Genomic DNA, 55240 nt, shown 5'->3' with positions numbered 1-55240 from the left:
CAATGAGGCCAGCCAGCAGGGCGGGCACCTTGGCCCGCTGGCAGCCCCTGACGGGCTCTGACTGCCGTTGACCTAGGGGAGGGTATTTATTGTCGCGGAGTGACGAAAAATCGGAGGTATCCCGGCATCCCCGGCCATCGTCCCACATCTGCCGACTTCCAGCTTTATCCGGGGTCTTCCAGCTTGAAAGCCGGACACGTCCCCTTGTTGCCGCCCCCTGTGCTTTGCCCTGTCACCTGATGGCGGTTTATCCGGTAGCCACCACAAACGGCCAGCCAAGAAGAAGCGCCACAGAGTCGGGCTATCCGGTTGTGCTGGTGCAATGTGACGCAAGTCACAAAGATGGGCGTTTTGTGACGCGAGTCACGTTAATGGGCGAAAATGTGATCTCCGTCGTCCGTTCGTCTCTATATATCAAAAAAAGTGTGGGAACAGTGGGAACATGGGAACATTGCCCGCCAAGCCTTGCCACTACTGGGTTTTGTTGTTCCCACTGGGGCGTGGATGCGTGGGAACAAAGGGAACAGGTACTGGGAACATCCAAGACGTGTTCCCATTGTTCCCAATCTGTTCCCACGAAATTAAGTGGGTGTGGGAACATTGGTATCACTGATGTGGCTTGGCTCTCATGAGTGTTTATATCCCTTGTTCCCATTGTTCCCACCTTTTTTATCTCGTTACGTGTGCGTGTATGAAGCAGGCATAGAAAAGGGCCGCACATGGCGACCCTTTTTCTGCTGGTTGGCGTCATTCGTCCTCTGGGCCGTCGGCTTCATCTGCCAGCACGCTTTCAGTCAATAGGTAAATCCAGACCGTCGCCCCGTTATCTCGCAGGCGGATCTTGCGCTGAGTGCGCTTGCCGTCATTGCTCGGTGTCAGGTAGCCCGCCTCCATGCAGAGTTGAGCCGCCCGCTTGGGGTCGCGCCCCTTGGTGATTTCGACCCAGCCCGTTGGCAGTACGTAGAAGCTCACGCCGTCCGCATCAACGCGACGGAATCCCACGATATTGGCCGGGCGGTGATTGTGGTCGAACCAATCAGCAAAACGGCTGAACTGGTGCGCAGCCACAAAGGCCCGCACCTGCCCAAGGGTGGCGGCGTCTTCTTGGTTGCCCACGTGCCCCCGCCCGTCCAGCCACGCCAAAAGGCAGACTCTGACAGCGCGGGTGGCCTCCCCAGCGGGCCAGCCTGTTACCCCAAGCTGGCTCGCCAGCTCCCCGGCAGCGGCCACCAGTGCAAACCGATTGATGGCCCGGCCTACTTGGTTGCCTGCCCCCTCGGGGGTCAGGTCATCGGCCAGCCGCTTGATCTCGGCCCTCAGGCGCTCGCTGTGCCCGCTCAGGTCATCCGCCAAGGCATGGGCATAGGCACGAAAGGCGGTGCCGTGGTGTTGCTCTGTGTTGGCCTTGAGGGTGTCGGCAAAGGTGCGGCCATCGGCCATGCCGTGCAGTTGCTCGAATGCGCCATAGTGGCCCGTGTGGCTCGGGATTTGGATAGTGCGCACCTCCATCCCGGCTTGGGTGCGCTGGCCCGCGCTGGCGGCATGGTCTTCTAGCGACAGCTCCCCGTTGCTCAGGAACAACAAGCGCCACGTCTTGCGCTCGCGCAGCTCGCCGTCCTGCTTGCTCCGGCCCTTGCCCTGCCCGTTCGCCAGCATGTAGGCCACCTGTCCCGCCTCGCGCCCGTCCACCTCGCCGATTTCATCCAGACACAGCAGGGCGTCATTGCGGCGGCTGGCTATCCCCTCGATAGCGTTCCCGGTGGCTCGCCATGTGTGACCAAAATCCGCAGCCCCGTAAACGCTGGCGGCTGCTTTCGTGATGGTGCTCTTGCCGTCGGTAGAATCCCCCTTGAGGTGAAAGCCGCCGCCCTCCATGCCGACCAGTGACAGCAGCGGGGCCGCGAATGCCAACGACAGCGCAAAGCACAGCCGGGAGTTGCCCACGGCCAGTGCACTGATTTCCCGCTGCCAGTCGGCCAGCGTCCCGCGCTCAGAGAAATCATTGGCCGCATACCCGGCAGATTGCAGGATTACCCCGTCGGCATCCGGGCCGATAGCCTCGCCGGGCAGCACGTACACCCCGCCATACCAGCCAGTGCGCCCGACGCAAGCCACCTGCCGCCCCGGCTCGCACCCCATCAGGTAGTCAATAAACTTGCGCTTGTTGCCAAAGTCGATGAACGGCAGGCCGCCACTTAGTAGCGCCCTGATAACATCCTCGCCACCACGGGCGGCAAGGGCCTCCATCGGCATTGCCCATTGGCAGACGCGCCCCTTGCGGTCGCACCATTCCAGCAGGCGGCCCCACTCCCGCCCCTGCTCGTTGGAAGTGTCAGCCAGCACCCGGACAGGGCTTGATATGGGCTGCCACTCTTGGCGGATATTGTCGCCACGTCCCACCATCATCAGGGCAAGCAGGCGGTCGCCTGTCAGCTCGAACCCGTCGGGGATACCGTGGCATGGGTCATCGTCGCCGGATGCAATGGCGGGGGCGCTTGGGGCTTCCCCGCCAGCCTGCCAAGGGCTACCGCCTTCGGCGTTCGGCTCTCGCTCCGCTCGGCTTTTTTCAGCCGTCCAAGGCCCTCCTTCTTGGTTGGCGGTTTTGGGGTTGTCTTTGGGGCTGTCAGTGGGCAGGGCGGTACGGGCTGCCATGATGGCGTCACGGGTAGCAATGGGGCCGTGGGCTTGGTGGTAGTCGTTCCAGTCGCCAGCCTCGGGCGGCAGGGCTAGCAGTGCCCCCACGGAAGCCGCAGCTTGCTCGGCTTTGGCCTTGCCGGGGTTGCCGTCGGTGGTGGCGTCATTGTCACCACACAGCAGCATGTCGGCCTTTGGGTGATGGCGTCGAGCAATGGCCGCGACGGCGGGCAGGTTGCCGCAGTCCATGGCGCAATAGACGGTCGCCCCGGCTGCCAGATGGACAGATAGCCCGGTGGCGTACCCTTCCACCACGGCGACCAGCGGCCCACCATAGATGCGGTGATAGGCGTCGGCCTTCTGGCCCCCGGTCAGGTAGCGTTTCGCGCCGTCGTTTCCGATTAGCTGGACGTTGACCAGCTCGCCCGCTTCATTGGTCAACGGCACAGGCAGGGAACCAGCCGGGAAGTTTTCCCCGGCCTCATAGAGAGGCGCTTGCAGCACGTCGCACAGATGGCCGCCTAAGCCCTTGCGCTCAAGATAGGCGCTTACCCCTTGTCGGGTGTCGGCCATGACGGCAGCGGCGCGGCTGGTGGCCTCCTTGCGCTGTTGTTCGGTATGTTTGCGCTGAGCCTCGGCGCGGGCCTGTTGCTGTTGGTGTATCCGCGCTCGCTCGGCAGGGTCTAACCCTTCGGCAGTCACGCCCACCAAGGGAGCGACCAGCAGGGCGGCAGCCTTGACCTCACACCCCATCACCCGGCACACCAAATCAAGGCCATCGCCTGACGGCTTGTCACACTGGCTACAAATCCACGTCCCTCGGCCTGCTTTGTCATCAAGCCGGAAACGGTCATTACCGCCGCAGACAGGGCAAGGGCCATGCTTGCGACCGGGCGGCACCTCAATGCCCAAGGATTGCAGCACGTCCGGCCAGTGGCCGCAGGCGGCGGCCACCACATCAGATACAAATCGGTTTGACTGGCTCATACATGCCTCCATTGACGGGCAATCACCGGATTTTGGGCAAGCCGGGGGCCTCCGCAACGCGGATAGGGTTTGTTTTTCATGGGGAAAGCTCCGGTTACTGGGGCGTGGGGAGGGGGTTAGGCATGGTGCACCCCCTGAACGGGTTCACGGTGGGCCGACAGGTCGCCAGCGGTAGCGGCATCTAACCGTTGTTCAAGCGCGGATAGGCTTCTTTCCACCCTCTCCACTTCATCCGATTGCTGGCTGACGCTGGTGGCCGCCATATCGAGCAACGAGGCTATGCCTATCGCCAGATGCGCCGGGGGCGTGTAGCCGTCGCCGCTGGCGCCGTGGTCGCCGTAGCACTCAAGCAGGGCGGACAGTGTGCGCAATCCTTCCACGCTCTTTGCTAGGTCGGCGTATGCGCTGAATGCTTGTTCTGACAAGGGGCGGTTGATAGTGGAATGGTTCATGCTGCCACCTTCGCAGCCGGGCAACGGCTGATGAACACCAACGGCAGGCCGCCCAAGAGGGAACGGGCCTCGGCTTCGGTATGGGCGACAGTGGAAACGGTGCGAACACGGCGCAACGCTGCCAGACGGCAGGGGCGCAGGGCGATCAGGAACGTGAAGAATTTGGGTACAACGGGGGTAGGGGTAGCAACCATAGCGGCGGCCTCTTTGTCAGGTTCATTGAACCTCACCAGACCGCTGCAAAACGGGGTGGTAAGGCGTAGCAGGGTTTGCAGACTGGCGACAAAGAAACCAGCAGGCGCAAGCGCCTCCCTGCCACGCCTCACCATAATTTGGGCGTAACTCGGCTTTTTACGGACACAAAAAGACCGCATATCGGAATAGGTGCGGCTGTCCGCTTTGTCATTCAGGCTGCAAAACCCGGCTGCCCATTTTGGAGCAGCAAGGGCAAGCCTAACGGCAAACGACAGCACACGCAAGCCCCAAGGGGTCGCCAATGGCTGGTGGATGTGTCCGGGGGTCATTGCTGGGCCTCCCGCTTAACCTTGGTCGCCAGCATTTCTAGCAGCCGCTCCTTGCGCTCATTGAACGGCATCCCGGCATCTAGCAGGGTTGCGTTACTGCGCTCAAGGTAGGCGACCAGCGAAAGCTGGTAAGCGTTCATGTGTTGGCGGATAGGGACGCTGACCCCGTGAGCCTTCGCCCATTTGGCCGCATCCATCCCAAGCACCAGACGATTGATCAGATTCGCCTCGTTGCTGTAGTGGTGCCCTAGGGTCGCCTTGCCAAGGCGCAAACGGTGGCCCTCTAGGGAGTCATTCATCAACTTGCAGTAGTCCTTGCTCGCCTCCCTCTCACCGTGCCAGCGCTCGACAGCCACCTGATTAAGCTCTGGGGCTACCGCTATCAGCAGGTTTTCGCAGTCGATGAAATAGCGCCGGGCTCGGCGTCCCTCGTCGGTGCGCTCGACCATCGCCAGTTCTTTAGCCATGTCGAGGCTAAGGGCGTATTCCTTGCTTCGACGGTCGCCGCCTCGCCCTTGTTTGGTTCCCCGGATTTGGGGAATCAATACGTAATCCGCGCCCTCATGAAATCCGTACTCGGTGATCCGTTCCTTCATCCATGTGGAGAAGTCGCGGCCCACGGTCAGGAATGCGTGAAGCTCTCGTGCGTTGACGGTGTTTACCGGTCGACCCTCTATGGCCTGCTGGGTCAGCGGCAGCCACTTAGCAAGGGATGGCTGGGCCTGCTGGTTGAGGGCGGGCAAGGTTTGGGTGGTTTGTTGATGACCGTTCATCACTTGTTGCCCTCCTTGCGCTTCGCCAGCCAAGCGCGAAGCTCTGCCACATCAAAGCGCGACGCGCCACCGGATAGCTTGACGGGTTTGGGGAGCTTCCCTTTCTTCACCCAGTTCCACAGAGTGGACGAGCAGATTTGGAAGTGGGCCATAACTTGCGCTGGGCGCATGTAACCGGATTTCGGTAGGGTGTCCATCTTTGCAGCCTCATGGATCGGGGTGGATTGATTTGGAGGCTATACGAAAGATGCAAGAAAAAATAGGAAACTATGTTTAGTTTCCTATTTTTGGGTTTGGGATCATTTTTTGAACATGCGGCCATCTGCTGTTAAGTGGGCGTTAGAGTTTCCTAACATCGTCAAACGCCTCATTTTTTCTTATTGGCATTTCCCCCTAAAATTTTCCATTCCTCTGGTCGCCGTGTCGCGTCAGATAGAACCTTGGTGATGCGCTCATGGTCTGGGGCCGCTTCATCCTTCCAAAACAGATAACCGTATTTCTCTATACATTCAGCGTGGGATTTGAAGCTTTTTCCGATTTCCGGCTTGTAGTGATGGGCAACATAGAGGGCCGCAGCAAGAATCCGTTCTCGACCAAGGGCGAATCGTTCTACGTGCTTGTGCTCTTGCTGCGCTGTTGTCTCAGTCGTGGTGGCTGTTTGCCCTTGGGATTTTGTGGATCGTTTGCCCAACAGTTCGCGCATGACCTGCATTTCAGTTTCGGTTATGCGTAGGTTTTTTTTCTCTGGTGGGTAGTTGCATGTAAGCGTTACGGCCAATGAAAGCGGATCCGGAGAATATGGTTTCAGTTTGAACTTTCCCTGCACATGCATCCTAGAAAATTCCTCGTAAGGTACGGCCCAATAGCCATAGAAACGCATATTAACTTGCATGAATTCAGCGTCGGCAGCTTCATCATAGAGCCTTTCGATACCGTTGAACCATTGGCTAGGCCCTTCAAAATAGAAGCCCGATTGTGAGTAATCGCGTTGAAATGCGGGAATGCTTTTTTCTAAGCGATTTTCATAGTGTCCAACAATGGCTGCAAGTGGTGAGTCATCTTCCCTTGGCCCTGAGAATTCGGGGGTGAGCAATTCATCCGGGAAGTATTCCGTGGTTGCTGGGGCGTAAATGTATCCGCCCCAGCCGCTGTGAAGCAGTGCTGCTGATGGCTTCTCTCCAAAATCCAATACAACTTTGATTGTACCTTTGGCCCATTCCGTCATGATTTTTTTGGGCTGGCATTCCAGTATTGCGGCTGCAATATCCAGCGGGTAAGCCGCTTCTCTCATGTCACGTCACCTTCACGTCACCTTAAAAAAAGAGGTCGGGGAGGGCGGTTAAGGTTTCCCGCTTTTCACGCCGTCGCGCTATCCCCGGCCCATTGCTAACTCTGGTTGACCTGCTTTATCGGGGTCACGTTGTACTCGTTGCCATGCTCAAGGGCTACCAGCAGGGCCGCCCACAGTTCTAGCGCATGGCGGCGCTCGTCAAAATACTTGTGGCGGTTGTAAATGCCCTCTACCCCCCGGATCCGGTGATTCAGGCAGCGTTCGGCCACCATTGGATCTACACCAAGGGCGGCCAAGTGAGTGCGGGCGGTGCGGCGGAAATCGTGAATTGTGAAGTTAGTCACCCCCGGCATTTCACGCCGCACCTTCGCCAATGCACAGGGCAGGGTGCTTTCCTGCACATGGGGAATCATGCGGTTCTGCATCTTGCGGGCAGGCAGCACCCAGCGGCTACCGCCTGAAAGGTCTTGCAGTTCCTGTAACCACTGCACGGCTGGTGGAGGTAGCGGAATGTCGATAGCGTCGCCGTTCTTCACCCTCTCGGCGGGCAAATGCCAGATAGCGCCCTCCAAGTCGAATTCTGCCCACTGTGCGCCGCATAGCTCCATCTTGCGGCAACACAAGGCAAGTATCAGCTTCATGGTGAGTTCGTTCTCACGGCTAAACCCCTTGGCTGTGTGCATGGCCTGAAAGAACTGGCTCAACTCACCACGGGTTAACCAACGTTCTCGGCTCTGCTCTTGCCCACCTGCATCGGCAATATCAAAAGCCCCTGCTGGGTTCACTTCCAGTGCATGGCGCTTGATGGCGTAATCGAACATGCGGCGCACCCAGCGCAAGACGTCGTTTGCAATGGTGGGGGCTCCACGGGCGACGATCTTTTGCAGCATGTCGTCAATGTGGCGAGGCTTCACATCCTCAACCTGAAGGTGGCCGATACATGGGTTTATGTCCTTGTCGATGCGCCGCCGCACAATGTCGGGGTGCTTCCAGCGCCCCATGATCTGGCGCGTGAAATACTCGGCGGCCAGCTCTGACACCCGAAGCGCATTTTTCTCTTGCTCCATCTGCGCCAGCGCTTCGGCTTTGCGGGTCTGTTTCTCCCCGGCCACGTCATGGCCTAGCGCCACTTGGGCGAATAACCTCCGGGCTTCTTCCCTCGCATTGGCTAAGGACAGTGCGCCATATGAGCCGATGTTCATCACTCGCGGCTTGCCTGCAAACTTGTACCGAAAGCGCCAAGTCGGGACGCTATCGCCCGCCCGGTAGCGTAGATAAAGCCCGCCACCATCTGCCCGGCCTTCGAATCGCTCACCGGCCTTAATCCACGCCCTTATCTGCACATCCGATATCTTCGCCATAGCCCACCCACTGGTTAAATTTTGGCGTGTACCCAACTTGGTGTACCTGAGTCGCCAAGGGTACACCCTTGGGTACACAGTTTTAGCCGGATTGGGGTGGAGTGTAGCGGAGTGATACGGAGTGAAAAAGCCCTGATGTGCAGGGCTTTGCAGATTTTTTCGGAGTTATGCGGAGTGTGTCGCAGTTTACTCAATGTTCTGGATCTGCTCGCGCATCTGCTCGATGAGCACCTTCAGCTCGACGGCGGACTGGGTCACTTCGGCGTTGATGGATTTCGAACCCAGCGTGTTCGACTCGCGGTTGAACTCCTGCATCATGAAGTCGAGACGACGACCGCAGGCCCCTCCCTTCTTCATGATCTTGATGGTTTCACTGATGTGCATCTCCAGGCGATCCAGCTCTTCGGCCACGTCGATCTTCTGGGCCAGCAGCACGATTTCCTGCTCGATGCGGGCCGGATCCAGCTCCACCTTGGCCTCGGCCAGGCGGTCGGTGAGCTTCTGGCGCTGCCATTCGATGATTTGCGGCAGGTGCACCCGCACCTTCTTCACTTCCACCTGGATGCCATCCAGACGCTGCTCGATCAGTGCCTTGAGGTTGGCCCCTTCGCTGGCGCGGGAGGCGAGGAAATCTTCCATGGTCAGATCGAAACCGCCGAGCAGTTCGGTGGCGACCGCGTCCATGTCCTGCTCGGCGGCGGCCATGACACCCGGCCAGCGCAGCACGTCCACCGGGTTGAGCTGGCCCTGGCCCGCTTCTTTCATTACCCAGTTGGCGCTGTCGATGATGAGTTTGGCCAGCTCTTCATTGATATGGAGCTGGCTGGCGGCGGCTTGCGCTGCCTCGAACCTCAGGTTGCACTCCACCTTGCCGCGCTGCAGCTTGGCACGGAAACGCTCACGCAGGACCGGCTCCAGGCTGCGCAGCTGCTCCGGCAGGCGGATGTAGGTTTCCAGATAGCGCTGGTTGACCGAACGAATTTCCCAAACGGCTGTGCCCCAGTCGCCCTTGAATTCCTTGCGGGCGTAGGCGGTCATGCTGTGAATCATTGATTGTTCCGGGCTTGATGAAGTGTGCGGCCAGTATACTCAGCCAGGCTTGCCCCGTCAGCCGATGCCGTGGTTTTAGCGGCTGATATTTGAGTCACGATGGCTTATACTCCTGCGCCAATTCAGCCAGCCCAGAGGTCAGTCCCATGTCCCGTCCCAGCGATCGCAGTGCCGCGCAAGTGCGCCCGGTTACCATCACCCGCAACTTCACCAAGCATGCGGAAGGATCTGTGCTGGTGGAGTTCGGCCACACCCGCGTGCTGTGCACCGCCAGCGTCGACACCAGCGTGCCGCGCTTCCTGAAAGGCAAGGGCCAGGGCTGGGTCACCGCCGAGTACGGCATGCTGCCGCGCTCCACCCATTCGCGCATGAACCGCGAGGCGGCCGCCGGCAAGCAGAGCGGCCGTACCCTGGAGATCTCCCGGCTGATCGCCCGCTCCCTGCGCGCCGCCGTGGATCTGACCGCCCTCGGCGAGCACTCCATCACGGTGGACTGTGACGTGCTGCAGGCCGACGGCGGCACCCGCACCGCCGCGATCACGGGAGCCTGTGTGGCCCTGGTGGATGCGCTGAACTGGATGGTCGAGAAGGGCATGCTCAAACAGAGCCCGCTCAAGCAGATGATCGCGGCCGTCTCCGTCGGCATGTATCAGGGCGAAGCCATCTGCGATCTGGAGTATGTGGAAGATTCCGCCGCCGAGACCGACATGAACGTGGTGATGACCGAAGACGGTCGCATCATAGAGGTGCAGGGCACCGCCGAGGCCGAGCCCTTCACCCACGAGGAGCTGCTGGCGATGCTAGCGCTCGCCAAGGGCGGCATCGACGACATCATCGCGCTGCAGAAGCAGGCGCTCTCCTGATTATCTGATTTTAAAAACGCGGCATTGACCGCGTTTTTTTATACCCCCACACCAGTCAACGACAAGCCAAGCAAGGAGCCAGAATGAAAGCCTACCAGCGTCAATTTATCGAGTTCGCCCTGGAGAAACAGGTTCTCAAATTCGGTGAGTTCACCCTGAAATCCGGCCGCAAGAGCCCCTACTTCTTCAACGCCGGCCTGTTCAACAGCGGTCGCGATCTGGCCCGCCTCGGCCGCTTCTATGCCGCCGCCCTGATGGATGCCGGCATCGAATTCGACGTGCTGTTTGGCCCGGCCTACAAGGGGATCCCCATCGCCTCTGCCACCGCGGTGCAACTGGTGGAGCAGCACGACGTGGACGTGCCCTGGTGCTTCAACCGCAAGGAGGCCAAGGATCACGGCGAAGGCGGCAATCTGGTGGGCAGCCCGCTCAAGGGACGCATCATGCTGGTGGACGACGTCATCACCGCCGGGACCGCCATCCGCGAATCCATGGATCTGATCCAGGCCAACGGCGCCTCCCTGGCCGGGGTGTTGATCGCCCTGGACCGTCAGGAGAAGGGCAAGGGCGAGCTCTCCGCCATCCAGGAAGTGGAGCGTGACTACGGTGCCCACATCATCGCCATCATCCAGATGAGCGACCTCATCGCCTATCTGGAAGAGAAGCAGGCAGAGCAGCCCGCGTTGGCCGAGCAACTGGCGGCCATGAAGGCCTATCGCGCCCAGTACGGGGTTTAATGGCACAATTTCTGGCCGTGCCATGGCGGCCGCTACCGCCTCCCGGTCGGTCACTTTTTCTGTCTAACGGGCCTGAGCCTGTTTGTAGGTGAGCTCGCCTTTTTCAATCTGCTCGACCAGGGCCAGTTTAAAAGTCAGCGAGTAATCGCGTTGAGTTCGTTTCACAGCTTGTCCCATCGGGCTCTCCATTTATTGGGGGGAAAGGTGTAAACCATATTCAGGACGGGACAATCCCATAAAAAAAAGCCGCTCAGTGAGCGGCTTTTTTGCTGCCAGCCTGTCAGGCTTGCGGCTTGTGCATGTGCAATGCCATCTGCGGGAAGGGGATCTCGATGCCCTCGGCGTCGAAGGCGAGCTTGACCCGCTCGTGGAAGTCAAACCAGACACCCCAGTAGTCGCCGGTCTTGACCCAGGGACGCACGACTATGCTGACCGAGGAGTCGAGCAGGGCGGCAACGGCAATGGTGACCGCCGGTTCTTTCAGGATGCGTGGCTCTTCGTTGACCAGGCGCTCGAGTACCAATTTGGCCTTGCGAAGATCTGAGCCGTAGCCGATGCCGAAGGTCATGTCGACCCGACGGGTGTCCATGCGCGAGTAGTTGATGATGTTGCCGTTGAGGATGGCGGAGTTAGGCACCACCACCATCTTGTTGTCAGCGGAGGTGAGGGTGGTGGTGAACAGCTGTACCGACTGCACCACACCCGCAGTACCCGCCACTTCGATGAACTCGCCGGACTTGATGGGGCGGAAGATAATCAGCAGGAAACCGGCCGCAAAGTTGGAGAGTGAGCCTTGCAGCGCCAGACCGATGGCCAGACCGGCGGCACCAATGATGGCAATGAAGGAGGTTGTCTGGACTCCAACGCGGCCCAGGGCGGCGAGCACCACGAACACCAGCAGACCATATTTGAGCACGCTGCCGACGAAGTGGGTAATAGTGGCATCGAGGTTGCGGGCCTTCATGACCTTCTCGACACCGCCACTGATGAGGTTGGTGGCAATATAACCGAGCAGCAGGGTGATCAGTGCTGCGGTGATGTTGACGCCATACTCGAGCAGCAGGCCCTGATTGTTGACGAGCCAGGTCTGAGCACTGGTGAGCATTTCGGGTTCCATAACACTTCCTGTTGGGCGAATTAATCAAAACCACGGACTATAACAGCGCATTGCGACAGTTTGGGTCGTTGTGGTTCGCAAGATGTTAATTTTTGCCATAAAAAGCTGAGGAGGCCAAGTGCCTCCTCATCGTTTGGGTCAACTCTGCAGTAACTGGCTGCGGATGAACTGCCATTGATCTTCGAAGTCCGCGGTCGGTTTGAGCTTGAACTCGGAGCGAACGAATTGGCTGATCCGCCCCTCGGCATAGGCCAGCAGCAGGTTGGCCAGCATGGTCTCGTCGAGCTGGAAACCCTGACCTTCTCGCAGCCGCTTCTCTCGCAGCACCTGTTTGAGCTGGGTCTCCAGCTTGTCGAACAGGATGCTGATCCGATCCCGCAACCGGTCATGTTCACCCAGCAGCGCATCGCCGTTGAGGATGCGGGTGATGCCGGGATTGCGCTCCGCAAACACCAGGAGCAGCTGCAAAATGTGATGGCAGCGGGTCATGGTGTCCTTCTCGTCGGCCAGGATCATGTTGACCCGTGACAGCAGGGAATCCTCGATAAAGTCGATCAGCCCCTCGAACATCCGTGCCTTGCTGGGGAAGTGACGATAGAGGGCCGCTTCCGAAACGCCGACCTCGGCCGCGAGCCGGGCCGTGGTAATACGCTGACCCGGGCTGGTTTCCAGCATGTGGGCGAGCGCCTGCAGGATCTGGTCGCGCCGACTCTGTTTCTGATTACTGCTTGCCATGGATTCCCCTAAAAAAACAATGGCTTGGTTCTATTGTTAGCCACGCAACCAAGGCTGCGTTGGGTCCTGTTATTGGCGACCGGAAGAACCAAACCCACCTTCACCTCGTTCGCTCTGATCAAACTCTTCGACGAGCTGGAAGCTGGCCTGCACCACGGGCATGATCACTAGCTGGGCGATGCGCTCCCCTGGCTGAACGGTGAAACTGTCATTGCCACGGTTCCAGACCGAGATCATCAACTGGCCCTGATAGTCGGAGTCGATAAGGCCGACCAAATTGCCCAATACGATGCCGTGCTTATGACCGAGGCCGGAGCGGGGCAAGATAGTGGCACACAAGCCCGGATCCTGGATATGGATCGCCAGACCGGTAGGGACGAGTGTGGTATCACCCGGTGCCAGCGTGATGGCCTGGTCGAGCAGGGCGCGCAGATCCATACCGGCAGAACCTGGTGTGGCATAGGCAGGCAGGGGAAATTCGGTGCCGATGCGGGCATCCAGGATCTTCAGTTCTATTTGTGTTGTCATGAATCGTTAGCTTTCAATGGGTTCTTGTATGGACATCCAGGATCTTCAAGGCTATCCGGGTCGTCATGGATCGTTCGTCAGTTGGAATGGCCCCAAGGCTGGGGACTCAGGGTCGATAGTGACGCGCAATAAGGGCGACAAGATGACGAGCCAGCGTCAGCTTATCGGCCAGCGGCAGGGTGGCTTGACCCCCTTGCCAGAAGACGGTGAGGGCGTTGTCATCGGCGTTGAAACCTTGCCCGGACTGGGATACATCGTTGGCGGCTATCATGTCCAACCGCTTTCGCTGCAATTTGCCGAGGGCATATTGTTCCACATCCACGGTTTCGGCGGCAAATCCGACGGTGAAGGGCTTGTTCGGCAGCGCCCCCACGGCGGCGATGATGTCGGGATTCTTGACCAGGGTCAGCACCATCTGGTTGTTGTCGCCGGTCTTCTTGATCTTCTGGCTGGCCACCTGCTCGGGGCGGTAGTCGGCCACGGCGGCGCAGCCAATGAAGAGATCGCACTCATGAACCCGGCTCATCACCGCCTGATGCATCTGCAGGGCGCTCTCCACATCGACCCGCGCTACCCCGCTTGGGGTGGCCAGGGCGACCGGGCCGCTCACCAGCGTCACTTCTGCACCCGCCTCACGGGCGGCGCGGGCGATGGCGTAACCCATCTTGCCGGAGCTGTGGTTGCTGATGTAGCGCACCGGATCCAGGGCCTCGCGGGTCGGCCCGGCGGTGAGCAGCAGCCTGACGCCTGCGAGCAGGGGGGGGGCGGTCAACTGTTGACAGCAGCGTTCTACCAGATCGAGAGGGTCCAGCATGCGGCCAGGGCCCACATCGCCACAGGCCTGGCTACCGGAATCCGGTCCCCACAGCAAAATGCCTCGACTGGCGAGGGTCTGGAGATTGGCCTGGGTGGCCGCGTTGCGATACATCTGCTGATTCATGGCGGGTGCCAGCGCCACCTGGGCGGGGGTTGCCAGGCAGAGGGTCGTCAGTAGCTCGTCGGCCATGCCGGCCGCCATGCGCGCCATCAGATTGGCGCTGGCCGGTGCGATCAGCACCAGATCCGCCCATTTGGCCAGTTCGATATGGCCCATGCCTGCCTCGGCGGCGGGATCCAGCAGACTATCGGCGACAGGATTGCCGGAGACCGCTTGCAGGGTCAGCGGGGTAATAAACTCCTTGGCGGAACGAGTCATCACCACCCGTACCTCGGCTCCCTGATCCTTCAGGCGACGTATCAATTCGGCGCTCTTGTAGGCGGCGATGCCACCGCTGACACCCAACAGGATGCGTTTGTCGGCCAATCTCATCTGCTTTGCTTCCGGCTCGTTCTGACTGGTCGGCTAAGATAGCACAGCCTGAGGGTGACGACAGAGGCTGACATGGGTGACTTGTGGTCAGGCTCTCGTCAATCTTTGCTATGTTTTCTGTCAACAGTGCAGATGGGGAAACATATGAGTATCAAAGAGTGGCCAGCGGAGGAGCGCCCCCGCGAGAAGCTGTTGCTGCAGGGGGCGGCGGGTCTGTCCGATGCCGAATTGCTCGCCATCTTCCTGCGAACCGGGGTCAATGGTCAGAGCGCCGTGGATCTGGCCCGGCAATTATTGCGGGCGTTTGGTTCACTGCGAGCGCTGCTCGGTGCAGATCAACAGGCTTTCTGCGCCGCCCATGGCCTGGGGCCGGCAAAATATGCCCAGCTGCAGGCGGTGCTGGAGATGAGCAAGCGCCATCTGGCCGAGCAATTGCAGCGGGGTGATGCGCTCACCTCGCCCCAGCTGACCCGGGACTATTTGCAGGCTCAGCTCAGGGACAGGGCGCGGGAGGTGTTTGCTTTGTTGCTGCTCGACAATCAGCACAGGGTGATCAAGTTTGTCGAACTTTTCTACGGTACGCTGGATTCGGCGAGCGTCTGGCCCAGAGAAATCGTGCAGATAGCACTCAAACATAATGCAGCGGCCGTGATTCTGGCGCATAATCACCCGTCTGGCGTGGCCGAGCCCAGTCGGGCCGACCGTCAGATCACAGATCGCATCATGGCCGCCTTGGCCCTGATCGATATCAGAGTGCTGGATCACTTGGTGATCGGTGACGGCATCACGGTTTCTTTTGCAGAGCGTGGTTGGTTATAACCGGGCTCTGGCTCTGTATTAGTTGATCTTTGATCACGGATGCTGTATAAAATGCCGCCTTCTGTTTGCCCCGCAATCGAAGGCCAGCGGGGCAGATATTTGCTCGAGCAATGAAGTAAGATTTGGAGAGACTGACATGTCTAGAGTATGCCAAGTAACCGGCAAGCGCCCGGCAGTTGGTAACAACCGTTCGCACGCTAACAACGCTACCAAGCGTCGTTTCCTGCCGAACCTGCACACTCACCGTTTTTGGGTTGAGGGTGAAAAACGCTTCGTGAGCCTGCGCGTATCCGCAAAAGGCATGCGTATCATCGACAAGCGCGGCGTTGAAGTGGTTCTGGCTGAACTGCGTGCCAGCGGCGTTAAGGTATAAGGAATTAGATCATGGCTAAAGGTATTCGCGATAAAATTCGTCTGAACTCCAGCGCCGGTACTGGTCACTTCTATACCACTACCAAGAACAAGCGCACCATGCCCGAAAAAATGGAGATCAAGAAATTTGATCCCGTTATTCGTCAGCATGTGATCTACAAAGAAGGCAAAATCAAGTAACCACTTGAATTTGTCTCAAAAACCCGGCTTCGTGCCGGGTTTTTTTATGGCTCAAATTCAGTACACTGCCGACTAGAACGGAGGCTTGCCATGTTGAAATTGAGTCGTAAAGGCTGGAACAACGTCATCATCATCGCGGTATTGGTGGTGATAGTGCTGCTGCATCGCCTTGAGCAGGCCCAGCAAGAGAACAGCGCCCAGCGCTTGCACAACCTGTTGCCCGATGGTGCCGTGGTGCTGACCTGGAAAGGGCCGAGCTGGACCCTGGAGCGATTGGGTCAAGGCTGGCGCACTGTGCCGGATCTGGGGCTGGATAACCTGGCCCTGACCCGCCAGCTTGAACAATGGCAAGGCTGGCAGTTGCCGCCGAGTGAGCCGCTGCGTGGCAGTCCGGTCGAGTTCAGGCTCTGGTTGGCCGGACAGGGAGAACCTCTGAGGCTGGCCCTTTATCAGGACAATGGCCGTTATGCCGTTCGCCTGGGTGAGGAGCGCTGGCTGGCGCTTAGCGCGGAGCAGTATCGCGCCCTGCTCAAACCCACTCCCTGAGTCTGCGAGGATAAGATGCCCGAATTACCCGAAGTTGAAGTGAGCCGCCAGGGCATCTCTCCCTGGCTTACCGGCATCGAAGTGACCCGAGTGGTGGTGCGGGATGGTCGGCTGCGCTGGCCAATACCGGGGGAGATCCAGGAGTTGGTCAGTCTCACCATCCGCAGGGTCAGTCGCCGCGCCAAATACCTGTTGCTGGAGACCGATTTTGGCACTGCCATCCTGCATCTGGGCATGTCCGGCAGTCTGAGAGTGCTCAACATCGGCACCCCGGCCGAGAAGCACGACCATGTGGATATCGAGCTGGCCAATGGCAAGCTGCTGCGCCTCAACGACCCGCGCCGTTTCGGTGCCCTGCTCTGGACTCGCGAGCCCGCCGAGGCCCATGCCCTGCTCGCCAAACTTGGCCCTGAGCCCCTCACCGATGGCTTCAATGCCGATTATCTGCAGAGCCGGGCCAAGGGACGCAGCATAGCGATCAAGACTTTCTTGATGGATAACCATGTGGTGGTCGGTGTTGGCAACATCTACGCCAACGAGGCGTTGTTTGCCGCTGGCATTAGCCCCAGGCGGGCGGCAGGCGAGGTGAGTGGCGAGCGCTTGGCAACCTTGGTCGCCGAGATCAAGCGGGTGTTGGCCGCCGCCATCGTGCAGGGGGGCACCACCCTCAAGGACTTCACCAGTGCCGATGGCAAACCCGGTTATTTCGTGCAGCAGTTGCAAGTGTATGGCCGGGGCGGCCAACCCTGTTATCAGTGTCAGCTGCCACTGACCGAGATCCGGATCGGTCAGCGCACCACAGTGTTCTGCAGCCACTGTCAGCACTAGGACTTATTTGGGGAAGTTGTAAGCAAGTGTTGCCAGTCGATTGAAGTGCCAGAGCGTCATCCCTAGGATCGCCCTCCATTCAGGCAGTTGGAGAGCAAGGTATGACCAGCAACTCGTTCGGTTGGGAGCAACTATCCCGTCAGCCCCATTACGGCGCGCTAGCCATGGCGCGTTACCTCTACCCGGATGGTGGCAGTCGCTTGCACTTCAAGCGCGGCAAATTCGTGCTGCGCAGTCTGTTTTACCGCAAATCCATGAGCCAGGTGTTTGAACTGTTTCGCAGCGAACCACTCAAGGCCCTGCCAGGTCAGTATCCAGAGCTGCTCGACAAGCCGCTGCGCCCCTATCGTTTTGCCTGCTCCAATGCTCGCCAGCGGGCAGCCATGCTGGTCGAGCACTATCGCCTATTGCAACTCTGCTACCCGGAGTTGATAGCCCCTCTCTATCTGGCGGAGGGAATCGAGTTGGGCCTCTATCCCCAGAGTGGCTGCCGCATCCTGTTGCGTCACGATGGCACCTTCAGGCGCGAGGCCGAGCTGGCCGTCTCCATCATTGATAAGCAGGGGCGGCGGCTCTATAGCTGCGCCTTCTCCTTTGCCGGACAGCCTGATGCCCTGCGTCTGGTGATTGGCTCTGTGCAGGGCCCCGAACCCGGGGTTGCGCAGGCACAGGACAGGGTGCGGGAGCTGACCAAGGAGGGTCATGGTCTGAGACCCAAGTCCCTGGTGGTGATGCTGGTGCTGGGGTTGGCCGAGGCGATGGGAGCAGTGCGAGTCGATGCGGTGTGCAAGCGGGCTCATGTGTTTCAGGCCAGGCGCTACAGCAGCAAACAGAAGGCAAACCTGCAGGCGGATTATGACGAGTTGTGGCAGGAGTTTGGTGCGCAGGAGCTGGATAGCAACTTCGTGACCCTGATGCCCGCTGGGCGCAAGCCGCTGCAGGAGATAGCCTCGAAGAAGCGGGCCATGTATCGGCGCCGCTATGAGTGGCTGGATACCCTGGCGCTATCCGGCCGGGCGCTGTTTTACCGGGGCGAATGAAAAAGAGCAGGCCTGGCCTGCTCTTTTGCGATGAATCTTGTGGTTTAGGGGGCCTGGGTCACGACTTGGCGAGCTTGGCGGCGATCGCCTGGCAGACTCTGGGATCGACAAATTGGTGAATGTCGCCGCCGTGCAGGGCGACTTCTTTGACCAGGCTGGAGGAGATGAAGGAGTTCTCCTCGGCCGGGGTCAGGAAGACGCTTTCCAACTCCGGCATCAGCCGGCGATTCATGTTGGCAAGCTGGAATTCGTATTCGAAGTCGGAGACGGCGCGCAAGCCACGGATCAGTACATTGGCATGTTGCTCCCGGGCAAAATTGACCAGCAGGCCGGAGAAGCCGACCACGGTGACGTTGCCCAGATGAGACGTGACTTCACGGGCGAGGGCGACCCGCTCGGCCAGATCGAACAGCGGCCGCTTGCTGGGGCTGTTGGCGACGCCGACCACGACCTCGTCAAACAACTGGGCGGCACGGCCCACCAGATCGGTGTGGCCATTGGTGATGGGATCAAAAGTCCCCGGATAGATAACCCTGGTGCTCATGTGTTGGCGTCCTGCAACCGGAAAATTGGTCGCATTATAAGGTCGTCGCTTGAGAATAGCAGTGCATCAGGCAAGAATACCCCCATCGCGCATTCAGCCTCCCCGCTTTGGGTGTGGGGAGCAAAGGGATCTCTTATGAAACGCATTCTGGTCGTTCGCAATGACAAGATTGGTGACTTTATGCTGGCCTGGCCAAGTTTTGCCATGCTCAAGCACTCCATGAACTGCCATGTGACGGCCCTGGTTCCCGGCTACACGGCACCGCTGGCCCGGCTCTGTCCCTGGATTGACGAGGTGATCCTGGATCCGGGCGCCCAGGCCGACAAGGAGCAGCAGCGTGCTCTGCTGGCACGCATCAAGGCCGCCGCCTTCGATGCCTCTATCTGCCTCTTCTCCAATACCCGCAATGCAAAATTGGTGTGGAAAGCCCATATCCCTTATCGGCTGGCGCCGGCGACCAAGCTGGCGCAAGTGCTCTACAATCAGCGGCTGGTGCAGCGCCGCTCTCGCTCCCAGAAGCCGGAGTATGAATACAATCTCGACTTGATCCGTCACTTCCTGACCGATCAACAGGCGAAGGTGATTGAGCCACAAGCGCCCTACTTGCGCTTCGATGGCCAGTCCCTTGTGGAGGTACGCAGCCAGACGGCGCAAAAGCTGGGCCTCGATGTAACGCGTCCCTGGTTGATGGTCCATGCCGGCAGTGGCGGCTCGGCCAATAACCTCTCCATCGAGCAGTACGCGCGGCTCATTATCAAACTCAACCAGGCTTGTCCCGAGCTGCAGTGTGTACTGACCGCGGGCCCAGGGGAGGAGAGCAAGGCGGAGCAGTTGGCGGCCGAATTGCTGGCCCATGGCGGCAATGGCTGGATCTATCGCTCGGATGAAGGCTTGCCCAAGTTTTGCCAGGTGCTGGCCAATGCCGCTCTGTTTATGGCCGGTAGCACAGGCCCTCTGCACATTGCCGCCGCCCTGGATGTGCCGACGGTGGGCTTCTTCCCGGCCCATCGCTCTGCCACGCCGCTGCGCTGGCGCCCCCTCAATCAAGAGGGACGCCACCTGGCCTTCAGCCCGCCGGAGGACAGCGATCATCCGGAGGACATGAGTCAGCTCGATCCCAAGACCATGGCCAGTGCCATCGCCCAATGGGGCAAGCCGCTCTGGCAGGCGAGCTGATCGGTGACAGAAATGATTCAGGGCCCATTATGGGCCCTGATGATAACCTGTTGGTCAAGTGGGTCGGTTAGACGACCGGGTTTTCCCAATCTTTCTTGGGCGGTTGCAGACGCTGCTGGCAGAAGTAGGCCTGACGGATCAGCTTGGAGGCCATGGTAATGCCGAGCATGATGAGGCCGCGTTTGCCATCGAGGAAGGCGCGCTGACGAATACCGTGACGCCATAGCACATCGACGATGCACCAGGCGAAGTCATACCAGCGGCCCCCTTTCATTTCTCGGCCAACGGCGCGTTCGGCGTAGCGTTGGGCCCGCATCACCGCATCTTTGATGTCGGCATAGGAGTCATGGCGGCAGATGCCCTTGAGTTTGCCGACCTTGCCGTCCGTGACCAGCTTGTCGTGATAGAGGTCCATCTTGCCCTCCATGCGCCACTGATCGCTGCGCACCAGGCGCAGACGCCATTCCGGCTGATACATGTGATGCAGCCAGCCGCCGAGGAACCAGATCTTGCGCTGGAATTCCCAGGCACTGATGGTCAGATCGTCTGCTTGCAGCACCCGTTCCATGTCGCTTCTGAGCTCGGGCTCGAGGGATTCGTCGGAATCGAGCAGCAGGATCCACTTGGCCGGAGCACACTGTTCCATGGCGAAGACTTTCTGCTTGAGCGGGCCGGGCCAGGGACGTTCGATGACGATGCAGCCGCGCTCGGTTGCATACTCGCGGGTGCCATCGGTGGAGCCTGAATCGACGACCACGATACGCTGCGCCAGCCCTTGCACACTGTCCAGTACCATTGGCAGGCAGCGCATGCTGTTAAAGGTGGTCAGGGCCACCGCCAGGGTGACAGCTTCTTGTTGTTCCATGGAAATAACCGGCAAAGGGAGGTGAGCCCCATTCTATCCTGATTCAAGTTTGGTGGGCAAAGTTTGACTTGCCGCAGGGGGTCACGGAAAATCGCCGGATATGATTTGCTCGCCAAGCATGAGTTGTGCAGATTTATGGCTGTGGCAATTAATTTATTGGCAGCCAGGATGAATATTCACCCGGACCAGGGTGTTATTCACCCCTGTCGCAGGCAGCCCATCCGCGGGTGTGACTGGCTATAGGAGCACGGCTGACGGGTCGGCCGGCAGCCGACTCGGTTATCGATGTTATTCCTTGATGAGATGATGCATGAACTCCAAGCGTTTCGTATTCGTGATTGAAGATTTGTATGGTGGCGGCGCGCAGAAGTCTCTCATCAACACGGCGGAAGGGCTGCGTCAACGCGGTCATCAGGTGACTGTCTTCATACTGCGTGACCTGATCGAGCATCGTCTTCCTCCCGACCTCGAGGTGATCAACCTGGCGCTGGTCAATGGCATCACCAAGGCTATCTCCAATGTGCTGGTCGAAAAAGGGCAGGCCTGGTTCATCGCCCGGGCCATTCACCGTCTCGATCCCCATGTGGTGCTCTCCTGCTCCTGTGACAAGATCACTCGCCATATCAAACACCCCAACCTCTGGTTCTGGGTGAAGAGCAACATGCTCGCCTCCCGCTATACCGCCAAGAGCAAGGCGAAAGCCAAGGCCAAGCTGCAGCGCTTCTACAATGGCCGCAAGGTGATCGGCTGCTCTCAGGGAGTGGTCGACGGTTTGCTGCAGGATGCCGAGCTCAAACCTGAGCGTATCCTGGCCATCTATAACCCCTATGAGCGAGATGGCTTCGTGCGCATGGCTGCCGAACCCGCCGCTGTGCCGACCGGGGACTATCTGATCAACGTGGGCACCTTTGAGCATCGCAAGCGTCATGATCGGCTGTTGCGAGCCTATAAAGCCAGCGGGGTGAGCACTCCCTTACTGCTGCTTGGCAAGGGCAAGCCGGAAGAGGAGGCGCGATTGCGATCGCTCATTCGTGAGCTGGATCTGGAGGCGCAGGTGATCCTGCCCGGCTATCAGACCAATCCCTATCCTTATATCAAGCATGCCAAGGCGTTGATCCTCACCTCGGATGGGGAGGGGTTACCCAGGGTATTGATCGAGTCGCTGTTTCTGGGTACTCCCATCGTCAGTGTCGATTGCCCCTCTGGCCCGAAAGAGATACTGACCGGTGAGCTGGCCGCCTTCCTGGTGCCATTGCAAGATGAGGTGGCGCTGGCCGATGCCATCGCCCGGATGGATGAAGCCCCCGTGACGATTACGGCCGACTATTATCAGGCCTTCCTGGCCGAGAGCGTACTGCCTCAATTTGAGGCCCTGTCCCTGCCTGACCGAGCACCATAAATTGGATAAAAACATAATAAAAAGTCTGGATGGGCAATGGAGCAGCGTCCCTGGGGAAGGGATGACCCCCTATTTGAGAATGCTGGGGGTGGCCTGCCTGCTTATCTATGCGCTCTGTCGTATCTGGTTCGGTGGCATAGGCAAGGCGATGGAAGTCGGGTTCCTTGCCATGACGCTGCTGCTGATGCTGAGCTCCCACAGGCGCATGGGTCTGGACGTCTACTTCAAGTTTGTGTGGCTGGCGTTGCTGGTCCAGCTCATCCCCTGGCTACTGGGCCTGCTGGAACCGACCGTCATTACCAGCTCAAACCCCCATCTCGATCGGCTGACCAAGATCTTCTTCTTCTTTGCCACCGCCGTGTTGCTGGCGGGCAGGCTGCGCAATGTCTTCTGGTTGTGGGGCATCGCCGCCTTGGGACTGCTGCTCGCGGTGTTGGCTACGCCAGCCGACTGGAGCACCTGGAAGCAAGGCTTGTCAGGGCAGAGAGTCGATTTTGGCATCCGCAACGCCCAGCATATCGCCATGTATTTCGGTACCCTGATGCTGGGTTGCCTCTGTTTTAGCCAGCGTTGGTTATCGGTCGGTGCACAGCGCTGGTGGCGGCTGCCGCTCTGGGCTGGGGTGCTGGGGGTGGCGGTACTGGGGATCATCGTGACCCAGACCCGGGCCATTTTCATCGCGATTTTCGCGGCTCTGCTGCTGGCTCTGGTGTTCTGGATCTGGCTCAAGCGACCGCGCTGCTGGGTGCTGGCGTTGCTGCTGATGGGCACAGCCCTGTTATTTGTCAGCTTGGGACAACGGGGTCTCTCCCATGTCGAGAAACGGTATGAGCAGGAGGCCCCTGTCATTCAGCAGCTATTGCATGGTGACTGGGACGATATCCCCTATACCAGCGTTGGAATACGGGCCAACACCTGGAAAGTGGCTGCCGACAAGATAGCTGAGCGTCCCTGGTTTGGCTGGGGCTCCCAGGCCCGCAGTCGGGTCATCAGTCATTCCGATGTGTTGCCAGACTGGGTCAAACAGCAGTTTGGTCATCTGCACAACTACTTCCTCGAAGTTCAGCTCAGCTATGGCTTGGCTGGTTCGCTCATGTTGCTCGCCCTGGCCATTGTCATCGGCCGTGACTGCTGGCTTACCTGGCGAGCACGGCTGATGCCGACCGATGTACTGGTGTTCGGTTTCTGCTTCTTCGTCTTCTGGGTCATTGTGAACAACTTTGAGTCCTATATGTCGTTTGGTACCGGTACCTTCGTGTTCAACATCATCCTCGGGGGTCTGATCACTCTCTGCTGGCGCCGCCGCTATCCGCAGGGTTGTACGGATCAAGTCAGATGAAGCGCATTCTGATCATATTGCGTCGCTTGCAGGCAGGAGGCATAGAGCAGGCCACTATCACGCTGGCCAACGCCATGGTAGCCCAGGGTCATGAGGTGCATGTCTGGGTGCTGCGTGGCGAGGCCAGACTGATGCCGGATCCCGCGGTGCATCTCCATGCGGGCGGTGATATCGAGCGGGAAGCCCGGCGCGGCTTGTTGGGGCTGAGTGGCGATCTGCTCGGGCGGGGTCTGCTCAAGCATCTGCTGCCTGGCTCGGGCTTCGTCTGGACGGGCTGGCGCACCAGCGCGCTGGCCAGACGCAGGATCGCCGAGTGGGAGGCGCAATATGGTGCCTTCGATCAGATCCTGATCCGGGGCCAGGGAGCATTCGAATTGTTGTGGGACTTGCATGACCCACGCTGCTGGCAACTGGTGGAGGGACCTTCTTCCAAGTTGCGCCACTATCGATTCGGCGGCTGGCTCGCCGCCAAGCTGTTCCAGGACAAGCAGGTGATCTGCGTTTCCCAGGGGATCGCCGAGGTGCTGCAGCAAACCCTGTCACACTTCTCGGTCCGGCCGGCACGACAGACGGTGATCCACAATGGTGTCCCGCTGGCACGGGTGCGTCGGCTGGCGCAGCTCGCTCAAGATCCCCCCATTACGGGGCCTTTTCTGGTGCACGTGGCACGCCTGGTACCGGTGAAGGATCAGACTCTGCTGCTGCGGGCCTTCAAGCGGGCCGAACTCGATTGCAAGCTGGTGATTATCGGAGAGGGTAGCGAGCGAGCCCCGCTGGAGCGGCTGATACAGACTCTGGCGCTGGATGGGCGAGTGATACTGCTCGGCCATCAAGCCAATCCCTATCCCTGGGTTGCAGGGGCCGAGGCCTTCATACTCAGCTCCAGGACCGAGGGACTTGGGCTGGTACTTATTGAAGCCCTGGCCTGCGGCACCCAGGCCGTTGCCACCGATGTACCGGGTGGCATTCGCGAGGTGCTGATCGAAGAACAGACCCGCTTGTTGGCCGCCCATGATGAGGTCGCCCTGGCCGCCAAGATGCGTGAAGCCCTGGCTGACCCTGTCCAGATCCAGCCCCACTGGGTTGACCGGTTCGACGATGGCGAGATTGCCCGCCGCTTCCTCGCCCTCATTGAGGATTAAATCATGACGATGCTGGATCACAGTTACCCCCTGGCCCCAAGCTGGGTTTCCCCCGTCACGCTGTCGCCGGATGGCAAGCTGGATGCGAGCGCCGTGGGTGAGCTGGTCAATCACACCCTGTTGCTGGAGTTTGGTTATGAAGCGACCCACAAACGGCGCCAGGGTCGCATCGGCATCGCCGGGGCAGAGTCTGGCCAGCCGCAGTTCTTCGAGGCGAACCAGCGTGGCCGGCGTTTCCTCAATCTGACCGGCTTGACCCGGCTGGACGAGATAGCGCTGCAGGGACGGGATTGTCGCTGGCAAGCAGAGGCCCGCCTGTTGGCCTTTGCCAATCCGGTACTGGAAGATGGGCCCGTGCTTATTCTCTCCCCTCATCCGGACGATGCCGAGCTGGCCGCCTTTGGCCTCTACAGCGACCATGCCGAACGCAGTTGGATAGTGACCCTGAGTGCGGGGGAGAAGCTTGGCCGGCTGGATCGCCAATATATTCCCGGCCTGGATGGCGACTTGGCGAGCGCCTCGGCGCGCAAGGGGATGATCCGGGCCTGGAACAGTGTGACCACGCCTCTGCTGGCTGGGGTGAGCGCGGCTCGCCTGTTTTGCCTGGGTTACTTCAATGACAGCCTGGCAAAGCTGGTGGCTGACCCGGACAGCCTGGTCGCCCATGCTCAGTTACCCGAACTGACACCGGCGCCGTTTCGGCGCTGGAATCCCCAACCCTTGCCGGGTGACGAGCAGGCTGCCAACCGCGGCCGGTTGCTGGTGGCCGATCTCGCGGCGCTGCTGATGCGGGTGCGGCCGAGCAGCGTCCTGGTGACCCACCCCGAGGTGGATCCCCATGGCGACCACGTTGCCACTGCCCAAGCCTTGGCGCTGGCTATCCAGCAGAGCGGGCACAGCCCGTCCCGGGTGCTGCTCTATGCGAATCACCTGCGCAAGGTCCATGATTTCCCTTATGGCCCCGAGCATGCGGGCACCACCTTGCCCCCCTGGCAGAGTGAACATTCCAGGCTGGGGCCTTGGCACTGTTACAGCCACCCCCTGACGCTGGCGCGCCAAAAAGAGAAAGTGGTCGCCATGGAGACGATGCACGATCTGCATGCCAAGGAGCGGCTGGAGAAGCGGTTCAAACGCTGGTGGGGCCGTACTGTCAGACGAGATGGTTATCATCACTATGGTCTGCACAGCTATTTTCAGACTCACATAAAGGCCCATGAGGTGTTCAGCTGGGTATCTGGCGACGACTTCGTGAGCGGCATGTTGCAAGACGCAGGAACAGAACAAGCATGAAGATATTGGTGATCGGCCCCTCCTGGGTCGGCGACATGGTGATGTCCCAGAGCCTCTACAAGGCGATCAAGGCCAACCACCCGGACTGTGAGCTGCATGTGATGGCGCCGGCCTGGTGCAGGGCTCTGCTCGAACGCATGCCCGAGGTGGACAAGGCGGTCGCCATGCCCCTGGGTCACGGTGATTTCAAGTTGGGGGAGCGGCGTCGGCTCGGCAAGCTGCTGGCTGCCGAGAAGTACGATCAGGCCATCATCCAGCCCAACTCCATGAAGTCGGCACTGATCCCCTGGTTCGCCAGGATACCGGTGCGCACCGGCTGGAAGGGGGAGCACCGCTTCGGCCTGCTCAACGACATGCGCAGCAACAAGTCTGCCTTTCCGCTGATGGTAGAGGCCTATCTGGCGCTGGCCTATCCCAAGGCGCAGATGAAGAGCCGGGCCGATATTCCCGTCATTCCCCATCCGTCGCTCAATGTCGATCTGGTCAATCAGGGCAAGGCGCTGGAGCGATTGGGGCTCAGCAGTGCTCGTCCCGTACTGGTGCTCTGCCCAGGCGCCGAGTTCGGTCCGGCCAAGCGCTGGCCGGAAGGGCACTATGCTGTGGTGGCGCAGAAGCATCTGGATGAGGGTTGGCAGGTATGGATCTTCGGCTCGGGCAAGGATGTGCCTGTGGCCAATACCATCCGCGAGCGGATCAACCCCCTGTCACGGCCCAACTGCCATGTACTGGCGGGCAAGACCAGCCTGTATGAGGCGATCGATCTGATGGCGCTGGCCGGGCGGGTCATCTCCAATGACTCCGGCCTGATGCACATCGCCGCCGCCCTCAACCGGCCGTTGATCGGGGTCTATGGCTCCACCTCGCCGCTCTATACGCCACCGCTGGCAGACAGGGTCGAGATAGTGCACACCGACATCGAATGCCGTCCCTGCTTCAAGCGCACCTGCAAGTTTGGTCACCTCAAGTGCCTGATTGAGCTGATGCCGGAACAGGTGATAGAGGCGGGCAAGCGGTTGGAGTGCGGCGAGTCGGCGGCTCAGCCGATAGCGCTACAGCTGGTTGACCCACCGCATTTTGTTGCCAATGCGGGCAAGCGGTCGGAGCCGGAATAGCATGCTCTATCGGCTGCTCTACAACCTGCTGATCCATCTGGGTTTGCCGTTGGCGCTGCTGGCGCTCTACAAGCCGAAGCGAGGCAAGCCGGGGTTTGGTGCGCGCTGGGCCGAGCATCTGGGCCGCGTACCGCCGACCGGGCAGGAGGCGCCACTCTGGATCCACGCGGTCAGCGTCGGTGAGACCCTGGCCATCAGCCCTTTCATTCGCGCCCTCAAGGCCGAGCGGCCGGACTTGCCCATTCTGCTCACTACCACCACCCGCACCGGCGCCGAACAGGCGGAAAAACTCGGGGATCTGGTGGTGCACCGCTATGCGCCCCTCGATTACCCCTGGGCGATCGCCGCCTTCCTCAAGCGCTTCCAGCCTCGTGCCCTCTGGATAATGGAGACCGAGCTGTGGCCGAACTGGCTGCACGCCTGCGCCCATCATCACTTGCCTGTTACCATCATCAATGGGCGTCTCTCCGAGCGATCCTGCCAGCGTTATGGCCGCTTTCAGGGGGCCTTTGATGCATTGAGTCGCCCGCTCAGTCTGCTGCTCTGCCAGCATCAGGATGATGCGGACCGCTTTCATCGGCTCGGCATAGGCAAAGAGAGGTTGGCGGTGACGGGCTCCATCAAGTTCGATATCCAGTTTGGTGATGAGGTGCAGAGCAAGGGCCACGCCCTGCGCCTGGCCCTGGGCGCCGAGCGACCGGTCTGGATCGCCGCCAGCACTCATCAGGGGGAAGACGAGCAGGTGCTGGCCGCTTTCGATCGGGTGTTGGTGGCACACCCGACCGCCCTGCTGATCCTGGTGCCGCGTCACCCGGAGCGTTTCGACAGCGTGGCGGCGCTGTGCGCCTCTTATGGCTGCGTGCGTCGCTCTCAGCATCAGCGTCAGGCTGAACGGGTCGAAGAGGGCGACAAGGTCTATCTCGGCGATACCATGGGGGAGTTGCCACTGATGCTGGCGGCGGCCGATCTGGCCTTCGTCGGCGGCAGTCTGGTGAAGGTCGGCGGTCACAACCTGCTGGAACCGGCGGCCCTGGGCAAGCCCTGCCTGACCGGACCCGCTTACTTCAACTTCAGTGATATCACCCGTCAGTTGGTGGCTCAGGGCGGGGGCCTGGTGGTGGCCGATGAGCACGAGTTGGGAAACCGGGTGAGCGCGCTGCTCGCCGACGGAGGCGCCCGCCGCACCATGGGTGGGCAGGCCCGCGCCGTGGTGCTGCGCAATCAAGGGGCACTGGCGCGCACGCTCTCCCGCTGTTTAGCCAGCCTAGACGGTGATTAAGCTGCAAGGCTAGAACCTGCCTGACTGGCAGCCTCCATTTTTCTGGATAGACTTTGAGGGCGGGTGCACTATCCAAGGAGAATGAGCATGGGTGGACACAAGCCGGATTACGAGCTCGACGATGACTGGGAGCCGGAATCCTGGGAAGAGCAGTTGGAGGAGTTGGACGACGACAGTTGGCAGTTTGACGACGACCTAGACGACCAATGATACCGGGTAGTACAAGTTCAGGCGGGCCAAGGGCCCGCCTGATTTGTTTGGCACCCGCAAAGCGGGCTTGGTGGTGGGGCATCGGCTCGTTAGAATGAAAGCCCGAATGACGCTCAAGGATGAAGATGCGCCCATTACTCATACTCTGCGCCGCCCTGCTTGGCGGCTGCGTTTCCAACTCGGATGACCCCTGTGAAAAGCAGTGGGATCAGGTTGGCGAAGCCGATGGCAAGCTGGGGTTTACCGAACAGAGGGTCGAGTTCCATCAGACCCAGTGCGGTATCAAGGTCGATGAAGCTCTCTGGGAACAGGGCCGCAAGAGGGGATTGGCCTGGTATTGTCGCCCCGAGCACCTCTATCTGGCGGGGCGCTCAGGCGAGGAGTATCGCGGGGTCTGCCCCAATGATGCGCAAGCGCGCAAGCTGTTTGCTCAGGGGCGCCAGAGCTGGACAGATCAGTAGAGGTTCAGGGGGCATGGTGAGTTCACCCTGCCCATGATGGTGCTGAGCCACCGCCTCCTGCCGATCCGGGTGACAGGAAGGAGGCCGGGTGACTACTCCTTGAGGCGCAGCGGCTGGCAGAGGTAGCTCTTGTCATTGGCGCTGCGGGCGCATTTTCCGCAGATGAACTTGGGTTTGCGCACTATCTTGCGCAGGGCCTTGAGATCGAAGGGGATCTCGTGGCGGCGCCACTCACAGAGGGTCTTGTTGCCCATAGGATCCGACCACCTTGGCTAATGTATCGCCGTATTCTAATCGATTTGCATTACTAATACAGTGGGCCCGCAACGGGTTCACTGGTAGAGGAATTTGGTGAAGATCAGCTCCTTGACCGCCTTCTTGCCCGTCTCACGCACCAGCAGTTCATTGACTCTGGCCTCGCACTCCTTGCGCAGCTCTTCGCGGCTAGGGAGAGACTTGATCTGTTCGGCGGTCTTGCTGCCCATCAGCCGTATGATGGCGTCACGGATCAAGGGATCATGGGTCTCCAGCAACTTGAGATCCCCATGGTTTTCGGCCATGAGCTCGACGGTGACCCGCACATAGCCCAGGGTCTTGCCCTCGCTCAGGTAGTTGGTGATGATATCCGGCTCCAGGGGATGGTAGGCAACCCCATCCTGTTGGGCGGCGGCATCGGTGGTGGACTCTTCTGCCCAAGCCGGGTTGGCCAGCAGAACAAGCAGCAACATGACGAGCTGGCGAGCGTGTTTCAGTACATAGGGCATGGTAGGGGACTCAGACTGGTGAGATGTCCCATTTTTGATGTTGCCTGCTGGGGCGTCAAGCACGGATTTCCTTACATTTTTCGATCGATTTACGGATAATAAACCGGATTTTAACCTGATAACGGAACTCTCTGGATGGTGATGCGGTGAAATCCGAGCTGACTGTTCCCCTCATGCGGATAAGCGACTGGCTGGCGCCAGCCAGTGCCATGCCGCCAGCCGAACTGGCCCCCTGGCTACTCGATACCGGGTCCATGACGGCGCGTCTGCGCCGCCACAATACTCACTTCTCTCTGGAGCTGCTCGGTCACCACCACCAGGCACTGACGCCGGATGAGCAGGATCTGCTCGGTGTCGTGACCGGACTGCGGCGGGAGGTGATTCTGCATGGGGATGGCGGACCTGCCGTCCTGGGTTGGACTCTGTTTGCCGATGCGGCCCTGAGCGGCGCCGCACTCGACCAGCTGGGCGAACAACCCTTGGGCGATCGCATTTTCGGGGTGGCCCCCGCTCAGCGTGACGGCCTGCAGCTGGCCCGTTTCGAGCTGATGGGTGAGGCTGGCGTGGTCTGGGGGCGACGCTCACGGCTCTATCTCAACGGCTGGCCCCTCTTGGTGCATGAGGTATTGCTGCCCGGATTGGGATGCGCGATGCAATCCTCCCCTCGACAACTGGGGTGATGGAGAGGCTCCGGTTGCCCCAGAGCGGGGCGTCAGCCCTCAGGCTGCTTTCTCTGTCAGCCTTGATTTTCCCGAATTTATACAAGGAGTTGCTGTGACTGTATTGACCAAGGAGCGTGGCCTGGCCTATGCCCAGCTGGCCCGGCTCGACAAGCCGATCGGCACGCTGTTGCTACTCTGGCCGACCCTGTGGGCGCTCTGGCTGGCGGCCGACGGCCTGCCCAATCTTGGTACCTTGCTGGTGTTCGTGATCGGGGTCTTCTCCATGCGTTCGGCGGGTTGTGTCATCAATGACTATGCGGACCGCCATTTCGATGGCCATGTGAAGCGTACCGCGGGTCGGCCTCTGCCCATGGGCAAGGTGAGCCCGAGAGAGGCGCTGTTGCTGTTTGCTGTGCTGGCGCTGCTCTCGTTTGCCCTGGTGCTGACCCAGAATGCGCTGACCATAGGTCTGTCGTTTGCCGGTCTGCTGCTGGCTGTCTGCTACCCCTTCATGAAGCGTTTTATCTCCATTCCCCAGCTGGTGCTCGGTCTGGCTTTCTCCTGGTCCATTCCCATGGCCTATGCGGCGGCGGCCGATGCGCTGCCACCGGTAGCCTGGCTCATCTTCCTGGCCAACTTGCTGTGGACCATCGCCTATGACACCCAGTACGCCATGGTGGACAGAGATGATGACCTGCGACTCGGCATCAAGTCGAGCGCCATACTGTTTGGTCGCTTCGACAAGTTGATCATCGGAGTACTGCAACTGGCGACCCTGCTGATCCTGCTGGGGATCGGCCAAATGATGGCGCTAGGCGCCAGCTATTACTGGTGCCTGCTCGGTGCCGCCATCCTGTTTGTCTACCAGCAGCGACTCATTCGCGAGCGAGATCGCGCGGCCTGCTTTCAGGCTTTTTTGAACAACAACTATGCCGGCGCCCTGGTGTTTGCAGGTCTGGTGTTGCACTACTGGTAAACCCTGGACGATTGAGTGCAATGAAGGCCGCCCGTGCGGCCTTCATTGCATTGGTGTGGGCCGCGTCATGGGGGCGCGGCATAGACAAGGGGCCCCGTGCTGGGGCCCCTTGGTTCTTGCTTTGCACTCCCATTCAATCAGCGGGTCTGGCTTACTGGTTGCCCGCCCGTATGGTGCGGCGGATCTTGTTGCTGAGCAGGGGCAGTATGTTGTCGGCCAGGGCCTGGAAGCGCCCGAGGTCGGGCTTGCTGCCCGAGTCCAGATACCCTTCGCTGCGCAGGGTATGGATCAGGGTGCTAAACAGCTTCTGGTCGAAGAACTCGGGGGCATTGATGCCATGCAGAGTACCGAGTCGCTCCGCCATCATCAGGCCGTCAGCCTCCAGCTGTTCAGCTTCTATGCGAGGCTGGGCAAGCATGCGAGTCAGCACTATGGCATAGCGCTGCAGCGTCTCCTGGATACTCTCGGCCAGCAACAGCAGGCGCATCTGGTTACCGAGATTGACCCAGTGACCGCCATCTCGGGACTCGATCAGTTGCTGGCGTTGCAGCTCGGCCAGCAGGGCATCGATCAGACTGGGCAGCTCATCCTCTTCATAACGCAGGAACAGCTCCGTCTTGAGCAGGGGATAGATGTCGATGCAGCGAGCCACAATCTCGTTGCGAGAGATCCCCTCGCAACGCTCGATCAACGCCGCCACCAGTGAGGGTAGGGCGAACAGGTGCAAGATATTGTTGCGGTAGTAGGTCAGCAGGATCGCCTGATAGCGGTCCAGGCTGATGATCTGCCCCAGCTTGTCTTCGCTGACCTGAAACTTGTTGAGCTCCATGGCCTGATCCAGCAGATCCTTGGCATCCGCTTCCGGCAAGGTGCTGTGCTCGCTGTAGGGTACCTGTTTGAGCAAATCCAGATAGGTATTGAGCTGGGCCTGCAACTCGTCGCGGGTCAGGGCATGACGCTCGGCGGCCAGCAGTGCCAGGGCGCTCAGGGTCAGGCCGTTGACGGCGGCGGCGTCATTGATGCGGGTCATCAGCAGCTCGGCCAGCCGGGTGACGGTGGGCGCCATCCAGTCCGGGCGTTCGTCCCGACCAATATCAGCCTTCCATTCGGGCACATGCTCGTTGAGATAACCATTGAGGGTCAGCGGCTCACCGAAGTTGACGAAGCCGCGGCCATAGTTGCGCAACTTGCGCAGTATGCCCAGCACTTGCAGGAAGCTCTCCTTCTCCTTGCGGCTGCCCTTGAGCTCGTTGTGGTAGGTGTTGACCTCCATCACGTGTTCGTAGCCCAGATAGACGGGGACCAGGGTCACCGGCCTGTCCAGGCCACGCATCATGGCCTGCAGCGTCATGGCCAGCATGCCGGTCTTGGGGGGGAGCAGGCGACCGGTGCGCGAACGTCCGCCCTCGGTGAAGAACTCCACCGAATAACCCTTGGCAAACAGCAGGTTGAGGTATTCACGGAACACAGTGCTGTAGAGGGGGTTGCCCTTGAAGGTGCGGCGAATGAAGAAAGCACCGCCACGGCGGAACAGGGGACCGGCTGGCCAGAAGTTGAGGTTGATGCCCGCGGCGATATGAGGCGGCACCATGCCCTGGTGGTAGATGACGTAGGAGAGCAGCAGATAGTCCATGTGGCTGCGATGGCAGGGCACATAGACGATCTCGTGGCCCTCCTGGGCCAGTTGCCGCACCTTTTCGGCGCCATTGACCGAGAGGCCGCGGTAGAGTTTGTTCCAGAGCCAGCCGAGGAAGCTCTCCCCCAGCCGGATCAGCCGATAGGAGAAGTCAGACGCGATCTCATCCATGTAGTCATGGGCGCGCTTCTGGGCCTTGTCGAGGCTGATATTATCGCGCTCAGCCTCTTCCTCTATGGCCTGCTGAATCACCCCGGAGTCCAGAAGCTGCCTGAATAGCAGGGTGCGATTAGGCAGCTTGGGGCCGGTCGCGGCCAGCTGCTGGCGGCTGAAGTGGATGCGAGCCACCCGCGCCAGCTTGTGGGCGATGGCCTGATCTGTGCCATGTTTGTCAGCCATCTGGCGCAGGGAGAGCGGCGGCGAGAAGCGCACCAGGTTTTCCCGGCCCTTGAGGATCACGATCAGCGCCTTCTTGAGCCGGTTGGGGGCCAGGCTACTGATGATGTTCCAGCCGGAGGCTTCCTCTCCTTCACGACCCGGGGCGCGGCCCCAGAACAGAGTGATGGGCACTATCTGTACGTCCAGCCCGGCATCACGCTTATGCAGATCCAGTAACTGCTGAAACTCTTGCAGGAAGGGGAGTGGCTTGCTGCGAGCACCAAACAGGGGGGGTGGCCGGTCGAGGCAGACGTAGCGAGGTACGGTTTCTCCTCCCAGTGTCAGGGGGGTGAAAGGGCCTGGCAGGTCGAGATCTTCACAGCACTGCTGAAGGGTCAGCAGATCGGTGATTGAACTGGTTTTCAGGGCATAGACTATGGGTCTGGCCGGGTCCAGGTCGAGCTCTGCGATGGGATTTTCCGGCAGGCTCTTGTGATTGACCAAGCCACTGACCGGCCACTGCAGTATGGCTCTGGAAATTCTCTGCCCAAGGGACATATGCGTCTGCTCTCCAAAAAAAGGCGGCGTGAGCATAGCAAATCATGCCGTGCTTGTCGCCGAGAGGTACGATGAGTCCGCGTTAGGGGGCGGGATCCGGGTTATTTGAGTTCAGAGCGCGACAATTGTCAGTCGAACCTTGCCTTGGTCAACACACTGTATATACTGCCAGTGTGCTGTATAAAAAAACAGGTGACAATCTTATGAAACCCCTTACTCCCCGCCAGGCTCAGGTGCTGGATCTCATCAAGGCCAACATGAGCGAGACCGGTATGCCGCCGACGCGTGCCGAGATCGCCCAGAAACTCGGCTTCAAGTCGGCCAATGCTGCTGAAGAACATCTAAAAGCCCTGGCCAAGAAAGGGGCCATAGAGATACTACCAGGCACTTCCCGTGGCATTCGTCTCTTGCTCGACGATGTCGAGGCGGCAGCGAACGAAGATCAGGGTTTACCGCTCATCGGCAAGGTCGCGGCCGGCGAGCCCATCCTGGCCCAGGAACATATCGAGAGCCACTATAAAGTCGATCCCGCTCTGTTTCACCCGAGAGCCGACTTCCTGCTGCGCGTGCAGGGCATGAGTATGAAGAACATCGGTATCATGGATGGTGATCTGCTCGCGGTACACAAGACCCAAGAGGTTCGCAACGGTCAAGTCGTGGTGGCGCGCCTCGATGAGGATGTGACCGTCAAACGCTTCCAGCGTAAAGGTAGCCAAGTGTGGCTGCTACCCGAAAACGAAGAGTTACAACCCATCGCCGTCGATCTGGCGAGTCAGCATCTCACCATCGAGGGGTTGGCGGTTGGCGTGATCCGCAACGCCGACTGGATGTAACCCCGGGCCCCGTTGAGGGGCCTTGTTATTCCCGCCTGTTTTTTCAAATTCTTTTTTAACACTTTTTTCACACATTCTCATTTGCTGCTTTACTTAACCTGTCGATTGGCACCAAAGACCAATCTCAGGGAAGAAATGCCCGACAGGGCAGCGCTAAAAATGGGGGCAGAGTGAAAAGAGTCCTGATTACTCTCTCAATATTCCTGTGTGCCTGGAGCGGTGTTGCGCTCGGCAATGGTATGCGCTTCAACATGACGGAGGGGGTCAGCGCCGTCAGTCGTAACGTTTATGACTTGCACATGACCATTCTCATCATCTGCGCCTTGATAGGTCTGGTGGTGTTCGGGGTCATGTTCTGGGCCATCTGGCACCATCGGCAGGATAAGGGAGCGAAAGCCGCCCATTTCCACGAGAGTACCAGAGTCGAGATCCTCTGGACCCTGATCCCTTTCCTCATCCTCATTGGCATGGCCATTCCGGCCACTCGTACCCTGATCGCCATGGAAGATACAACCGATGCCGACCTGACTGTGCAGATAACGGGGTCGCAGTGGAAGTGGCATTACCGCTACTTCGATGATGGCGTCGAATACTACAGCCTGCTGGCGACGCCTCAGGCGCAGATCGATAACAAGCGCAACAAAGGAGAGAACTACCTGCTTGAGGTGGATCGCCCCTTGGTGCTGCCCACTGGCAAGAAGGTACGTTTTCTCATCACCTCCCAAGATGTGATCCACTCCTGGTGGGTGCCCGCTTTCGCGGTGAAGAAGGATGCCAACCCAGGCTTCATCAACGAGGCATGGACCCGTATCGATCAACCCGGTATCTATCGCGGCCAATGTGCCGAGTTGTGCGGCAAGGGACATGGTTTCATGCCCATAGTGGTTATCGCCAAGCCTGAGGACGAGTTTAATCAGTGGTTGAGCAAGACCCGAACCGAGCAGCTGGCGGCCAAGGAGCAGGAGCAGAAACTGCTGGCCATGACCATGAGTCGGGACGAACTGATGAAACTTGGCGAGAAGATCTATCTGGGCCACTGCGCTGCCTGCCATATGGCGAATGGAGCAGGGGTGCCAGGTGCTTTCCCCGCTCTCAAAGGCAGCCCCATTGCGATGGGCCCCAAGGCGGATCACCTGGAGCGGGTGCTGCACGGCAAACCAGGGACGGCCATGCAGGCCTTCGTCAATCAGCTAAGTCTGCAGGAGCTGTCAGCCGTGATCACCTATGAGCGCAATGCCTGGGGTAATAACAAGGGCGATGAAGTGCAGGCCAAGGATGTAGATGCCTTCCTCAAGGGAAAAACCAGGTAGGAGAGAGCAAGATGAGTGTCGTCACGGATGTCGATCATCAGGCAGAACATGGCCATAAGCCCAGAGGCTTGCTGCGTTGGTTGTTGACCACCAACCACAAGGATATTGGAACCCTCTATCTCTGGTTTAGTTTCGCCATGTTTTTGACCGGGGGAGCCATGGCCATGGTGATCCGGGCCGAGCTGTTCCAGCCGGGATTGCAGCTGGTTGAGCCCGCCTTTTTCAACCAGATGACCACGGTTCACGGTCTGGTGATGGTATTTGGCGCCGTCATGCCCGCGTTCACCGGGTTGGCCAACTGGATGATCCCCATGATGATTGGGGCACCAGACATGGCATTGCCGCGCATGAACAACTGGAGCTTCTGGATACTGCCATTCGCATTCCTGATCCTGCTGGGGTCACTGTTCACCGAGGGTGGGGGCCCCAATTTCGGTTGGACCTTCTATGCGCCGCTCTCTACCCACTACTCCCCTGACAGCACGGCACTGTTTGTCTTTTCCATCCATATCATGGGGATCAGCTCCATCATGGGGGCCATTAACGTCATAGTGACCATCTGTAACCTGAGGGCGCCAGGCATGACCTGGATGAAGCTGCCTCTGTTCGTCTGGACCTGGCTAGTGACTGCCTTCTTACTGATCGCCGTCATGCCCGTGCTGGCCGGCGTGGTGACCATGGTGTTGACCGACAAATATTTCGGTACCAGCTTTTTTGATGCAGCCGGAGGTGGGGATCCCGTCATGTTCCAGCATATCTTCTGGTTCTTCGGTCACCCCGAGGTCTACATCATGATATTGCCGAGTTTTGGCATCATCTCGGCCATAGTCCCCACCTTCTCTCGCAAGCCGCTGTTTGGCTATAGTTCCATGGTCTATGCCACCGCCTCGATTGCCGGGCTGAGCTTCCTGGTGTGGGCTCATCATATGTTCACCACCGGCATGCCGGTGTTCGCCGAACTCTTCGTCATGTATTGCACCATGCTCATTTCGGTGCCAACTGGCGTGAAGGTATTCAACTGGGTGGCTACCATGTGGCGCGGGTCGCTCAGCTTTGAGGTGCCCATGCTGTTTGCCATTGCCTTCATAGTGCTGTTTACCATGGGGGGATTCTCCGGGCTGATGCTGGCCATCACACCGGCGGACTTTCAGTATCACGATACCTACTTCGTGGTGGCACATTTTCATTATGTACTGGTGACGGGGGCCATTTTCTCCATCATGGCTGCGGCGTATTACTGGCTCCCTAAATGGACAGGGCACATGTATGACGAGCGGCTCGGCCAGTGGCATTTCTGGTGTTCCGTCATCTCGGTCAATGTCTTGTTCTTCCCGATGCATTTCCTCGGTCTGGCAGGCATGCCACGGCGGATCCCTGATTATTCAATCCAGTTTGCCGATGTGAACAGCATCGTCAGCCTGGGGGGATTCGCATTCGGTCTGTCCCAATTCATCTTTCTCTACGTGGTGTTCAAATGTATCCGAGGTGGCGCCGCCGCACCAGCCAAACCCTGGGATGGTGCCCAGGGTCTGGAGTGGGAAGTGCCATCGCCAGCGCCATACCACACCTTCACAACTCCTCCCGAGGTGAAGTGACATGCATGCAAAGCTCACCCTCAAACTGGTGCTGATCACGCTACTGATGTTCGGGTTTGGTTATGCGCTTGTGCCTTTGTATGACGTTCTGTGCCAGATCACGGGGATAAACGGCAAGACTGAGCCGGTGGCGGCTGCGGCCGCCAGCGGAGAGGTTGACCGATCCCGCACAGTGACATTGGAACTGGTTGCCTATCCCTTCCCGGGCTTCGAGGGCAAATTTTCCCCGATCGTACAACGGATAGAAGTGCATCCTGGCGAGCTGAGCAGTACCCATTTCATGGTCGAGAATCTGGCGGATAGTGCCAGGGTCTTGCAAGCCGTACCCTCAGTGACCCCCGGGCTGGGGGCCCGTTATCTGCACAAGACAGAGTGCTTCTGTTTTCAGCAGCAGCACTTGGCCATCGGAGAGAGAGCGGAGCTGCCGCTGCGTTTCTATATCGATCAGGCCCTGCCAGCCGAGATGCATACCCTGACACTCTCCTACACCCTGTATGACGTGACCAAGGCGATGGGGCAGGGTGGTCAGAATGGCTGAAGAGATCCCACATGACGAGGCCTCGAGCCCCGTATCGGAGGCGAGTATGGCGAATAGCTACTATGTCCCGGCGCAGAGTCCCTGGCCCATCATGGGGGCTGTGGGTCTGTTCCTGATGGCATCCGGAGCCGGTACCCTGATAAGCCATGGCAGCCCGGGAGGATGGCTGTTATTGGCGGGCATCTTGACCATCATAGTCATGCTGTTTGGCTGGTTTGGTCACGTCATCAATGAGTCCATGAGCGGGCTCTATAGCGAGCAGATGGACAGATCCTTTCGTCAGGGAATGAGCTGGTTCATCTTCTCCGAGGTGATGTTCTTCGGCGCTTTCTTCGGTGCGCTGTTCTATGCAAGGGTGCTATCTGTTCCCTGGCTGGGTGGGGAACATTTTCATCACCTCAGTACTCACGAAGTGCTCTGGCCTGATTTCAAGGCCATCTGGCCATTGGTGACCACTCCTGGTGGCACCCGTACTGAAGCCATGCCCTGGCAGGGATTGCCACTGGCCAACACGCTGTTACTGCTCAGCTCCTCGGTGACCTTGCAGTTTGCCCACCAGGCCCTGGAACAGGGACATAAGAATAGGGTCAAGGTATTGCTCGGCAGCACTGTCCTGCTCGGTCTTCTTTTCCTTTCATTGCAGGTTTTCGAGTACTACCACGCCTATACAGCGATGGGACTGACCCTCAAATCCGGCATCTATGGCAACACCTTCTTCATGCTGACCGGCTTCCACGGTATGCACGTATTCCTCGGCTCCCTCATGCTCTTCATCATGTGGCTCAGGGTGATGAAGGGGCATTTCAATGCACATCAACACTTTGCCTTTCTGGCGAGCGCCTGGTACTGGCATTTTGTTGATGTGGTCTGGCTCTGCCTGTTTGTTTTCGTCTATATCCTTTAGAGAGCGCTCATAAAGGCGAAAGGGTTGAGGGTCAACATGCCGCTCAGCATGGCCAGCAGTAACAGGGCTATGAGTAGCACGGAGAAGAGCACTCTGCGTCCCAGGTAGTGGCTTGCTGGCAGGTGAGTCTGGCCCTTGACCAGTTGGAACAGGGCCCTGAACAGGGAAATCAGTACCATGGCGAGCAGTGATAACAGGAGCAATTTGATGATCATGGTCGTTACTCTCCGGGCGATGACGTGATTATAGGTGGCTTTGCAGGGGCAAAAGGAAGAGTTGGTCTGCTAGTGCTGGCCTTTGCCATGGCGTTGCTCATGGTCTGGCTAGGCAGTTGGCAGCTGACTCGTGCAGCGCAAAAGCGCCAGTTGCTTGACCAGATGCATCAGCGTGGCCAAGTCGAACTGAGTCTGCAGGACCTGTTGGTCAAGGAGGACAGGTATGGCTATCAACTCTCAATGGAAGGGGGATTTGCCCCAGGGATCACCCTCTTCCTCGATAACCAGGTTTATCAAGGGCGGCCGGGTTACCAGGTTTTACGCCCTATGGTTACGGCACAGGGGTTATTGCTGGTCGATCTGGGTTGGCTGCCCCAAGGACAAGATCGTCAGGTTATACCAGCTGTTTCACAACCGGCAGGAGAGTACCGAGTTCGAGGACGGGTGGCTCGCCCCTATCGTCCCCCTCTGCACCTCGGCGACGCGGAGGAAGAGTGGCCACATCGGCTCCAGGCGATAGATGTTCCCTGGCTGGCTAGGCAGTGGCATCAGCCGGTATTGCCCTTCGTACTGGTGCTAGAGGAAGGAGGGGCCTGGCCTGAGTTGGTACATCGCCAGCCTGAGATGCCGATGGCACCATCCCGGCATATAGGTTATGCCGTGCAGTGGTTTGTCATGACGTTGACCCTGATTGGCCTGACTGTTTGGTGGTGGCGCAAGACAGCCCACGAGGTTGAGGCTGAACATGCGCACAGAGATAAGGAGGCGAAATGAAGGCGACACCACTATTGGTCCTGGTGCTGGTGTTTTTGGCGTCTCCTGCCATTGCCTGGCTGGTGCTTAGCCAGCATTGGTTTCAGGGGGGGGCAACCGCCCAGGGTGAATGGGTGCAGGGTCAGGTGCCCCAACAGGGCCGCTGGCATCTGCTGTTGCCAACCGATACCGTTTGCGATGCCCGCTGCTCGGCGGGCGTCTATCTGTTGCACCAGAGCTGGTTAGCACTGGGCCAGGAGCGGGACCGGGTGGTTCCCATGCGCCTGGGCAGCGAGAGTTTGGATCCACTGATCAAGACTGCGGTGAATCAGACCGGGCTGGCGGAGGGTTACATCTATATCGCCGACCCCAGAGGACAGTTGGTCTTGCGTTATCCCATTGCCCTTACCGCAGGAAATGAACTGTCGGCCGGGGAGGCTCTGTTGGCAGACCTTCGCAAGTTATTGAAATTATCAAGAATCGGATAAAAACAATAAACCATCTGGCCTCATGGGCCTTGGGGGTGATATGCGCTGGATCAGTCTGTGTGCCTTGTTGCTCACGGCCGTGGTAGTCGTACTTGGGGCCTATACCCGGCTGACGGAGGCGGGCCTCGGCTGTCCGGACTGGCCAGGATGTTATGGTTTTCACATGGTTCCCAGTCAGAGCCATGAGCTGACATTGGCCGAGCATCGTTTCCCTGATACCCCATTGCAGCCGCACCTCGCCTGGAATGAGATGCTCCATCGCTATTGTGCCGGGGTGCTTGGTCTCGTCATCCTTGCCATGACACTGGTTTCCCTCCTCCGGCGACAGGGCCGACTGCTCGCCTGCCTGACGTTTGGATTGGTACTGGGCCAGGCCTCACTGGGTATGCTGACGGTGACCATGAATCTCTTCCCCTTGGTGGTGATGGGCCATCTATTGGGGGGGATGACCATATTGGCGCTGCTCTGGCTGGCTAACTTGAGGCATTGGTCGGCGGGCACCGAGTTAACGCCCTCGACCCCCTATCCCCCCAGCACTCTCTGGCTGACCCGCATCGGTTTAGGGGTCTTGGTGCTGCAGATAGCATTGGGCGGCTGGACTTCGGCCAACTATGCGGCGCTCACCTGCCATCAACTGCCCTGGTGTGATGGGCCCTGGTGGCGCTGGCTCGATTTTATCCAGGCCTTCGACCCCATACCGCCGCCTAGCGATAGTTATCAATTCGGCGTATTGCCATATGGTGCTCGCATGACGATACAGCTGACCCATAGAAGTTGGGCCGTCGTCACAGGGCTTACCCTGCTGCTGCTGGCCTGGCGACTCGGTCGAGAGGGCCGGTTGGGCTTGGGATTGGTGCTGGCGAGCCTGGTATTGCTGCAAATAGTCTTGGGGGTGAGCAACATAGGTTTGTTGCTGCCGCTCCCGGTGGCACTGGCCCATCATGGGGTTGCTGCCTTGCTGCTACTCACCATGGTGACCATCTGGTTTGCGCTCGGTCGCCAGTCAGGCCGGATAAGGGAGACATGACATGATTCGAACCCATGGGTTGTACGCCACGGCCTGGTCGCGTTGGCAAGATTATCTGATGCTTACCAAACCCAAGGTGGTTGCTCTTCTGTTACTGACCGCGCTGGTGGGTATGTACCTCACCGGACAGGTGCCTAGTCTCGGTCGGGTGTTTTTGACGCTGACCGGAATTGGCCTGGCGGCGGGAGGGGCGGCCGCCATCAATCATGTGCTGGACAGGCACATAGACTTGCGCATGGCGCGTACCCATCACAGACCGGTTGCGCGGGGCCGGATAGAGACGCAGCAGGCGATGGCCTTCGCTCTCTTGTTGTGTGTTGGCGGTATCGGCACGCTTTGGCTGGGGGTTAACGGGCTCACCGCCTGGCTGACTGCCTGCTCCTTGATCGGGTATGCCGTCGTCTACACCGTCTGGCTCAAGCGAGCGACACCGCAGAACATAGTGATCGGCGGCTTGGCGGGCGCCATGCCCCCTCTGCTTGGCTGGACGGCGGTAACGGGCTCCCTGGATCCCCACGCCCTGCTGCTGGTGGCCATCATCTTTACCTGGACCCCCCCCCATTTCTGGGCCTTGGCCATTCACAGGCGCGATGACTATGCGCGGGCGAATGTCCCCATGTTGCCGGTGACCCATGGCATCGAATTTACCAAGACCTGTGTGTTGCTCTATACCCTGTTGCTGACCCTGATCTGCCTGTTGCCCTGGGTGGTTGGCATGGCTGGGTGGGGTTATCTGCTCGGAAGTGTCTGCCTCAACCTGAGGTTCATTCAGTGGGCCTGGCGCCTCAAGTTCTCGCCGGATGCACAGACTGCGATACACTGCTTCAAATTTTCCATCACACACCTGATGGTACTCTTCATTGTCTTGTTGGCGGATCACTGGATTGATTATGGTTAAGTGGCGTTTTTCCCTGTTGTTGCTGGTATTTGTTGCGGGTGTTTCCACCGCCTGGTTTATCCATAAACCCAAAGAGCCTGAGGAGGCGACCTATTATCCGGTCGGACGCGATCTCGGCGCCTTCGCCCTGACCGATGCTGATGGCCAACCCTTCACACCCGCCAGTCTGCAGGGGCATTGGAGTTTCCTGTTTGTTGGCTATACCTTCTGCCCCGATGTCTGCCCCACCACGCTAGCTGATCTGAGGTCCATCTATCCCGATTTGAAGGCGCTGGATGCCCGTAGCCAAGTGGTATTCATCTCTGCGGATCCCCAGCGGGATACCGCAGAGCGTCTGAAGAGCTATGTCGCTTTCTTCCAGCCTGAATTCAAGGCGGCGACTGCCTCCCACGCGGACCTGTTCCCCTTCGTGCGCAACCTCGGCCTCATCTACTCCATCGCCGATCAGGGCGAGAAGGACTACCTGATCGATCACTCAGCCTCCATAGTGTTGGTCAATCCGCAGGGGCAGTTGCAGGCCATCTTCCGGCCCGACTCGGCCCCGGGTCAGGTGCCTCATGTGGTGATGAAGACGCTGGTATCGGATTTTTCCCGCATTCTGACCCTGTCCGGCAACTGAGTTCATGTCTCTTTTGCCAGCCTGGTTACGGGACCCCGCCCGCCATGGCGCCGTGTTCGCCCTGGCGCTACCCATGGTCTTTTCCAACATCACTACCCCGCTGCTCGGCCTGGTGGATACCTGGGTCATCGGTCATCTGAGCCAGGCCTGGTTTCTCGGTGGTGTCTCGGTCGGTGCGACCCTGATCAACCTGATCTTCTGGCTGCTCGGCTTCCTGCGCATGTCGACCACAGGGCTGACGGCGCAAGCCCATGGCGCGGCCAGCGGCAGGGATCTGCTCGATACCCTGGCCCGAGCCATGGGGTTGGCCCTGGTCATGGGAGTGTTGGTCATGGCGCTGGTGTTGCCGCTACTGCCACATATCATCGGCTTGAGCGGGGGCTCGGCCGAAGTGCAACACTATGCGGGTCAGTATGTGGCCGTGCGCATCTGGAGTGCGCCTGCGGCGCTGTGCAACCTGGTGATCATGGGCTGGCTGTTGGGATTGCAGGATGCGCGCAGCCCAATGGCACTGTTGATCCTGAGCAACCTCATCAACATAGTGCTGGATGCGCTATTCGTGCTGGGGCTGGGTTGGGAAGTCAAGGGGGTGGCGGCAGCCTCCCTCATCGCCGATTACTGTGCACTCGGGGTGGGTATCTGGCTGGTGAGTCGCCGCCTGCGATCCCTTGCGCCAGATGTCTGGCAAGGTGCCTTGAGCCGTTGGCGGCAGTGGCCAGCCTTGTTGCGCTTGCTGGGACTGAATCGGGATATTTTCATCCGTTCTCTCTGCCTGCAACTCTGTTTCGCCTTCATGACGCTGCAAGGGGCCCGGCTCGGTGATGTGACGGTGGCGGCCAATGCCGTCCTGCTCAACCTGTTGATGTTGATCTCTTACGGGCTGGATGGTTTTGCCTATGGCGCCGAGGCCATGGTGGGGCGTGCCATCGGTCGTCGTGACAGGCAGGGGCTGCGGGAGGTGATAGTGCTCAATCTGGGGTGGGCCCTGCTGGTAGCCGCGGGCTTCACCCTGATATTTGGCTTGGCGGGCCAGGCCCTGATCGCCAGTATCACCTCTCTGCCAGAGGTGATACTGGAGGCGCAGCGCAACTTGCCCTGGCTGGTAGTCATGCCGCTGCTGGCGGTCTGGTGCTTCCTGTTCGATGGGGTCTTCATCGGTGCAACCCGGGCCAGAGAGATGCGTAACAGCATGTTGATCGCCGTATTTGCTGGCTTCTTCCCGGTCTGGTGGCTATGTCAGCCGCTGGGCAGCAGTGCGCTCTGGGCGGCGATGGCGGCGCTCATGGTCGGCCGGGGCTTAAGTCTTGGCCTGCTCTGCTGGCGCATGGAGCGCGATGGTCGACTGCTTGCCTCCCGCGGCTAAGTGGCCACACAGTTGCCCCGTTCCGCCAGAATGAGAGAGCCCCTTTGCCAGCAAAGGGGCTCTTCTTGTCTAGGGCATACCCTTTCCGGGTCGATTACTGGGCGCCTTGGTAGCCCAGTTGACGCCAACTCTCGTAGACAAACACGGACACCGCATTGGCGAGATTCATGCTGCGACTCTGGGGCACCATGGGGATGCGCAACCGTTGCTCGGGGGGCAGACTCTCGATGATCTCCATGGGCAGGCCACGGCTCTCCGGGCCAAATAGCAGGGCATCACCGAGGGCGAAGTGGACGGCCGAGTGCGCTCGGCTGCCCTTGGTGGTACAGGCAAACACGCGGACAGGGGCTATCCCGGTCATGAAAGCCTCGAAGCTGGGCCAACGCTTCACCTCGGCAAACTCGTGGTAGTCCAGTCCGGCGCGCTTTACCCGTTTGTCGTCCCACTCAAAACCCAGGGGTTCTATCAGATGCAGCCGATAGCCGGTATTGGCACAGAGTCGGATGATATTGCCGGTATTGGGGGGAATTTCCGGTTGGTAGAGCACTATGTCGAGCATGACAACATCCTGATAGGGGCCTGAAGGGGCGCCAGCATACCCAGCACCCGCGGCAATGAAAAGAGACTCAGGCCAACGGCAAGGTGATGGTGATGAGCAGGCCATGGGGCTCGTTATGGCCGGCCGTGATGGTGCCACCGTGGCGGCGCACCGCCTCGGCGGCGATGGCGAGTCCCAATCCTGTGCCCCCGGTCTGACTGTTGCGAGCATCATCGACCCGGTAGAAGGGCTGGAACAGCAGTGCCAGCTGATCGGCGGGTACCCCGGCGCCATCATCGCGTATGGTCATGATCCAGTGCTGATCCGTGCTGGTCCAGTCAACTTCGATCAAGCCAGTGGCGTATTTGAGAGCGTTGCGCAGCGGGTTTTCCAGGGCGCGAGCCAGCAGCTCCGGCCACATCCGCAGGGCAATATCGGGCAAGGGGGGCACTCTGAGCTGTTTGCCGCTCTGGTGAGCCTCGAACAGCGCGTCATCCAGTATGGGATCGAGCAGGTCGGCGAGCTGATGGTGGCCCGGCGCTTCCACGTGTTGCTGGGCACGAGAGAGATCGAGCAGGTCGCCGATCAGCTTGTCGAGCCGACCAATCTCAGACTCGATCCTTGCCAGCTCGTTGCTGTCACCCTGCTTGCGGCGGATCAGGGCTTGGGCGAGCTGGATGCGGGTGAGCGGGCTGCGCAGCTCGTGGGAGATATCGGAGAGCAGTTGTTTCTGCTTCTGGATCATCAGCTTGAGCGTCTCCACCATGTGGCTGACGTTATCGGCCAACTGGCCTATCTCATCCCGTCTCTCGAGATTGGGGATGCGCGTTTCCAGCTCACCGGCCGCAATTTGGGAGACAGACTGCTGCAATTGCTGGATGGGGCGGGTCAGCCGCATGGCGAGCAGCAGGCAGAGCGGCGTGCTGATCAACATGGCGACCAGCAGGATCAGCACGGGGTGATCCAGGATCTGGATCACCAGAAACAGATAAGGGTTATCGACATTGAGCCCGAAGTAGACATGGTAGCTGTGGCCATTGTGCTCGAGCAGGAAGGGGCCGGCGATGGCGTCATCATGGTCCCGGCCCATCATGGGGCTGGTCAGCTGGTCCACCTCCAACATGAAGCGCATCACGAACTTGTCCGGCGGCGTGGTGGACTGCACCTGGCCATCCTGGTCCCGCACATAGATGCTGCCCACCTGCATCAAACCGGCAATCTGCAGTGCCTGCTGCAAGTCGAACGCCTGGTCGGGGGGGGTCCCCTGCAGCAGGGCACTGACGTGCTGCTTCATGTAGAGCTGCTCTTTGGGGGGCAGGGGGATGGTGTTGCGGGGATCCAGGGATGGCAGGCTGATCACGACTGCCAGGATCAGCAGCAACATGCTCCAGAACCAGAGAAAGATCTGGCTGGAGAGGCCGTGGATGTTGTGGGGTTTCATGTTGCTTCCAGCCAGAGATAGCCGCGGCCCCGCACTGTCTTGAAGCGGGGCTGGCCATCGGGCCGCTCCGGCAGCTTCTTGCGCAGGTTGCTGAGATGCATGTCGATGGCGCGATCAAAGGGTTCGAGTTTCTTGCCAAGTACTTGCTCGGACAGCAGTTTCTTGCTGATTATCTGGCCCGGACTGCGCAGCAGGCATTCGAGCAAGCCAAATTCGGTTGCGGTCAGATCCAGCTCTCTTCCGGCACAGCGAGCTTGCTGCAAGCCGGGTTGTAGCTGAATGTCCATAAACGACACTTCATCGGCACCCAGCTTTTGCGTGCCGGAGTGCTGAGTACGGCGCAGTATGGCGCGAATGCGGGCGAGCAATTCGCGGTCGTCGAACGGCTTGGCCAGGTAGTCATCGGCGCCCGCTTCAAGGCCATTGACTCTGTCCTGACTGTCTCCCCGGGCGGTCAGCATCAACACAGGGGTGTCGAGGTGCTCGCGCAGGCGGGCCAGCATGGCGAACCCGTTGAGTCTGGGCATCATGACATCCAGCAATATCAGGTCGAACGCCTGTTCTGCCAGACGTTGCAGCCCCTGTTCACCGTCGTCGGCCACGGTGACCTGAAAGCCTTCCAGGGTCAGGATCTCGTGCAGTAGTTGGGTGAGGTCCAGGTCGTCATCGACCAGCAGGATTCTGTTCATCTGTCGCCAGTTCCGATCATTTTTCGCGCCAAAGAGAAGGCAGGGTCAGGGTATAATAGTTTTTTAACCGCAAGAGGAAAGCCGGTTGTGAGCCATCAACAATATTCCCGCTGGGTCACCCTGGCCAGCGTGGCTGCCGTCGGCACCGCGAGCCTGCTTATCACCGCCAAGCTGATTGCCTGGTTGATGACCGACTCCTCCAGCCTGCTGGCCTCACTGACCGACTCTTTTATGGACGTCAGTGCCTCCCTCATCAACTTGTTTGCCATCCGCTATGCCCTGGTACCCGCCGATGAAGAGCACAAATTCGGTCACGGCAAGGCAGAGTCTCTGGCCGGGCTGGTCCAGTCAGCCTTCATCTCGGGCTCTGCCTTGCTGCTGGTCATGCACGGCATATCTTCTCTCCTCAAGCAGGATCCCATAGTGCGGCTGGAGGCGGGGATCTGGGTGAGCGCGGGATCCATAGTGTTGACCCTGGCACTGGTGACTTTCCAGCGATGGGTGGTGGCGCGCACCGGCAGTGTGGCCATCAAGGCGGACATGCTGCACTACCGATCCGATCTGCTGCTCAACGCGGGCGTCCTGCTCGCCCTGGTGTTGGCGGGGCAGGGTTGGTTCTGGGCGGATGGTCTCTTTGCCATAGTGATTGGCTTGTTCCTGGTATGGGGTGCCATCCAGATTGGCTATGAATCGGTACAGGCACTGCTGGATCGCCAGTTGCCAGAGGAGGAACAAGCGAGAATAATAACTCTTTGCTGTCAGGTCCCAGGCGTACATGGGGTTCACGACCTGCGTACTCGCCAATCCGGCCCCACCCGGTTTGTACAGTTGCACCTTGAGCTGGATGATCAGCTCCCCCTGGTCAAGGCCCACCAGATCGCCGATGAGGCGGAAATGGCGGTGCGCCAAGGGTTTGAGCGGATGGATGTCATCATACATATGGACCCCATCTCAGTGGTGCTCAAGGAACAGCAAGGCCCTCCAATCGAACAACAGTAGGCAGTAACATGGATGATCTGGTTGCCCACACGTGGCAAAAAATTCAGCAGGAAGCGGGCAGGATGGCGGCGGAAGAGCCCATGCTGGCCAGCTTTTTCCACTCCACCATTCTCAATCATGAGACGCTGCGCTCGGCCTTGAGCTTCCAGTTGGCGAACAAGCTCGATAGCGCCACCATGCCCGCCATCGTCCTGCGCGAAGTGATAGAGCTGGCGCTGCGTAGCGATCCTGGCCTGCTGGCCGTGGTGGCTGCGGATATTTGCGCCGTGCAGGAGCGCGATCCTGCGGTCGAGTTTTTCTCCACGCCACTGCTCTATCTCAAGGGCTTCCATGCCCTGCAGGGCTATCGGGTTGCCAACTGGCTATGGATGCAAGGGCGCAGGCCACTGGCGCTCTATCTGCAAAACCAGATATCCGTGGTGTTCGGGGTGGACGTGCATCCCGCGGCCCGGATCGGCAAGGGCATCATGTTCGACCATGCCACCGGCATTGTGGTCGGCGAGACGGCGGTGATCGAGGATGATGTCTCCATCTTGCAGAGCGTCACCCTGGGCGGGACCGGCAAGGCGGGTGGCGATCGCCATCCCAAGATCCGTGAAGGGGTCATGATAGGGGCGGGCGCCAAGGTGCTCGGCAATATCGAGGTTGGCATGGGCGCCAAGATAGGGGCGGGCAGCGTGGTGATCAACCCGGTGCCCCCCCATACGACCGTCGCCGGCGTGCCCGCCAAGATAGTGGGCCATCCCGACTGTGACAAACCCTCGCTGGACATGGACCAGTGTCTCTGAACTCTCATTAAGGCGGGCTCATGGCCAAGTTGTGGTCGGGATACTTGATCCTGGCAATGTGGCTGCTCAACCTGCTGCATCTTTACGGGGGTGTCTCGCCCTGGCCAGCGGCGCTGGCGGCTTGGCTCGCCTCATTGCTGACCTGGCCCAGGCTGGCGGGGGCGGCAAAACGGCAAGCCCTGGCACTCTATGGCGCCGCATTGTTGCTACTACTGTTCTCCCTCTGGCGCGGCGCCAGTCTCTCCCTCGGGGACTGGCTGCTACCCAACATCAATATGCTGACCATGTTTGCCGCCGTGAGTACCCTCAACCTGGCCAGTGCTGGCCTGCAGGGCGGCACTAACGCATGGTCGGGACGCAAAGGACTGTGGAGCACGATGGCGAGCCTGAATTTGCTCGGCGCCGTCATCAACCTGTCTGTGCTCTTCATCATCGGTGATCGCCTGGAGCGCAATAACAGCCTGGAGCGGCGTCAGGTGATGGTGCTCAGCCGTATCTTCTGCGCTGCCGCCTTCTGGTCACCCTTCTTCGTGGCCATGGCCGTTGCCCTGACCTATGCCCCAGGGATGCAGATCGCAAGTATCATGCCGTTCGGTATCGTCGGTGCCTTGCTGGCCATGGGGATCACCGCCTGGCAGGTGGAGAGGCTGGGAGCCATAGCGGAATTTCAAGGCTACCCGCTGCGCTTGCAGACCCTGCTCCTGCCGGTGGCCCTGGCCGTGGTGGTGGTAGTGGTCAAGCAGCTCTGGCCTGCACTCAGCATTCTGGCGGTGATCGCCCTGGTGGCACCCGCCCTTGCCCTGGTATTCATGCCGTCTCAGGGGCGTGCCATGGCGCTCAAGCGCCAGGTGGTGGAGCGTTTCCCCGCCATTGGTGGCCAGCTGGTGTTGTTCCTCGGAGCGGGTCTGCTGGCGGCCAGCATCAACAGCACTCTCTCCACCTTTGCCTTCGGCGATCACGGTCTGCCGTTGTTCAATCACTTCGGCTGGCTCGAAGCCTGTTTGACCCTGTTGTTCATGCTGGTGGTCGCCATCTTCGGGGTGCATCCGTTGATCAGCATCTCGGGTCTGGCTCCCCTGATCTGGCCCCTGAACCCGGATCCCAGCCTGCTCGGCATGTGCTTCCTGCTTGGCTGGGGACTGGCGACGGGGACCAGCCCGCTGTCCGGGTCCAACTTGGCGCTGGCCGCTCGCTACAACCTGAGTGCTGCCTTGCTGCTGCGTTGGAATCTGCTCTACGGAGCCCTCATGTATCTGGTCGCCTGCCTGTTGATTGGGGGTTACCTGGCCTGGTCTGGCTGAGGCAGAGGCTGATGTGAAGGAAATAGACGCAGATTTGAGCTGGGAGGGCGTTGAGACCCCATTTTCCCTCGCTCCGGCTTGTTTGTGCCGAGCGGCTCAGGGTATGCTGGCCTCACGCGCTGGAATCGCCCTCTGTGGGGCATCGCAATTGAACAAATAGGTAGGCATCATGTCATTAGAAGTCCTTGAACAACTCGAATCCAAAGTCCAATCCGCCGTCGACAACATCTCTTTGCTGAAGATGGAACTGGACGATCTGAAGCAGCAGAACAATCAGCTGCAAGATGAGAACCATCAACTGCGCAATGAGCACGTTGCCTGGCAAGAGCGCCTGCGCGCCCTGCTCGGCAAGATCGATCAGATGGACGAAGCCATCTAAACGATACGCCGCTGCACGCTGAAAGGCCGCTCATGGAGCGGCCTTTTCTTTGCTGACATCAGAGTGCCAAGGAGTGTGATACAGCTCGCAGACCCTCAACCAGTCCCTGGCTCTCTGGAATAGCGTTCAACACATAGCGAGCAGCCGCTTGACCGTCTTCTCTATCCCATCGGCGGCGTCGACTATGTTGTTGGCCAGCATGTAAGCCGGGGTCGAGATAACCCGGCGTTCCTCATCGACCACGCATTCGTTGACCGGGCAGTCGAGGTGGCTGGCGCCCATGGTCTCCATGGCGGTGGCAGTATCTGGGTCATTGCCTATGGTGGCCAGGGTGCCAGCGCCATAAACCAGGGGGATCATGGCGGGGGAGATGCAGATATAGGCGGCGGGTTTGCGGGCATTGGCAAAGCTGCGACACGCCTTGAGCACGTCCGGCTGGATCTGGCATTGCGCGCCCTTGACGGCAAAATCACAGAGATTTTTGGCCGCACCAAAGCCTCCTGGCAGCAACAGGGCGTCAAAGTCGGCGCCATCTAGCTCGGCCACATCACGGATCTGGCCGCGGCAGAGGCGGGCCGCCTCGACCAGCACGTTTCTGCTCTCTCCCTCACTGACCGTTCCGGTCAGATGATTGATGACATGCAGCTGGGGAACATCGGGGGCAAAGCACTGATACGTTGCGCCTTGGCGTGCCAGGGCCAGCAGGCTGATCACCGCTTCATGGATTTCACTGCCATCAAACACACCACAGCCACTCAAGATCACGGCCACTTTTTTCATGGGGATACTCCTGGTTGTCGAAAATGTGAGCCAGGATGGAAACTGGCACTTTGGTATGGTTATCGTTCACCCCCGACTGGTCAAGTCACAGTGCTGTGCTAGGATTGTTTCGTTTTGGATCCTGCCTTACCAATCCCCTTAAAATTTTTTCCACATTTGCCTAGATCATCAAAGCTGCAGCATCACATCGCTGTTGCTTTGTATGTCTTTGGTTTTAAATGGTTTTTTTGTTTGTCTCTGTGTTTTATCACAGGGTTGGCTGCTGCATTGCTATTTTAGACACAGAGTTATCCACAGATTTTGGTTGGCATTCAGCCAGTAATCGGCTAGACCAGCCCCCTTGGTGCTGCCGTGCCCCTGTGGCATCCTAGCGGCTGTTTATTTCTCTGGCAGGACGACTTCATGGCCCCTAGCAATCCCCTCATTCTGGTCGACGGTTCTTCATACCTGTATCGCGCCTTCTTCGCCTCCCAACAGGCTGACCTTCGTACCTCGACCGGATTGCCAAGTGGCGCCGTGCGGGTGATGGCCAACATGATGCGCAGCCTGCGCAAACAGTACCCCGACAGTCATGTGGCTGTGGTGTTCGATGCCAAAGGCAAGACCTTCCGCGATGACATCTATCCGGACTACAAGGCTCAGCGCCCGCCCATGCCGGATGATCTGCGCAGTCAGGTTGCCCCCATCCACAAGATGATCAAGGCAATGGGTTTCCCCTTTCTGATGATCGAGGGGGTCGAAGCCGACGATGTGATAGGGACCCTGGCTTGCCAGGCGACCGAGAAGCAGTTGCCGGTGCTTATCAGCACCGGTGACAAGGACATGGCGCAGCTGGTCTCTGACCATGTCACCCTGATCGACACCATGAAGGATGTGAAGACCGATAGGGAGGGTGTCATCGAGAAGTTTGGCGTGCCGCCGGAACTCATCATCGACTATCTGGCCCTGATGGGGGACAAGGTCGACAACATCCCCGGCATGACGGGCGTCGGTGAGAAGACGGCGCTGGCCCTGCTGCAAGGGATCGGCAGCATCGACCAGATCGCCGCCAATCTGGACAAGGTAGCCGCCCTGGGTTTTCGTGGCTCCAAAGCATTTGCCGACAAGTTCCGCGAGCAGGAGCCGCAAGTGCGGCTCTCATATGAGCTGGCGACCATCAAGACCGACGTTGAGCTGGAGCAATCCCTTGAGCAGCTGGTGCTGGGCCCTATCGACAAGGAGTCACTGCTGGCCGTCTACCGGGAATATGAGCTGCGCAACCTGGTCAAGGAGCTGGAGGGGAGTGACGATGCCACTGCTAATGAAGACGTACAGGCCGAGTCAGACAAGGCCGCTGTCATCGAGACCGACTATCAGTGTGTCTTGACCGAGGCTGAATTTGACAGCTGGTTGGGCAAGCTGGCCACGGCCGAGCTGTTTGCCTTCGACACCGAGACCACCAGTCTCGATTACATGGAGGCGCGTGTCGTCGGCGTCTCGTTCGCCATCGAGCCAGGCAAAGCCGCCTACGTGCCCTTTGGCCATGATTATCTGGGGGCGCCGGTTCAGCTGACCGAGGCGGTGGTGCTGGGCAAGCTCAAGCCGCTGCTGGAAGATAGTACCCGCCTCAAGGTGGGTCAGAATCTCAAATACGACCGTAACGTGCTGCTCAATCATGGCATCGACCTGCAGGGTATCGCCTTCGACACCATGCTCGAATCCTATGTGCTCAACTCCACTGCCAGCCGTCACGACATGGACTCCCTGGCCAAGAAGTATCTGGGGGTGGATACCATCTCGTTCGAGGCGATCGCCGGCAAGGGCGCCAAGCAGCTCACCTTCAACCAGATTGAGCTGGAGCAAGCCGCCCCCTATGCGGCGGAAGATGCCGACATTACTCTGCGCCTGCATCACGCCCTCTGGGGCCAGCTTGCTCAGGAGCCTTCCCTGGTCAAGGTGTTCCAGGAGATAGAGCTGCCCTTGTTGCCGGTGCTGGCACGCATGGAACTGCTGGGCACCACCATAGATCCCAAGCTGCTGCATCAACAGAGCCAGGAGATAGAGCTGCGTCTCAAAGAGCTGGAGGGTCAGGCTCACGAGCTGGCGGGTCAGGAGTTCAACCTCTCCTCCCCGAAACAGCTTGGCGAGATACTCTTCACCAAGCTGGCACTGCCCATCATCAAGAAGACTCCCAAGGGGGCGCCTTCCACGGCGGAAGAGGTGCTGGCCGAGCTGGCCGAGAACTATGAGTTGCCACGGCTTCTGATGGAACACCGCACGTTAGCCAAGCTCAAGTCGACTTATACCGACAAGCTGCCGCTGATGATCAAGCCCCAGACAGGGCGGGTGCACACCTCCTATCATCAGGCGGTGGCGGCGACCGGCCGACTCTCGTCCACCGATCCCAACCTGCAGAATATTCCCATCCGCAACGAACAGGGACGCCGCATTCGTCAGGCCTTCGTGCCCATTTCGGGTTACAAACTGGTGGCGGCGGATTACTCCCAGATTGAGCTGCGTATCATGGCGCACCTCTCCGGAGACAAGGGGCTGTTGACCGCGTTTGCCGAGGGCAAGGATATCCACAAGGCGACCGCTGCCGAGGTATTCGGAGTCGCGTTGGATGCGGTCACCACCGACATGCGCCGCAGTGCCAAGGCGATCAACTTCGGTCTTATCTATGGCATGAGTGCCTTTGGCCTTGCCAAGCAGCTGGGGATCGGCCGTGCCGAAGCGCAGAAATACATGGATCTCTATTTCGAACGCTACCCGGGGGTGCTCGACTACATGGAGCGCACTCGCCAGCAGGCCGAGGCGCAGGGCTATGTCGAGACCCTGTTCGGCCGCCGCCTCTATCTGCCTGACATCAAGTCCCGTAACGCGGGGCTGCGCAAAGGTGCCGAGCGCGCGGCTATCAATGCCCCCATGCAGGGGACTGCGGCGGATATCATCAAGCGAGCCATGATCCAGGTCGAGGCCTGGCTGAACGGCATTCAGGATGACTCCATCCACATGATGATGCAGGTTCACGATGAACTGGTGTTCGAAGTCCGGGCGGACAAGGTTGAAGAGTATGTGCCCCTCATCAAGGCACTGATGTCGGGGGCGGCCGAATTGCATGTCCCCCTGGTCGTGGAAGCCGGAACGGGTGACAACTGGGATCAGGCCCATTAATAGCAAGGGCGTAGCTCTCCTCCTTATATAGAGGACGCATTGCGAATGCAGACCCGACCCGAGATCACATCAGGGCCGGGTCTTTCATTATCAGGCTTCTTGCAGGTATTCATCCTTGAGCAAGACATAGTTATCGGCCGACGTCTTGAGGAAGGCTATCTCGGCGGGTTTGAGGGGGCGAGCCTGCTTCACCGGATTGCCCATATAAAGGAAGCCCGACGCTAGTCGCTTGCCTGGCGGCACCAGACTGCCAGCACCCACCATCACCTCATCTTCGACCACGACTCCATCGAGCATGATGGCGCCCATGCCGATCAGCACCCGATTACCTATGGTGCAGCCATGCAACATGGCCTTGTGACCGACGGTGACATCCTCGCCGATCAGCAGGGGATAACCATCAGGGTTGCTGGCACTCCTGCGGCTGAGGTGCAATATGGTGCCATCTTGAATATTGCTGCGGGCGCCGATGCGGATGTGGTTTACATCCCCCCGAGCGGCCACCATGGGCCAGATGCTGGCATCGTCACCGAGCTGGATGTCTCCCACCAGGGTGGCGCAGGGGTCTACATAGCTTCGGGCTCCCAGTTGTGGGCTTTTTCCCTTGTAAGGTCTCAGTCTCAGGTCCATCTCGGCCTCCTTGTTTTCGGCCATTCTAGCAATTTGGCGCGGCTTCTGTGGATAAGTTTGTA

General features: G+C 59.5%; 58 protein-coding genes. 35 read left to right on the top strand and 23 right to left on the bottom strand.

Annotated features, from left to right (window positions below; genetic code table 11):
- Window positions 1–747 precede the first annotated feature (747 nt).
- From BN1130_RS14305 to BN1130_RS14270, 8 genes are all read right to left on the bottom strand, one after another.
- Complete coding sequence (locus BN1130_RS14305; protein WP_042042778.1) at window positions 748–3621, bottom strand: DUF927 domain-containing protein; 2874 nt, start codon at window positions 3619–3621, stop codon at window positions 748–750.
- Window positions 3622–3737: 116 nt separating this feature from the next.
- Window positions 3738–4073 carry a hypothetical protein gene (locus BN1130_RS14300; protein ID WP_042042777.1) on the bottom strand — a complete coding sequence of 112 codons (336 nt, stop codon included), beginning with the start codon at window positions 4071–4073 and terminating at the stop codon, window positions 3738–3740.
- The gene (locus BN1130_RS14295; RefSeq protein WP_052448239.1) at window positions 4070–4597 is read right to left on the bottom strand and encodes a hypothetical protein; all 528 of its coding nucleotides are present in this window, start codon (window positions 4595–4597) and stop codon (window positions 4070–4072) included. Before BN1130_RS14295 ends, BN1130_RS14300 begins: the two co-directional genes overlap by 4 nt.
- Window positions 4594–5370 (bottom strand): antA/AntB antirepressor family protein, encoded by a 777-nt coding sequence (locus BN1130_RS14290; protein ID WP_042042776.1) that lies wholly within the window; start codon window positions 5368–5370, stop codon window positions 4594–4596. Before BN1130_RS14290 ends, BN1130_RS14295 begins: the two co-directional genes overlap by 4 nt.
- On the bottom strand, window positions 5370–5567 hold the full coding sequence (locus BN1130_RS14285; RefSeq protein ID WP_052448238.1) for a helix-turn-helix transcriptional regulator: 198 nt from the start codon (window positions 5565–5567) through the stop codon (window positions 5370–5372). Before BN1130_RS14285 ends, BN1130_RS14290 begins: the two co-directional genes overlap by 1 nt.
- A 170-nt stretch (window positions 5568–5737) precedes the next feature.
- A complete protein-coding gene (locus tag BN1130_RS14280; protein ID WP_042042775.1) occupies window positions 5738–6661 on the bottom strand; it encodes a hypothetical protein in 924 nt (307 codons plus the stop codon).
- 95 nt (window positions 6662–6756) lie between these two features.
- Complete coding sequence (locus tag BN1130_RS14275) at window positions 6757–8022, bottom strand: tyrosine-type recombinase/integrase (RefSeq protein ID WP_042042774.1); 1266 nt, start codon at window positions 8020–8022, stop codon at window positions 6757–6759.
- A 186-nt stretch (window positions 8023–8208) separates the two neighbouring features.
- The gene (locus tag BN1130_RS14270; protein WP_042042773.1) at window positions 8209–9072 is read right to left on the bottom strand and encodes a YicC/YloC family endoribonuclease; all 864 of its coding nucleotides are present in this window, start codon (window positions 9070–9072) and stop codon (window positions 8209–8211) included.
- 146 nt (window positions 9073–9218) lie between these two features.
- Between BN1130_RS14270 and rph the strand changes: the two genes are divergently transcribed.
- Complete coding sequence (gene rph / locus BN1130_RS14265) at window positions 9219–9935, top strand: ribonuclease PH (RefSeq protein WP_025328763.1); 717 nt, start codon at window positions 9219–9221, stop codon at window positions 9933–9935.
- A gap of 83 nt (window positions 9936–10018) precedes the next feature.
- Window positions 10019–10672, top strand: coding sequence for an orotate phosphoribosyltransferase (gene pyrE / locus BN1130_RS14260; protein ID WP_042042772.1), 654 nt, complete (start codon window positions 10019–10021; stop codon window positions 10670–10672).
- A gap of 280 nt (window positions 10673–10952) precedes the next feature.
- Here the strand turns inward: pyrE and BN1130_RS14250 are convergent, their stop codons facing one another.
- From BN1130_RS14250 to coaBC, 4 genes are all read right to left on the bottom strand, one after another.
- Window positions 10953–11789: a mechanosensitive ion channel domain-containing protein gene (locus BN1130_RS14250; protein WP_042042771.1), complete on the bottom strand. Its 837-nt coding sequence runs from the start codon at window positions 11787–11789 to the stop codon at window positions 10953–10955.
- A 138-nt stretch (window positions 11790–11927) separates the two neighbouring features.
- Window positions 11928–12524: a nucleoid occlusion factor SlmA gene (gene slmA / locus BN1130_RS14245; protein ID WP_042042770.1), complete on the bottom strand. Its 597-nt coding sequence runs from the start codon at window positions 12522–12524 to the stop codon at window positions 11928–11930.
- 69 nt (window positions 12525–12593) lie between these two features.
- Window positions 12594–13052: a dUTP diphosphatase gene (dut, locus tag BN1130_RS14240; protein ID WP_042042769.1), complete on the bottom strand. Its 459-nt coding sequence runs from the start codon at window positions 13050–13052 to the stop codon at window positions 12594–12596.
- A 106-nt stretch (window positions 13053–13158) separates the two neighbouring features.
- Window positions 13159–14361 carry a bifunctional phosphopantothenoylcysteine decarboxylase/phosphopantothenate--cysteine ligase CoaBC gene (coaBC, locus tag BN1130_RS14235; protein WP_042042768.1) on the bottom strand — a complete coding sequence of 401 codons (1203 nt, stop codon included), beginning with the start codon at window positions 14359–14361 and terminating at the stop codon, window positions 13159–13161.
- 144 nt (window positions 14362–14505) lie between these two features.
- On the opposite strand from coaBC, the gene radC reads away from it, so the two are divergent.
- From radC to BN1130_RS14210, 6 genes are all read left to right on the top strand, one after another.
- The gene (gene radC, locus BN1130_RS14230) at window positions 14506–15180 is read left to right on the top strand and encodes a RadC family protein (protein ID WP_042042767.1); all 675 of its coding nucleotides are present in this window, start codon (window positions 14506–14508) and stop codon (window positions 15178–15180) included.
- 136 nt (window positions 15181–15316) lie between these two features.
- Window positions 15317–15553: a 50S ribosomal protein L28 gene (rpmB, locus tag BN1130_RS21750; RefSeq protein WP_005321271.1), complete on the top strand. Its 237-nt coding sequence runs from the start codon at window positions 15317–15319 to the stop codon at window positions 15551–15553.
- 11 nt (window positions 15554–15564) lie between these two features.
- Window positions 15565–15732, top strand: coding sequence for a 50S ribosomal protein L33 (gene rpmG / locus BN1130_RS14225; RefSeq protein ID WP_005323752.1), 168 nt, complete (start codon window positions 15565–15567; stop codon window positions 15730–15732).
- A 90-nt stretch (window positions 15733–15822) separates the two neighbouring features.
- Window positions 15823–16278, top strand: coding sequence for a hypothetical protein (locus BN1130_RS14220; protein WP_042042766.1), 456 nt, complete (start codon window positions 15823–15825; stop codon window positions 16276–16278).
- 15 nt (window positions 16279–16293) lie between these two features.
- Window positions 16294–17106: a bifunctional DNA-formamidopyrimidine glycosylase/DNA-(apurinic or apyrimidinic site) lyase gene (mutM, locus tag BN1130_RS14215; protein WP_042042765.1), complete on the top strand. Its 813-nt coding sequence runs from the start codon at window positions 16294–16296 to the stop codon at window positions 17104–17106.
- Between the two features lie 164 nt (window positions 17107–17270).
- Window positions 17271–18146 (top strand): VirK/YbjX family protein, encoded by an 876-nt coding sequence (locus tag BN1130_RS14210; RefSeq protein ID WP_042042793.1) that lies wholly within the window; start codon window positions 17271–17273, stop codon window positions 18144–18146.
- A 58-nt stretch (window positions 18147–18204) separates the two neighbouring features.
- On the opposite strand, the gene coaD is transcribed toward BN1130_RS14210, so the two are convergent.
- The gene (coaD, locus tag BN1130_RS14205) at window positions 18205–18690 is read right to left on the bottom strand and encodes a pantetheine-phosphate adenylyltransferase (protein ID WP_042042764.1); all 486 of its coding nucleotides are present in this window, start codon (window positions 18688–18690) and stop codon (window positions 18205–18207) included.
- 135 nt (window positions 18691–18825) lie between these two features.
- Here coaD and BN1130_RS14200 point away from each other — a divergent pair, with 135 nt between their 5' ends.
- A complete protein-coding gene (locus BN1130_RS14200; protein ID WP_042042762.1) occupies window positions 18826–19866 on the top strand; it encodes a glycosyltransferase family 9 protein in 1041 nt (346 codons plus the stop codon).
- Between the two features lie 67 nt (window positions 19867–19933).
- Here the strand turns inward: BN1130_RS14200 and BN1130_RS14195 are convergent, their stop codons facing one another.
- Window positions 19934–20731 (bottom strand): glycosyltransferase family 2 protein, encoded by a 798-nt coding sequence (locus tag BN1130_RS14195; RefSeq protein WP_052448237.1) that lies wholly within the window; start codon window positions 20729–20731, stop codon window positions 19934–19936.
- Between the two features lie 310 nt (window positions 20732–21041).
- Between BN1130_RS14195 and BN1130_RS14190 the strand changes: the two genes are divergently transcribed.
- The 8 genes from BN1130_RS14190 (at window position 21042) to BN1130_RS14160 (ending at window position 28963) form a co-directional block, all read left to right on the top strand.
- On the top strand, window positions 21042–22130 hold the full coding sequence (locus BN1130_RS14190) for a glycosyltransferase (RefSeq protein WP_042042759.1): 1089 nt from the start codon (window positions 21042–21044) through the stop codon (window positions 22128–22130).
- A gap of 61 nt (window positions 22131–22191) precedes the next feature.
- Complete coding sequence (locus tag BN1130_RS14185) at window positions 22192–23469, top strand: O-antigen ligase family protein (RefSeq protein ID WP_084218219.1); 1278 nt, start codon at window positions 22192–22194, stop codon at window positions 23467–23469.
- Window positions 23466–24611 (top strand): glycosyltransferase, encoded by a 1146-nt coding sequence (locus BN1130_RS14180; RefSeq protein ID WP_042042757.1) that lies wholly within the window; start codon window positions 23466–23468, stop codon window positions 24609–24611. Before BN1130_RS14185 ends, BN1130_RS14180 begins: the two co-directional genes overlap by 4 nt.
- A 3-nt stretch (window positions 24612–24614) precedes the next feature.
- On the top strand, window positions 24615–25901 hold the full coding sequence (locus BN1130_RS14175; RefSeq protein WP_052448235.1) for a PIG-L deacetylase family protein: 1287 nt from the start codon (window positions 24615–24617) through the stop codon (window positions 25899–25901).
- Window positions 25898–27013: a lipopolysaccharide heptosyltransferase II gene (gene waaF / locus BN1130_RS14170; protein ID WP_042042755.1), complete on the top strand. Its 1116-nt coding sequence runs from the start codon at window positions 25898–25900 to the stop codon at window positions 27011–27013. Before BN1130_RS14175 ends, waaF begins: the two co-directional genes overlap by 4 nt.
- Before the next feature lies 1 nt (window position 27014).
- A complete protein-coding gene (waaA, locus tag BN1130_RS14165; protein ID WP_042042754.1) occupies window positions 27015–28292 on the top strand; it encodes a lipid IV(A) 3-deoxy-D-manno-octulosonic acid transferase in 1278 nt (425 codons plus the stop codon).
- Window positions 28293–28379: 87 nt separating this feature from the next.
- Window positions 28380–28502 carry a hypothetical protein gene (locus BN1130_RS23065; RefSeq protein WP_152435948.1) on the top strand — a complete coding sequence of 41 codons (123 nt, stop codon included), beginning with the start codon at window positions 28380–28382 and terminating at the stop codon, window positions 28500–28502.
- Between the two features lie 125 nt (window positions 28503–28627).
- Window positions 28628–28963, top strand: coding sequence for a DUF2799 domain-containing protein (locus BN1130_RS14160; protein ID WP_042042753.1), 336 nt, complete (start codon window positions 28628–28630; stop codon window positions 28961–28963).
- A 92-nt stretch (window positions 28964–29055) separates the two neighbouring features.
- Here BN1130_RS14160 and BN1130_RS22315 read toward each other — a convergent pair whose 3' ends face one another.
- Both BN1130_RS22315 and BN1130_RS14155 read right to left on the bottom strand, forming a co-directional pair.
- Window positions 29056–29217 (bottom strand): hypothetical protein, encoded by a 162-nt coding sequence (locus BN1130_RS22315; protein ID WP_157014033.1) that lies wholly within the window; start codon window positions 29215–29217, stop codon window positions 29056–29058.
- Between the two features lie 78 nt (window positions 29218–29295).
- Entirely contained in the window at window positions 29296–29715 is a 420-nt protein-coding gene (locus tag BN1130_RS14155; protein ID WP_042042789.1) for a flagellar basal body-associated FliL family protein, read from the bottom strand.
- 158 nt (window positions 29716–29873) lie between these two features.
- Here BN1130_RS14155 and BN1130_RS14150 point away from each other — a divergent pair, with 158 nt between their 5' ends.
- Window positions 29874–30407, top strand: coding sequence for a chorismate--pyruvate lyase family protein (locus tag BN1130_RS14150; RefSeq protein ID WP_042042752.1), 534 nt, complete (start codon window positions 29874–29876; stop codon window positions 30405–30407).
- Window positions 30408–30501: 94 nt separating this feature from the next.
- Window positions 30502–31365, top strand: a complete 864-nt coding sequence (gene ubiA / locus BN1130_RS14145; RefSeq protein ID WP_042042751.1) for a 4-hydroxybenzoate octaprenyltransferase — start codon at window positions 30502–30504, stop codon at window positions 31363–31365.
- A gap of 151 nt (window positions 31366–31516) precedes the next feature.
- On the opposite strand, the gene plsB is transcribed toward ubiA, so the two are convergent.
- A complete protein-coding gene (gene plsB, locus BN1130_RS14140) occupies window positions 31517–33937 on the bottom strand; it encodes a glycerol-3-phosphate 1-O-acyltransferase PlsB (protein WP_042042788.1) in 2421 nt (806 codons plus the stop codon).
- Window positions 33938–34140: 203 nt separating this feature from the next.
- Between plsB and lexA the strand changes: the two genes are divergently transcribed.
- From lexA to BN1130_RS14115, 5 genes are all read left to right on the top strand, one after another.
- Window positions 34141–34770 (top strand): transcriptional repressor LexA, encoded by a 630-nt coding sequence (gene lexA / locus BN1130_RS14135; protein ID WP_042042748.1) that lies wholly within the window; start codon window positions 34141–34143, stop codon window positions 34768–34770.
- 170 nt (window positions 34771–34940) lie between these two features.
- Entirely contained in the window at window positions 34941–36080 is a 1140-nt protein-coding gene (gene coxB / locus BN1130_RS14130) for a cytochrome c oxidase subunit II (protein WP_042042746.1), read from the top strand.
- An 11-nt stretch (window positions 36081–36091) separates the two neighbouring features.
- Window positions 36092–37675, top strand: a complete 1584-nt coding sequence (gene ctaD / locus BN1130_RS14125) for a cytochrome c oxidase subunit I (protein WP_042042744.1) — start codon at window positions 36092–36094, stop codon at window positions 37673–37675.
- A 1-nt stretch (window position 37676) separates the two neighbouring features.
- A complete protein-coding gene (locus BN1130_RS14120) occupies window positions 37677–38213 on the top strand; it encodes a cytochrome c oxidase assembly protein (protein WP_042042743.1) in 537 nt (178 codons plus the stop codon).
- 46 nt (window positions 38214–38259) lie between these two features.
- Complete coding sequence (locus BN1130_RS14115; RefSeq protein WP_042042787.1) at window positions 38260–39117, top strand: cytochrome c oxidase subunit 3; 858 nt, start codon at window positions 38260–38262, stop codon at window positions 39115–39117.
- Here the strand turns inward: BN1130_RS14115 and BN1130_RS14110 are convergent.
- Window positions 39114–39332 (bottom strand): DUF2909 family protein, encoded by a 219-nt coding sequence (locus tag BN1130_RS14110; RefSeq protein ID WP_042042742.1) that lies wholly within the window; start codon window positions 39330–39332, stop codon window positions 39114–39116. The two genes, BN1130_RS14115 and BN1130_RS14110, sit on opposite strands and share 4 nt — an antisense overlap.
- A gap of 87 nt (window positions 39333–39419) precedes the next feature.
- On the opposite strand from BN1130_RS14110, the gene BN1130_RS14105 reads away from it, so the two are divergent.
- Genes BN1130_RS14105 through dinF form a run of 6 tightly spaced genes read left to right on the top strand, consistent with a single transcriptional unit; the run spans window position 39420 to window position 44480 of the window.
- A complete protein-coding gene (locus BN1130_RS14105; RefSeq protein WP_042042741.1) occupies window positions 39420–40106 on the top strand; it encodes an SURF1 family protein in 687 nt (228 codons plus the stop codon).
- A complete protein-coding gene (locus BN1130_RS14100) occupies window positions 40103–40573 on the top strand; it encodes a redox-active disulfide-containing membrane protein (RefSeq protein WP_042042740.1) in 471 nt (156 codons plus the stop codon). Before BN1130_RS14105 ends, BN1130_RS14100 begins: the two co-directional genes overlap by 4 nt.
- A gap of 40 nt (window positions 40574–40613) precedes the next feature.
- Entirely contained in the window at window positions 40614–41600 is a 987-nt protein-coding gene (locus BN1130_RS14095) for a COX15/CtaA family protein (RefSeq protein ID WP_042042786.1), read from the top strand.
- A 1-nt stretch (window position 41601) separates the two neighbouring features.
- Window positions 41602–42498 (top strand): heme o synthase, encoded by an 897-nt coding sequence (cyoE, locus tag BN1130_RS14090; protein ID WP_042042739.1) that lies wholly within the window; start codon window positions 41602–41604, stop codon window positions 42496–42498.
- Window positions 42491–43117 (top strand): SCO family protein, encoded by a 627-nt coding sequence (locus BN1130_RS14085; protein WP_042042738.1) that lies wholly within the window; start codon window positions 42491–42493, stop codon window positions 43115–43117. Before cyoE ends, BN1130_RS14085 begins: the two co-directional genes overlap by 8 nt.
- A 4-nt stretch (window positions 43118–43121) precedes the next feature.
- Entirely contained in the window at window positions 43122–44480 is a 1359-nt protein-coding gene (gene dinF / locus BN1130_RS14080) for an MATE family efflux transporter DinF (RefSeq protein ID WP_042042737.1), read from the top strand.
- Window positions 44481–44574: 94 nt separating this feature from the next.
- Here the strand turns inward: dinF and trmL are convergent, their stop codons facing one another.
- From trmL to BN1130_RS14065, 3 genes are all read right to left on the bottom strand, one after another.
- Window positions 44575–45039 (bottom strand): tRNA (uridine(34)/cytosine(34)/5-carboxymethylaminomethyluridine(34)-2'-O)-methyltransferase TrmL, encoded by a 465-nt coding sequence (gene trmL, locus BN1130_RS14075; protein ID WP_042042736.1) that lies wholly within the window; start codon window positions 45037–45039, stop codon window positions 44575–44577.
- Between the two features lie 67 nt (window positions 45040–45106).
- Window positions 45107–46459, bottom strand: a complete 1353-nt coding sequence (locus tag BN1130_RS14070) for an ATP-binding protein (protein ID WP_042042735.1) — start codon at window positions 46457–46459, stop codon at window positions 45107–45109.
- Entirely contained in the window at window positions 46456–47148 is a 693-nt protein-coding gene (locus BN1130_RS14065) for a response regulator (RefSeq protein ID WP_042042734.1), read from the bottom strand. Before BN1130_RS14065 ends, BN1130_RS14070 begins: the two co-directional genes overlap by 4 nt.
- Before the next feature lie 87 nt (window positions 47149–47235).
- Here BN1130_RS14065 and fieF point away from each other — a divergent pair, with 87 nt between their 5' ends.
- The 4 genes from fieF to BN1130_RS14045 all read left to right on the top strand — a co-directional run bounded on the left by fieF (window position 47236) and on the right by BN1130_RS14045 (window position 50615).
- A complete protein-coding gene (fieF, locus tag BN1130_RS14060) occupies window positions 47236–48147 on the top strand; it encodes a cation efflux pump FieF (protein WP_042042732.1) in 912 nt (303 codons plus the stop codon).
- A gap of 8 nt (window positions 48148–48155) precedes the next feature.
- A complete protein-coding gene (gene cysE / locus BN1130_RS14055) occupies window positions 48156–48935 on the top strand; it encodes a serine O-acetyltransferase (protein WP_042042730.1) in 780 nt (259 codons plus the stop codon).
- A gap of 20 nt (window positions 48936–48955) precedes the next feature.
- Complete coding sequence (locus tag BN1130_RS14050; RefSeq protein WP_042042728.1) at window positions 48956–50236, top strand: hypothetical protein; 1281 nt, start codon at window positions 48956–48958, stop codon at window positions 50234–50236.
- Between the two features lie 169 nt (window positions 50237–50405).
- Window positions 50406–50615, top strand: a complete 210-nt coding sequence (locus BN1130_RS14045; protein WP_042042726.1) for a cell division protein ZapB — start codon at window positions 50406–50408, stop codon at window positions 50613–50615.
- A gap of 126 nt (window positions 50616–50741) precedes the next feature.
- Here BN1130_RS14045 and elbB read toward each other — a convergent pair whose 3' ends face one another.
- A complete protein-coding gene (elbB, locus tag BN1130_RS14040) occupies window positions 50742–51395 on the bottom strand; it encodes an isoprenoid biosynthesis glyoxalase ElbB (RefSeq protein ID WP_042042725.1) in 654 nt (217 codons plus the stop codon).
- Between the two features lie 402 nt (window positions 51396–51797).
- Between elbB and polA the strand changes: the two genes are divergently transcribed.
- A complete protein-coding gene (gene polA, locus BN1130_RS14035; RefSeq protein ID WP_042042724.1) occupies window positions 51798–54548 on the top strand; it encodes a DNA polymerase I in 2751 nt (916 codons plus the stop codon).
- A 90-nt stretch (window positions 54549–54638) separates the two neighbouring features.
- Here the strand turns inward: polA and BN1130_RS14030 are convergent, their stop codons facing one another.
- Window positions 54639–55178, bottom strand: coding sequence for a gamma carbonic anhydrase family protein (locus BN1130_RS14030; RefSeq protein WP_042042785.1), 540 nt, complete (start codon window positions 55176–55178; stop codon window positions 54639–54641).
- Between the last annotated feature and the right edge of the window lie 62 nt (window positions 55179–55240).

Source organism: Aeromonas rivuli (assembly GCF_000820045.1).
Lineage (GTDB): Bacteria > Pseudomonadota > Gammaproteobacteria > Enterobacterales > Aeromonadaceae > Aeromonas > Aeromonas rivuli.
The sequence above is the reverse complement of the archived record's forward strand: the minus strand, read 5'-3'. Positions and strand labels throughout refer to the sequence as shown.

What these genes read in the sequence shown, in the direction of transcription:
- BN1130_RS14305 (WP_042042778.1), bottom strand. Translation starts at nt 3,621, where the DNA reads ATGAGCCAGTCAAACCGATTTGTATCTGATGTGGTGGCCGCCGCCTGC.
- BN1130_RS14300 (WP_042042777.1), bottom strand. Translation starts at nt 4,073, where the DNA reads ATGAACCATTCCACTATCAACCGCCCCTTGTCAGAACAAGCATTCAGC.
- BN1130_RS14295 (WP_052448239.1), bottom strand. Translation starts at nt 4,597, where the DNA reads ATGACCCCCGGACACATCCACCAGCCATTGGCGACCCCTTGGGGCTTG.
- BN1130_RS14290 (WP_042042776.1), bottom strand. Translation starts at nt 5,370, where the DNA reads ATGAACGGTCATCAACAAACCACCCAAACCTTGCCCGCCCTCAACCAG.
- BN1130_RS14285 (WP_052448238.1), bottom strand. Translation starts at nt 5,567, where the DNA reads ATGGACACCCTACCGAAATCCGGTTACATGCGCCCAGCGCAAGTTATG.
- BN1130_RS14280 (WP_042042775.1), bottom strand. Translation starts at nt 6,661, where the DNA reads ATGAGAGAAGCGGCTTACCCGCTGGATATTGCAGCCGCAATACTGGAA.
- BN1130_RS14275 (WP_042042774.1), bottom strand. Translation starts at nt 8,022, where the DNA reads ATGGCGAAGATATCGGATGTGCAGATAAGGGCGTGGATTAAGGCCGGT.
- BN1130_RS14270 (WP_042042773.1), bottom strand. Translation starts at nt 9,072, where the DNA reads ATGATTCACAGCATGACCGCCTACGCCCGCAAGGAATTCAAGGGCGAC.
- rph (WP_025328763.1), top strand. Translation starts at nt 9,219, where the DNA reads ATGTCCCGTCCCAGCGATCGCAGTGCCGCGCAAGTGCGCCCGGTTACC.
- pyrE (WP_042042772.1), top strand. Translation starts at nt 10,019, where the DNA reads ATGAAAGCCTACCAGCGTCAATTTATCGAGTTCGCCCTGGAGAAACAG.
- BN1130_RS14250 (WP_042042771.1), bottom strand. Translation starts at nt 11,789, where the DNA reads ATGGAACCCGAAATGCTCACCAGTGCTCAGACCTGGCTCGTCAACAAT.
- slmA (WP_042042770.1), bottom strand. Translation starts at nt 12,524, where the DNA reads ATGGCAAGCAGTAATCAGAAACAGAGTCGGCGCGACCAGATCCTGCAG.
- dut (WP_042042769.1), bottom strand. Translation starts at nt 13,052, where the DNA reads ATGACAACACAAATAGAACTGAAGATCCTGGATGCCCGCATCGGCACC.
- coaBC (WP_042042768.1), bottom strand. Translation starts at nt 14,361, where the DNA reads ATGAGATTGGCCGACAAACGCATCCTGTTGGGTGTCAGCGGTGGCATC.
- radC (WP_042042767.1), top strand. Translation starts at nt 14,506, where the DNA reads ATGAGTATCAAAGAGTGGCCAGCGGAGGAGCGCCCCCGCGAGAAGCTG.
- rpmB (WP_005321271.1), top strand. Translation starts at nt 15,317, where the DNA reads ATGTCTAGAGTATGCCAAGTAACCGGCAAGCGCCCGGCAGTTGGTAAC.
- rpmG (WP_005323752.1), top strand. Translation starts at nt 15,565, where the DNA reads ATGGCTAAAGGTATTCGCGATAAAATTCGTCTGAACTCCAGCGCCGGT.
- BN1130_RS14220 (WP_042042766.1), top strand. Translation starts at nt 15,823, where the DNA reads ATGTTGAAATTGAGTCGTAAAGGCTGGAACAACGTCATCATCATCGCG.
- mutM (WP_042042765.1), top strand. Translation starts at nt 16,294, where the DNA reads ATGCCCGAATTACCCGAAGTTGAAGTGAGCCGCCAGGGCATCTCTCCC.
- BN1130_RS14210 (WP_042042793.1), top strand. Translation starts at nt 17,271, where the DNA reads ATGGCGCGTTACCTCTACCCGGATGGTGGCAGTCGCTTGCACTTCAAG.
- coaD (WP_042042764.1), bottom strand. Translation starts at nt 18,690, where the DNA reads ATGAGCACCAGGGTTATCTATCCGGGGACTTTTGATCCCATCACCAAT.
- BN1130_RS14200 (WP_042042762.1), top strand. Translation starts at nt 18,826, where the DNA reads ATGAAACGCATTCTGGTCGTTCGCAATGACAAGATTGGTGACTTTATG.
- BN1130_RS14195 (WP_052448237.1), bottom strand. Translation starts at nt 20,731, where the DNA reads ATGGAACAACAAGAAGCTGTCACCCTGGCGGTGGCCCTGACCACCTTT.
- BN1130_RS14190 (WP_042042759.1), top strand. Translation starts at nt 21,042, where the DNA reads ATGAACTCCAAGCGTTTCGTATTCGTGATTGAAGATTTGTATGGTGGC.
- BN1130_RS14185 (WP_084218219.1), top strand. Translation starts at nt 22,192, where the DNA reads ATGACCCCCTATTTGAGAATGCTGGGGGTGGCCTGCCTGCTTATCTAT.
- BN1130_RS14180 (WP_042042757.1), top strand. Translation starts at nt 23,466, where the DNA reads ATGAAGCGCATTCTGATCATATTGCGTCGCTTGCAGGCAGGAGGCATA.
- BN1130_RS14175 (WP_052448235.1), top strand. Translation starts at nt 24,615, where the DNA reads ATGACGATGCTGGATCACAGTTACCCCCTGGCCCCAAGCTGGGTTTCC.
- waaF (WP_042042755.1), top strand. Translation starts at nt 25,898, where the DNA reads ATGAAGATATTGGTGATCGGCCCCTCCTGGGTCGGCGACATGGTGATG.
- waaA (WP_042042754.1), top strand. Translation starts at nt 27,015, where the DNA reads ATGCTCTATCGGCTGCTCTACAACCTGCTGATCCATCTGGGTTTGCCG.
- BN1130_RS23065 (WP_152435948.1), top strand. Translation starts at nt 28,380, where the DNA reads ATGGGTGGACACAAGCCGGATTACGAGCTCGACGATGACTGGGAGCCG.
- BN1130_RS14160 (WP_042042753.1), top strand. Translation starts at nt 28,628, where the DNA reads ATGCGCCCATTACTCATACTCTGCGCCGCCCTGCTTGGCGGCTGCGTT.
- BN1130_RS22315 (WP_157014033.1), bottom strand. Translation starts at nt 29,217, where the DNA reads ATGGGCAACAAGACCCTCTGTGAGTGGCGCCGCCACGAGATCCCCTTC.
- plsB (WP_042042788.1), bottom strand. Translation starts at nt 33,937, where the DNA reads ATGTCCCTTGGGCAGAGAATTTCCAGAGCCATACTGCAGTGGCCGGTC.
- lexA (WP_042042748.1), top strand. Translation starts at nt 34,141, where the DNA reads ATGAAACCCCTTACTCCCCGCCAGGCTCAGGTGCTGGATCTCATCAAG.
- ctaD (WP_042042744.1), top strand. Translation starts at nt 36,092, where the DNA reads ATGAGTGTCGTCACGGATGTCGATCATCAGGCAGAACATGGCCATAAG.
- BN1130_RS14120 (WP_042042743.1), top strand. Translation starts at nt 37,677, where the DNA reads ATGCATGCAAAGCTCACCCTCAAACTGGTGCTGATCACGCTACTGATG.
- BN1130_RS14115 (WP_042042787.1), top strand. Translation starts at nt 38,260, where the DNA reads ATGGCGAATAGCTACTATGTCCCGGCGCAGAGTCCCTGGCCCATCATG.
- BN1130_RS14110 (WP_042042742.1), bottom strand. Translation starts at nt 39,332, where the DNA reads ATGATCATCAAATTGCTCCTGTTATCACTGCTCGCCATGGTACTGATT.
- BN1130_RS14105 (WP_042042741.1), top strand. Translation starts at nt 39,420, where the DNA reads ATGGCGTTGCTCATGGTCTGGCTAGGCAGTTGGCAGCTGACTCGTGCA.
- BN1130_RS14100 (WP_042042740.1), top strand. Translation starts at nt 40,103, where the DNA reads ATGAAGGCGACACCACTATTGGTCCTGGTGCTGGTGTTTTTGGCGTCT.
- BN1130_RS14095 (WP_042042786.1), top strand. Translation starts at nt 40,614, where the DNA reads ATGCGCTGGATCAGTCTGTGTGCCTTGTTGCTCACGGCCGTGGTAGTC.
- cyoE (WP_042042739.1), top strand. Translation starts at nt 41,602, where the DNA reads ATGATTCGAACCCATGGGTTGTACGCCACGGCCTGGTCGCGTTGGCAA.
- BN1130_RS14085 (WP_042042738.1), top strand. Translation starts at nt 42,491, where the DNA reads ATGGTTAAGTGGCGTTTTTCCCTGTTGTTGCTGGTATTTGTTGCGGGT.
- dinF (WP_042042737.1), top strand. Translation starts at nt 43,122, where the DNA reads ATGTCTCTTTTGCCAGCCTGGTTACGGGACCCCGCCCGCCATGGCGCC.
- trmL (WP_042042736.1), bottom strand. Translation starts at nt 45,039, where the DNA reads ATGCTCGACATAGTGCTCTACCAACCGGAAATTCCCCCCAATACCGGC.
- BN1130_RS14070 (WP_042042735.1), bottom strand. Translation starts at nt 46,459, where the DNA reads ATGAAACCCCACAACATCCACGGCCTCTCCAGCCAGATCTTTCTCTGG.
- BN1130_RS14065 (WP_042042734.1), bottom strand. Translation starts at nt 47,148, where the DNA reads ATGAACAGAATCCTGCTGGTCGATGACGACCTGGACCTCACCCAACTA.
- cysE (WP_042042730.1), top strand. Translation starts at nt 48,156, where the DNA reads ATGGATGATCTGGTTGCCCACACGTGGCAAAAAATTCAGCAGGAAGCG.
- BN1130_RS14050 (WP_042042728.1), top strand. Translation starts at nt 48,956, where the DNA reads ATGGCCAAGTTGTGGTCGGGATACTTGATCCTGGCAATGTGGCTGCTC.
- BN1130_RS14045 (WP_042042726.1), top strand. Translation starts at nt 50,406, where the DNA reads ATGTCATTAGAAGTCCTTGAACAACTCGAATCCAAAGTCCAATCCGCC.
- elbB (WP_042042725.1), bottom strand. Translation starts at nt 51,395, where the DNA reads ATGAAAAAAGTGGCCGTGATCTTGAGTGGCTGTGGTGTGTTTGATGGC.
- polA (WP_042042724.1), top strand. Translation starts at nt 51,798, where the DNA reads ATGGCCCCTAGCAATCCCCTCATTCTGGTCGACGGTTCTTCATACCTG.
- BN1130_RS14030 (WP_042042785.1), bottom strand. Translation starts at nt 55,178, where the DNA reads ATGGACCTGAGACTGAGACCTTACAAGGGAAAAAGCCCACAACTGGGA.